56 protein-coding genes (1 of these 56 running past the window's edge) are annotated in these 57,671 nt (G+C 44.2%); 13 read left to right on the top strand and 43 right to left on the bottom strand.

What is annotated here, in order from left to right; translation table 11 throughout:
• The 5 genes from G3352_RS21790 to G3352_RS21770 form a co-directional block, all read left to right on the top strand.
• A protein-coding gene (locus G3352_RS21790) for a DUF1963 domain-containing protein (RefSeq protein ID WP_163759777.1) crosses the window boundary here: on the top strand, positions 1-347 show its 3' portion. 286 nt of this gene lie to the left of the window's left edge; the window shows 347 of its 633 coding nt (coding positions 287-633); its start codon lies beyond the left edge, outside the window; the stop codon is at positions 345-347.
• A gap of 264 nt (positions 348-611) precedes the next feature.
• The gene (locus tag G3352_RS21785; protein WP_163759774.1) at positions 612-1,820 is read left to right on the top strand and encodes an MFS transporter; all 1,209 of its coding nucleotides are present in this window, start codon (positions 612-614) and stop codon (positions 1,818-1,820) included.
• Positions 1,821-1,910: 90 nt separating this feature from the next.
• A complete protein-coding gene (locus G3352_RS21780; RefSeq protein ID WP_163759771.1) occupies positions 1,911-3,149 on the top strand; it encodes an aspartate aminotransferase family protein in 1,239 nt (412 codons plus the stop codon).
• A gap of 278 nt (positions 3,150-3,427) precedes the next feature.
• Positions 3,428-4,477 (top strand): zinc-dependent alcohol dehydrogenase, encoded by a 1,050-nt coding sequence (locus tag G3352_RS21775; protein ID WP_163759769.1) that lies wholly within the window; start codon positions 3,428-3,430, stop codon positions 4,475-4,477.
• A 71-nt stretch (positions 4,478-4,548) separates the two neighbouring features.
• Positions 4,549-5,286, top strand: a complete 738-nt coding sequence (locus G3352_RS21770) for an HAD family hydrolase (protein ID WP_163759766.1) — start codon at positions 4,549-4,551, stop codon at positions 5,284-5,286.
• Positions 5,287-5,388: 102 nt separating this feature from the next.
• Here the strand turns inward: G3352_RS21770 and G3352_RS21765 are convergent, their stop codons facing one another.
• From G3352_RS21765 to G3352_RS21745, 5 genes are all read right to left on the bottom strand, one after another.
• Positions 5,389-5,571, bottom strand: a complete 183-nt coding sequence (locus G3352_RS21765; RefSeq protein WP_113052174.1) for a YjfB family protein — start codon at positions 5,569-5,571, stop codon at positions 5,389-5,391.
• Positions 5,572-5,829: 258 nt separating this feature from the next.
• Positions 5,830-6,090 carry a hypothetical protein gene (locus G3352_RS21760; protein ID WP_163759763.1) on the bottom strand — a complete coding sequence of 87 codons (261 nt, stop codon included), beginning with the start codon at positions 6,088-6,090 and terminating at the stop codon, positions 5,830-5,832.
• A 31-nt stretch (positions 6,091-6,121) separates the two neighbouring features.
• Positions 6,122-6,982 carry a Cof-type HAD-IIB family hydrolase gene (locus G3352_RS21755; protein ID WP_163759760.1) on the bottom strand — a complete coding sequence of 287 codons (861 nt, stop codon included), beginning with the start codon at positions 6,980-6,982 and terminating at the stop codon, positions 6,122-6,124.
• A 159-nt stretch (positions 6,983-7,141) separates the two neighbouring features.
• Positions 7,142-7,597 carry an SMI1/KNR4 family protein gene (locus tag G3352_RS21750; protein WP_163759757.1) on the bottom strand — a complete coding sequence of 152 codons (456 nt, stop codon included), beginning with the start codon at positions 7,595-7,597 and terminating at the stop codon, positions 7,142-7,144.
• Between the two features lie 91 nt (positions 7,598-7,688).
• Entirely contained in the window at positions 7,689-8,225 is a 537-nt protein-coding gene (locus tag G3352_RS21745; RefSeq protein ID WP_205524998.1) for a GNAT family N-acetyltransferase, read from the bottom strand.
• Positions 8,226-8,434: 209 nt separating this feature from the next.
• Between G3352_RS21745 and G3352_RS31485 the strand changes: the two genes are divergently transcribed.
• Entirely contained in the window at positions 8,435-9,295 is an 861-nt protein-coding gene (locus G3352_RS31485) for a S8 family serine peptidase (protein WP_275898453.1), read from the top strand.
• Positions 9,286-9,594 (top strand): S8 family serine peptidase, encoded by a 309-nt coding sequence (locus G3352_RS31480; protein WP_345940792.1) that lies wholly within the window; start codon positions 9,286-9,288, stop codon positions 9,592-9,594. The genes G3352_RS31485 and G3352_RS31480 overlap by 10 nt, the downstream gene beginning before the upstream one ends.
• Positions 9,595-9,716: 122 nt before the next feature.
• Here G3352_RS31480 and G3352_RS21735 read toward each other — a convergent pair whose 3' ends face one another.
• The 10 genes from G3352_RS21735 to G3352_RS21690 all read right to left on the bottom strand — a co-directional run bounded on the left by G3352_RS21735 (position 9,717) and on the right by G3352_RS21690 (position 21,917).
• Positions 9,717-10,115 carry a RidA family protein gene (locus G3352_RS21735; protein WP_163759755.1) on the bottom strand — a complete coding sequence of 133 codons (399 nt, stop codon included), beginning with the start codon at positions 10,113-10,115 and terminating at the stop codon, positions 9,717-9,719.
• A 306-nt stretch (positions 10,116-10,421) separates the two neighbouring features.
• Positions 10,422-11,864: a 6-phospho-beta-glucosidase gene (locus G3352_RS21730; RefSeq protein WP_163759752.1), complete on the bottom strand. Its 1,443-nt coding sequence runs from the start codon at positions 11,862-11,864 to the stop codon at positions 10,422-10,424.
• Between the two features lie 34 nt (positions 11,865-11,898).
• The gene (locus G3352_RS21725; RefSeq protein ID WP_076289048.1) at positions 11,899-13,809 is read right to left on the bottom strand and encodes a beta-glucoside-specific PTS transporter subunit IIABC; all 1,911 of its coding nucleotides are present in this window, start codon (positions 13,807-13,809) and stop codon (positions 11,899-11,901) included.
• A gap of 366 nt (positions 13,810-14,175) precedes the next feature.
• Complete coding sequence (licT, locus tag G3352_RS21720; protein WP_163759993.1) at positions 14,176-15,015, bottom strand: BglG family transcription antiterminator LicT; 840 nt, start codon at positions 15,013-15,015, stop codon at positions 14,176-14,178.
• Between the two features lie 739 nt (positions 15,016-15,754).
• Positions 15,755-16,060 (bottom strand): hypothetical protein, encoded by a 306-nt coding sequence (locus G3352_RS21715; protein ID WP_163759749.1) that lies wholly within the window; start codon positions 16,058-16,060, stop codon positions 15,755-15,757.
• 21 nt (positions 16,061-16,081) lie between these two features.
• Positions 16,082-16,642 carry a DEAD/DEAH box helicase family protein gene (locus G3352_RS21710; protein WP_099858329.1) on the bottom strand — a complete coding sequence of 187 codons (561 nt, stop codon included), beginning with the start codon at positions 16,640-16,642 and terminating at the stop codon, positions 16,082-16,084.
• Between the two features lie 179 nt (positions 16,643-16,821).
• A complete protein-coding gene (locus G3352_RS21705) occupies positions 16,822-17,910 on the bottom strand; it encodes an acyltransferase (RefSeq protein ID WP_163759746.1) in 1,089 nt (362 codons plus the stop codon).
• A 151-nt stretch (positions 17,911-18,061) separates the two neighbouring features.
• Positions 18,062-18,589 carry a GNAT family N-acetyltransferase gene (locus G3352_RS21700; protein WP_163759743.1) on the bottom strand — a complete coding sequence of 176 codons (528 nt, stop codon included), beginning with the start codon at positions 18,587-18,589 and terminating at the stop codon, positions 18,062-18,064.
• A gap of 49 nt (positions 18,590-18,638) precedes the next feature.
• Positions 18,639-19,034 (bottom strand): VOC family protein, encoded by a 396-nt coding sequence (locus G3352_RS21695; protein WP_163759740.1) that lies wholly within the window; start codon positions 19,032-19,034, stop codon positions 18,639-18,641.
• 171 nt (positions 19,035-19,205) lie between these two features.
• A complete protein-coding gene (locus G3352_RS21690) occupies positions 19,206-21,917 on the bottom strand; it encodes an alpha-L-rhamnosidase (protein ID WP_163759738.1) in 2,712 nt (903 codons plus the stop codon).
• Between the two features lie 137 nt (positions 21,918-22,054).
• Here G3352_RS21690 and G3352_RS21685 point away from each other — a divergent pair, with 137 nt between their 5' ends.
• Positions 22,055-22,936 (top strand): helix-turn-helix domain-containing protein, encoded by an 882-nt coding sequence (locus G3352_RS21685; RefSeq protein WP_163759735.1) that lies wholly within the window; start codon positions 22,055-22,057, stop codon positions 22,934-22,936.
• Positions 22,937-22,968: 32 nt separating this feature from the next.
• On the opposite strand, the gene G3352_RS21680 is transcribed toward G3352_RS21685, so the two are convergent.
• From G3352_RS21680 to zwf, 8 genes are all read right to left on the bottom strand, one after another.
• A complete protein-coding gene (locus tag G3352_RS21680) occupies positions 22,969-23,562 on the bottom strand; it encodes a 5' nucleotidase, NT5C type (RefSeq protein ID WP_163759732.1) in 594 nt (197 codons plus the stop codon).
• Between the two features lie 124 nt (positions 23,563-23,686).
• Positions 23,687-25,150 carry a glycoside hydrolase family 1 protein gene (locus G3352_RS21675; RefSeq protein WP_163759729.1) on the bottom strand — a complete coding sequence of 488 codons (1,464 nt, stop codon included), beginning with the start codon at positions 25,148-25,150 and terminating at the stop codon, positions 23,687-23,689.
• A gap of 49 nt (positions 25,151-25,199) precedes the next feature.
• A complete protein-coding gene (locus G3352_RS21670; RefSeq protein WP_163759726.1) occupies positions 25,200-27,119 on the bottom strand; it encodes a beta-glucoside-specific PTS transporter subunit IIABC in 1,920 nt (639 codons plus the stop codon).
• A 144-nt stretch (positions 27,120-27,263) separates the two neighbouring features.
• Entirely contained in the window at positions 27,264-28,106 is an 843-nt protein-coding gene (gene licT / locus G3352_RS21665; RefSeq protein WP_062328359.1) for a BglG family transcription antiterminator LicT, read from the bottom strand.
• A 370-nt stretch (positions 28,107-28,476) separates the two neighbouring features.
• The gene (locus tag G3352_RS21660; protein WP_163759990.1) at positions 28,477-29,580 is read right to left on the bottom strand and encodes a metallophosphoesterase; all 1,104 of its coding nucleotides are present in this window, start codon (positions 29,578-29,580) and stop codon (positions 28,477-28,479) included.
• A 287-nt stretch (positions 29,581-29,867) separates the two neighbouring features.
• Positions 29,868-31,286: an NADP-dependent phosphogluconate dehydrogenase gene (gene gndA / locus G3352_RS21655; RefSeq protein ID WP_064637026.1), complete on the bottom strand. Its 1,419-nt coding sequence runs from the start codon at positions 31,284-31,286 to the stop codon at positions 29,868-29,870.
• Positions 31,287-31,346: 60 nt separating this feature from the next.
• Positions 31,347-32,012: a fructose-6-phosphate aldolase gene (gene fsa / locus G3352_RS21650; RefSeq protein ID WP_024630525.1), complete on the bottom strand. Its 666-nt coding sequence runs from the start codon at positions 32,010-32,012 to the stop codon at positions 31,347-31,349.
• Positions 32,013-32,053: 41 nt separating this feature from the next.
• Positions 32,054-33,571: a glucose-6-phosphate dehydrogenase gene (gene zwf, locus G3352_RS21645; RefSeq protein WP_163759723.1), complete on the bottom strand. Its 1,518-nt coding sequence runs from the start codon at positions 33,569-33,571 to the stop codon at positions 32,054-32,056.
• Between the two features lie 112 nt (positions 33,572-33,683).
• Between zwf and G3352_RS21640 the strand changes: the two genes are divergently transcribed.
• Complete coding sequence (locus tag G3352_RS21640; protein ID WP_063563125.1) at positions 33,684-34,571, top strand: LysR family transcriptional regulator; 888 nt, start codon at positions 33,684-33,686, stop codon at positions 34,569-34,571.
• Positions 34,572-34,640: 69 nt separating this feature from the next.
• Here G3352_RS21640 and G3352_RS21635 read toward each other — a convergent pair whose 3' ends face one another.
• From G3352_RS21635 to G3352_RS21580, 12 genes are all read right to left on the bottom strand, one after another.
• Positions 34,641-35,312, bottom strand: coding sequence for a hypothetical protein (locus tag G3352_RS21635; RefSeq protein WP_163759720.1), 672 nt, complete (start codon positions 35,310-35,312; stop codon positions 34,641-34,643).
• Between the two features lie 169 nt (positions 35,313-35,481).
• On the bottom strand, positions 35,482-36,066 hold the full coding sequence (locus tag G3352_RS21630) for a cupin domain-containing protein (protein WP_163759718.1): 585 nt from the start codon (positions 36,064-36,066) through the stop codon (positions 35,482-35,484).
• A 233-nt stretch (positions 36,067-36,299) separates the two neighbouring features.
• Positions 36,300-37,253, bottom strand: a complete 954-nt coding sequence (locus G3352_RS21625) for an aldo/keto reductase (protein WP_163759988.1) — start codon at positions 37,251-37,253, stop codon at positions 36,300-36,302.
• Between the two features lie 121 nt (positions 37,254-37,374).
• On the bottom strand, positions 37,375-38,187 hold the full coding sequence (locus G3352_RS21620; RefSeq protein ID WP_163759715.1) for a helix-turn-helix transcriptional regulator: 813 nt from the start codon (positions 38,185-38,187) through the stop codon (positions 37,375-37,377).
• A gap of 267 nt (positions 38,188-38,454) precedes the next feature.
• Complete coding sequence (locus G3352_RS21615) at positions 38,455-38,613, bottom strand: hypothetical protein (protein ID WP_163759713.1); 159 nt, start codon at positions 38,611-38,613, stop codon at positions 38,455-38,457.
• A gap of 93 nt (positions 38,614-38,706) precedes the next feature.
• Positions 38,707-39,006, bottom strand: coding sequence for a hypothetical protein (locus tag G3352_RS21610; protein ID WP_205524996.1), 300 nt, complete (start codon positions 39,004-39,006; stop codon positions 38,707-38,709).
• 106 nt (positions 39,007-39,112) lie between these two features.
• The gene (locus G3352_RS21605) at positions 39,113-39,856 is read right to left on the bottom strand and encodes a hypothetical protein (protein ID WP_163759705.1); all 744 of its coding nucleotides are present in this window, start codon (positions 39,854-39,856) and stop codon (positions 39,113-39,115) included.
• Positions 39,856-41,160, bottom strand: coding sequence for an SPFH domain-containing protein (locus G3352_RS21600; protein ID WP_163759702.1), 1,305 nt, complete (start codon positions 41,158-41,160; stop codon positions 39,856-39,858). Before G3352_RS21600 ends, G3352_RS21605 begins: the two co-directional genes overlap by 1 nt.
• A gap of 298 nt (positions 41,161-41,458) precedes the next feature.
• Entirely contained in the window at positions 41,459-42,526 is a 1,068-nt protein-coding gene (locus G3352_RS21595; protein WP_163759699.1) for an ankyrin repeat domain-containing protein, read from the bottom strand.
• A gap of 204 nt (positions 42,527-42,730) precedes the next feature.
• On the bottom strand, positions 42,731-44,056 hold the full coding sequence (locus G3352_RS21590; RefSeq protein ID WP_240343179.1) for an MFS transporter: 1,326 nt from the start codon (positions 44,054-44,056) through the stop codon (positions 42,731-42,733).
• Positions 44,057-44,084: 28 nt separating this feature from the next.
• Positions 44,085-44,849 carry an ABC transporter ATP-binding protein gene (locus tag G3352_RS21585; RefSeq protein WP_163759696.1) on the bottom strand — a complete coding sequence of 255 codons (765 nt, stop codon included), beginning with the start codon at positions 44,847-44,849 and terminating at the stop codon, positions 44,085-44,087.
• Between the two features lie 10 nt (positions 44,850-44,859).
• Entirely contained in the window at positions 44,860-47,184 is a 2,325-nt protein-coding gene (locus G3352_RS21580; RefSeq protein ID WP_240343178.1) for an ABC transporter permease, read from the bottom strand.
• A 366-nt stretch (positions 47,185-47,550) separates the two neighbouring features.
• Here G3352_RS21580 and G3352_RS21575 point away from each other — a divergent pair, with 366 nt between their 5' ends.
• Positions 47,551-48,489, top strand: coding sequence for a serine hydrolase domain-containing protein (locus tag G3352_RS21575; protein ID WP_240343177.1), 939 nt, complete (start codon positions 47,551-47,553; stop codon positions 48,487-48,489).
• A 110-nt stretch (positions 48,490-48,599) separates the two neighbouring features.
• On the opposite strand, the gene G3352_RS21570 is transcribed toward G3352_RS21575, so the two are convergent.
• From G3352_RS21570 to G3352_RS21560, 3 genes are all read right to left on the bottom strand, one after another.
• A complete protein-coding gene (locus G3352_RS21570) occupies positions 48,600-49,628 on the bottom strand; it encodes a serine hydrolase domain-containing protein (protein WP_163759686.1) in 1,029 nt (342 codons plus the stop codon).
• An 81-nt stretch (positions 49,629-49,709) separates the two neighbouring features.
• Positions 49,710-50,432, bottom strand: coding sequence for a DUF1361 domain-containing protein (locus tag G3352_RS21565; protein ID WP_163759684.1), 723 nt, complete (start codon positions 50,430-50,432; stop codon positions 49,710-49,712).
• Positions 50,433-50,466: 34 nt separating this feature from the next.
• Positions 50,467-50,679 carry a hypothetical protein gene (locus tag G3352_RS21560; protein ID WP_163759682.1) on the bottom strand — a complete coding sequence of 71 codons (213 nt, stop codon included), beginning with the start codon at positions 50,677-50,679 and terminating at the stop codon, positions 50,467-50,469.
• Positions 50,680-50,761: 82 nt separating this feature from the next.
• Between G3352_RS21560 and G3352_RS21555 the strand changes: the two genes are divergently transcribed.
• Both G3352_RS21555 and G3352_RS21550 read left to right on the top strand, forming a co-directional pair.
• Positions 50,762-51,406 (top strand): spore coat protein, encoded by a 645-nt coding sequence (locus G3352_RS21555; RefSeq protein ID WP_163759982.1) that lies wholly within the window; start codon positions 50,762-50,764, stop codon positions 51,404-51,406.
• A 268-nt stretch (positions 51,407-51,674) separates the two neighbouring features.
• Positions 51,675-52,631: a hypothetical protein gene (locus G3352_RS21550; protein WP_163759679.1), complete on the top strand. Its 957-nt coding sequence runs from the start codon at positions 51,675-51,677 to the stop codon at positions 52,629-52,631.
• A gap of 144 nt (positions 52,632-52,775) precedes the next feature.
• On the opposite strand, the gene G3352_RS21545 is transcribed toward G3352_RS21550, so the two are convergent.
• Together G3352_RS21545 and G3352_RS21540 are read right to left on the bottom strand one after the other, a co-directional pair.
• Positions 52,776-53,702, bottom strand: coding sequence for a sigma-70 family RNA polymerase sigma factor (locus tag G3352_RS21545; RefSeq protein ID WP_163759676.1), 927 nt, complete (start codon positions 53,700-53,702; stop codon positions 52,776-52,778).
• Positions 53,703-53,738: 36 nt separating this feature from the next.
• Positions 53,739-54,185, bottom strand: a complete 447-nt coding sequence (locus G3352_RS21540) for a carboxymuconolactone decarboxylase family protein (protein WP_163759673.1) — start codon at positions 54,183-54,185, stop codon at positions 53,739-53,741.
• A gap of 359 nt (positions 54,186-54,544) precedes the next feature.
• Here G3352_RS21540 and G3352_RS21535 point away from each other — a divergent pair, with 359 nt between their 5' ends.
• Positions 54,545-55,591 carry an aromatic ring-hydroxylating oxygenase subunit alpha gene (locus tag G3352_RS21535; RefSeq protein WP_163759670.1) on the top strand — a complete coding sequence of 349 codons (1,047 nt, stop codon included), beginning with the start codon at positions 54,545-54,547 and terminating at the stop codon, positions 55,589-55,591.
• Between the two features lie 110 nt (positions 55,592-55,701).
• Here the strand turns inward: G3352_RS21535 and G3352_RS21530 are convergent, their stop codons facing one another.
• From G3352_RS21530 to G3352_RS21520, 3 genes are all read right to left on the bottom strand, one after another.
• A complete protein-coding gene (locus G3352_RS21530) occupies positions 55,702-56,406 on the bottom strand; it encodes a cupin domain-containing protein (protein ID WP_163759668.1) in 705 nt (234 codons plus the stop codon).
• Between the two features lie 180 nt (positions 56,407-56,586).
• Entirely contained in the window at positions 56,587-57,162 is a 576-nt protein-coding gene (locus G3352_RS21525; protein ID WP_163759665.1) for a leucine-rich repeat domain-containing protein, read from the bottom strand.
• Positions 57,163-57,467: 305 nt separating this feature from the next.
• The coding region (locus tag G3352_RS21520; RefSeq protein WP_205524995.1) for a hypothetical protein at positions 57,468-57,671 on the bottom strand (204 nt) is incomplete at its 5' end.

Genomic DNA, 57,671 nt, shown 5'->3' with positions numbered 1-57,671 from the left:
TTCTCGCTGGATGTACATATGTATCCGTATCTTCAGAGCCACTAACTTCCGTATGTCCCATTCAATCCATTCCTTTATGCGGAGTAGTATTGACGGAAATAGAGATAGAGAAACAGGATTTCCCTGCCTTTTCATTTTTCTCTTCCATGCTACCAAACGGTATGAACGGAATTAGCCATTTGTTAGAGGATTATCAATTCGTTTGTCAGATTTATTCCGGGGATTTCCCTGATCCCTATCAGGATATACTGGGACTTTCCGATGCTAATGGATATTTGTTATTACGAAATGGCCCTGCGTCTGCTCAAGCACCATTGGATGGAATTTTCTTTGTGCAGACTGCTTAGTGGGGATGATAACTTAAGTTTATTCATAAGGATCTGATCATCAAAAAGTTTCCTGTCTATTATAGACAAGGAAACTTTTTTTTGGTTCGACACGAAATCGTTTTAGGTTGAACATTGTGTGAGAAAGATCATTCATTCGCCAAAAGTTAACATTATTTTACAATAAAAAGCATGTACAATTGCATAATTATGGTATAAGTTATATACGAAAGAAACATTATTTACATAATATAAAATTTATATCCATCTTAGGGAGGGCAACACATGAGAAGAATTTTCGCTTTAAGCTGCGGATTTTATCTATTAATCGGCATAACCAGCGTTGTACTTGGTGCACTTCTACCCGTCTTATTGACACATTATGAGCGTGGTTATAGTGATGGCGGATTTTTGTTGTTTTTGCAGTTCCTCGGTTTTCTTGTCGGGGTGCTCGTCGCTCCTTCCATGACTGCCCGCATCGGCAGAAAATCCATGTTAACCATCGCACTGATCTGTATTGTGGCCGCGTATGCCTTTCTCGGCTTCTTGCCATCCTGGACAGTTGTTCTTCTTCTAACCATTATTGTCGGGTTTGGGTCTGGCATCATTGAACCCTCCGTTGGTGCTTTTACGATAGAATTTACGGAAAATCAGAAAGCAGTAGCAATGTCCAAGCTTGATGTGTATTTTGCCCTTGGAGCACTTCTCATTCCGGCAGTCGCTGCCTTATACATTTGGCTGGATCTTTGGCATCTTACGTTTTATACCGTTTCCGCGTTATCCCTTATTCTCATGCTGTTATGGGTGACCATGCCCACCTCCGCCGCTTCTTATCTGAAACAAGCTGGTGAAAATACCGTTGGACATGCAACGGGCAGATCCCAGTATTCGAGAAAACATCTGGGGCTGCTCACAATCTTCGTCATCTTTTTCTTCGTTTACATGGGTCTGGAGTTAGGCCTAATGAACTTCTTACCTTCCATTCTGGTCGAACGATTGCAGTTACAGGAATCTGTTGCTTCACTCAGCGTATCCATTCTATGGATTGCCATGATTATCGGTCGTCTTTTTTCCGGGAAAATTGCTGAAGCCGTCAACTACATGCCTTTCCTGATCTGGAGTACGGTAGGTACACTTCTGTTCGCCGTTGCCATGGTGTTCGTAACAGGCCAATGGGCAACATACCTGCTAATCTTCGGAACCGGATTGTTCATGTCAGGACTGTTCTGTATCGCACTGGTCTATGCCAACATTTTGATTCCCGGCATGACTGAGCGTACAACCAGCATCCTGATTGCCTCAGGCGGTATCGGTGGCGCCATCCTGCAGTATGTAACCGGATGGAGCATGAGTTCATGGCCTGTAGTAAACACGATCTGGATTTTGGCCGGATTTTGTCTGATTCTACTCCTAACTCTCGTGCTCTCTCATCTCTGGAACGTAAGGAACAGCACCGTAAGTGGAACTCTCGCACATCAAAGTAAAGAGATTTAAACGTTGCTTCTTGAGAGGGGTGATGCCTGCGTAAACCGGAATTGTTGATCTTCGTTCAGGCTAGAACATTACATTTATGGAGGGAATCATATGCAAACCTTAACCAAAAACCGTTTCAGAACCGGACAAGGGATTAAGTTGATTGACGATGCAGGCGTTGAATATCTGGATGGCGTATCCGGTACATTCAATCTGTCACTGGGCTACAATCACCCGCATGTCGTGAGCAAAATTCAGGAACAAGTCGGCAATCTGACGCATATGTCTTCCTCCTTCACAGAACCGTATGTGGATGAAGTGCTCGATCATCTGATTGAATATGCTCCAAACGATATTAATGCGGGTTGGATGCGAGATATTACGGGCTCAACCGCCAATGAATGTGCCACCAAAATTGCACAGAAATACACGCAATCCACAGACATTATCAGCCTGTACCTATCCCATCATGGTCAGACCCAGTTTGCAACAGGGATTTCGGGAAATGCCTTCCGGCGGAAACGGTTTCCAAATTCGGCTGTTCCCAACTCCGTTCATGTGCCTGCACCATACTGCTATCGTTGCCCATTCAAATCTTCAAGCGGAGACTGCGGATATCAATGCGTTGAAGCTATCTCTGATGCCATAGAATATGCAAGCTCCGGCTCAGTCGCCTGCATGATTATTGAACCGATTCTCGGCAATGGCGGCAATATCATTCCTCCTGCAGGTTATTTCAAGCGCCTGCGTAAACTGTGTGATGAGTACAATATCATTCTCATTGCCGACGAAGTACAGACGGGAATCGGACGCACCGGGTACATGTTCGCCAGCGAACTATTCGATATTCAACCTGACATGATTACCCTTGCCAAAGGTCTCGGCGGAATCGGTGTACCTGTTGCTGCGGTATTGATGCAATCCCGATTGAATGTACTGGAAAAGCATGAACATTCCTTCACCTCTGGAAGCAATCTGATCTCCGTAACCGCTGCCAAATCTACCCTGGAGGTTGTATCCGAACCTGGATTCCTCGATGACGTGAAACGCAAAGGTGAAATTTTAGGCGGATTACTGCAAGATTTGGCCATGAAATATCCAAGCATCGGTGAAGCTCGCGGAGTCGGGCTGATGTGGGGATTGGAAATGGTGGGTGACAATAATGAACCGGATACGGATAAAACCAACGCTATTATCGATCGTGCCTTCACGGATGAGCATCTGATTTTAAGAGGATCACGTTACGGCTTCGGGAACGTAGTTAAGGTCAGACCATCGCTTACCACAACAGAAGATGAGTTGGTTGAAATTGTAGAGCGACTCGATTCCGTGCTTGCCAGCGTTCATTAAAACATCTCAAACCAATTGCTCGAAGTAGTCGTTCCGGTTACGAATCGTTCTTCCGATCGCTGTTATCCCCGGATCTTTTCGATTCCCCTTTTCCAAGGGAAAAATCCGTTGATAGCATATGCTTCCGAAGCAGCTTTCTTCCAGAAAGCTTTGAGGCGAACGCTCCGCTTCTCCAGAATCGATTTCGTCCCCTTCACTACTTTCGTATCTTGTCAGAAACTGTTTTTAAAATAAAATCGCTATAGTTACATTTCATATTATTATAAGGAGGTTTTCACATGTTAGCATTGGTATACAAATCGGCTTGGGATGTAGCGCTTGAGGAACGGCCTGTTCCAGAAATCACGAGAGATAATCAGGTGTTGGTTCGAATCCGGGCAACGGGTGTATGCGGTACCGACCTCGGTATTGTCAGCGGTAAATATCATGCGGTTCCTTCCGTCATACTTGGTCACGAGTCTGCCGGGGAAGTCATTGCTGTGGGCTCGGCTGTAACAACACTGCAACCGGGCGACCGAGTTGTCATCGATCCTACCTATTATTGCGGGCAATGCGACATGTGCAGAACAGGCAGACAAAATCACTGTACACATAAGTCGGTTACAGAGACCGGTGTGAGTGCTGATGGTACATTTACGGATTATTATGTAACTGAGGACCGCTTTTTGTATAAATTGAAGGACCATGTGAGCTATGAAGAAGCGACCTTGACTGAACCGCTAAGCTGCATGCTTACAGGCATTAATCAGATCCATCTGCTGCCGAATTTTAGAACAATTATCCTCGGTGCAGGCCCGATTGGCATTCTTTACAGCTATGCCCTCGCTTCCAAAGGAGTCACTGGCTGTCTCGTCGATATCTCGGAAGAACGCCTGGCTATTGCAGGTTCGATTGCACCGGACCGTTGGGATGTTCATTCATCCTTTGAAAATGCAATAGAATCACTGGCACCCACAACCAATCAGGTTGATATGATTGTGGATACGACAGGTGTCGTGGGTACACAAGTGCTTTCGCAACTCGCCAGCGGCGGTTATCTCATGCTGGTCGGTCTGAGAGATGGTAACACATCGTTCAATCCCAAGGAAGTTGTGGACCGCAGTCTGAAAATCATTGGCTCCATCGACTCCCTGGGAACATTCGCAACAGCACATTACATGATTGAGCAACAGATTATTCCGGCGAAAAAAATTATTACCCACTCGTTCCCGTTGGAGGATTACGAAGAGGCATTCCGCACGCTTGGCTGCGATATTCAGGGGCGTACACTTCAAGCTTCTTCACATGCCATCAAAGTGGTGCTGCAATCCAGCGGTTCCAGTATCTAATGTAGCAAGTTAATCATGATTGAGATAAATTAGAGATAATTGCTTACAGAATCCTGGAGGAGGAATACAACATGGTAGCAAACAAGGAGTTTGACGGGCTGGGAGAGTCGAAGGATGACAGCATTCAGGCGGTCATTTTTGACATGGATGGCGTACTGATTGACAGCGAACCGATTTATTTCGAGATTGAACGCAGCTCTTTTGCCCATTTTGGCGCAAAAATGACGGAGGAAGAACATCACACCTATGTTGGAGTCACGTTGGAATCGATGTGGCGGCAAGTATTGGAGAAGCACCAGTTGACGGCTACCGTGGAAGAAGCCCTCGCCTACCATCAACATAATGTGATGCAGACGATGCTGGCTCACCCGAAGCTGACAGCCATGCCTTACGTAGAACGCTGGTTAAGCTGGCTGCATGAGCAGCACATTCCGATAGCCGTTGCTTCTTCATCTCCACGTGCACTGATTGATCTAATCATGGACAAGACCGGACTTGGAAAATACTTTGAGGTCCGAATGACAGGTGAGGAAGTCACGAACGGCAAACCCGCTCCGGATATTTTCCTGACTACAGCCGAGATGATTGGAGCATCCCCATCGAACTGTCTTGTCATTGAGGATTCGCGCAATGGTGTTCAGGCCGCCAAAAGTGCAGGTATGCGCTGCATCGGATACCGCAATCCGGGATCAGGTGACCAGGACTTATCCAAAGCCGATTTTCAGATTTCCAGTTACGATGAGTTATGGACGCTGAAAGATACACTTCCGTTGGAAGGCCGATCGCCAAGCTTGTCAGAAATAAACTAAGACGAAAATAAACAACCCAAATGGCTTCAATTCCTTGGAATTGGAGCCATTTGGGTTTTGCTTGCTGCAAATTTAACACGATAACGCAAACTCGAATATCGTCTAGACCGAAATATCCAGACTTCCACCCAGATTAGGATGAGGAGCCGGAACCGACTTTAACATTTCTGTTAGTTGTTGACCTTGCTGCTCTGCCATGTCTTTCGACATGGACATGACTTGCAAACTCGCCGACTGTGACACTGAGACTTGACTCATTGCCATTGATAATGCTGCAATATCCATGTTCTGCACCCCTTTCGTTTTCTGGTCAATAGGCATACCTATTTTATATCGGTCAGATGGGAGGAAATATGTAATTCTCTCCTTCATGTTCAAAAGCTTAACACGTATATGTTAAAATCATGAGGGAGGGTTGCTTATGAACGGGAGAAAATTTGTTATTCTTTTTTCAGTCATCGCTGGACTTTGCATCGGGTTATTTGGTGGATTTGTCTACTGGGCTTTGTCCGGAGTCTAGAACATTTCTATGAAAAAGAGTTCCTAACCCAAATATTTCAATACCCCATCTGTTTCCTTGGCTCTCAGGGTGACACTGGCTAATAACTGTTCCGGTTGCTGAAAATCCTCTTTGATCTCTGCCATCAATTCCTTTACCATCTCTTCCAGTTGCGCTAATGTTGTTTCTTTAGGTAAAATACGAGTTCTTGCGATCTCATGTTTACGAAAAGAATCATCGTACGATGGTACTGTTTCCTGACCGAATGCACTAATTTCCAGCTCAACTTTTATTCCTTCCGACATTGGTTTCACCTCTTCACTCGTTTAAGGCTGATTAGGACTCAATCAATCCATATTTCACAAAACTGTGGTACAAGCCATCTTCTTCAATAGTTCCAGTTATATCATCTGCAATGGCTTTGAGACCCGGCTTGGCATTACCCATCGCAATCCCTACAGCACAATACTCCAGCATCTCCGCATCATTCATGCCGTCCCCAATGGCAAGTGTATCTTCACGTGACATACCCAGATGCTCCAATAAATCTGCAATAGCAATGGCTTTATGAATGCCCGGGATCATCAGTTCACCGCTTCCTTCACCAAAGATAGGTACCGTGCACTGAATGACTTCGAATTTGCCTTCAAACTCCTGCTTGATTCGATCGAACGGAATCGTGGAGCTTTCCAGAAAACAAACCTTGTTTACATCATCCTTGTATAAATCGGCTTCACCATACGTCAAACCAGCAATAAACGGATGTGGCTTTTGTTCTTTTTCCGCTCTGGCATCGGGATCATTCTCTACATCACCATAGATGCGACGTTCCAGATGAGATTGAAGATTGGAGCTGGCGTACAACGCCGAATTGGATTCGAGGTAGAAGTCAATCTGGTGTTCATTGAAAAAATCGACCATATGCCGTACATCTTCTGCCGTTACCCTTTTGTGATACAGCACATCCTGACCGAACTCAACATAGCCACCACCGGCACCGATCAGACCGTCAAATCCTACTTCCCATATAGAAGCGTAGATTTCCGCCTTCGATCGCCCTGTACATAAATAGAGCAGATGTCCATTTTCACTTGCCTGTTTACACGCCTGTTGTGCAGACACCGGAATGTTGCCGTCATCATCTACCAGTGTGCCATCGATATCTATAAAAACAATCTTTCGATGCGTTGTGCTCATCTGCGTTTGCCCCCATCATGTATCTTGCCTGCGTTAAAGTATTCATTCTATTCCAGATACCTATTTCACTATAATTCCCCAGTCTAATTGTGAGGCTGAATCAAAAAACATCTCCATTATAGACATTCTCACCATCTCACAAATCAGCATTCAAAATTATTAATTACGAGGTGTTCGCTGATCAATCAATTTTTCCAGAAAGCCAGCAAAGGAGTCTGCATACACTTCAGGTTCCCCATTAAAGTAATCCAACCGCATCACCTTATACTCCCCAAGGTCATCAGCCGTCCGCGTATCAAAATAGTAATATTCATCTGCGTCCGGTACAAACAGTTCCAGCTTCCCTTCTTTCTTCGCGTCATCATCGGCAAGTCGGTATATATACAGAATATCCGTATCCGTATACTCTCGGTGTTCTGGATCTGTAATGGTCAGAATTGCTGTTCCGCTCAACAGCGCTTCACCATAATTCAGAAGCCACCAACGATAAGACGGCGGTAATGTAAAGCCCAGCTCCTGTTCCACTTCAGTAATCCAGCTCTCCTGAACTTGATGATACGGGAACCAGCGTACAGCATCGGTATGCTCCAGTTTCTCGATCAGACTTGTATACATGAATATAAACCCTCGCTTTCTTCCACGAAAATTTTTAAGATCCTTATCTACTTGTTTCTTGCCGACCCCAGTAGCGGGCCATTGATACAAATCACTTATTTTTCACGAATTTATCCATATGCACGGTCTGCCAGTCATCTTGCTGCTCGGCAATCATTGAATATCCCTGACGTTTCCAAAAATCCACGGCTCCAGGCAAAAAGCGATGTGTATGCAAATACAACGTTGTGTAGTGCAGCTCTGCCACCACTTTCTCCAGTTCTCTTACGAGGAGTGAACCGATACCGTATCTGCGATATTTAGGATCCACATAACATTTCACAATTTCGGCGGCAGACTGCTCAGGATATCGTCCATTCACAACTTCGATACGCCCATCATAAGGCAGGATGCCAATGGAACCCACAATCTCTTCATCTTCGGTGACAGCAACCAGAAATACAGCATCGGCTGAATCCAGATAATGTTCTTTGAATTGCTCCAGATCTACAGGTAACTCCTCATGATCCAGCATTGGAAATACTTCTTTGCGGACACGCATGGCAAAATCAATTGCATCATTGATTTGGTGCTCTTGAATAGCTATCACTCTCGGTACGGCCTGAAGCTGTGTCACAAAAATCCACATTCCTTATCCTTAGATTCGAGCCCGCTTTCAGCTCTGTATACGAACCCGTTTGAATTACAAGTTCGTTCGTTGCTTACAATTCTACCGAATTCATCCCTTCCTATCAATCTATCTAAACGACTAACCAAAATAGAAGAAAGCCCGCGCGATTTGATAGGGATCGCATACGATAAGGCGTGTCATCAATCAACTTCGAGGGGGAAGAACATATGTGGTTATCGCTTGGAATCTCTGCTGCAGCACTGCTGGCAATTGGGTTCGTCTATCGTTATGTGGAAGATAAACTTGCAACCAAAAAGTTTCATCCCCACGCACCCAAGCAGCTGTTAATCAAGTTCAAGGAAGGTACGACAGCCGACGAGATGTACACTCTGCATAATAAAGCAAAATGCAACGTTGCCGAAACGTATGAAGATCTGGGCTGGTATCGCATTGAATCAAGAAAGAAAATGCAACGTATGTTAAAGCACTACAAGGACCATGTGCTCATCGAGCATGTTGAACCGAACTACTACCTTCAGGCATCGTTTATGCCAAATGACCCGTTTTTTCCTTACCAATACAACCTGCCAAAAATCAATGCTCCTGCTGCCTGGGATATTTCCCAGAGTAACAGCTCGGTCAAAATCGCGATCATTGACACTGGCGTGCAGTTAAACCACCCTGAGCTTGCTGGCAAGATCCTTCCCGGATACGATTACGTTGATTATGATAATATTCCCGAAGATGGTAATGGGCACGGCACCCATGTAGCTGGAATTGCAGCTTCTATAACCAATAATGGAGTTGGCATTGCTGGTGTGGCACCGCTCGCTTCGATTGTCCCACTACGTGTATTGGATAACAATGGACAAGGTACAACGGGGAACGTCGGAAACGGACTTGTTTACGCAGCCAACAACGGTATTCAAGTCGTTAACCTGAGTCTTGGTGGGCCAACGGGAGAAGCTTTTCTTCAGGCTGCTGTGCAGTATGCATGGGATCGGGGTGCTGTCATCATCGCCGCAGCAGGTAATGATAATACTTCGTATCCGATGTACCTGCATCTTATCCGAACGTCATTGCGGTAGCTTCAACCAATCCTTCCGACCTCAAATCCAATTTCTCAAACTATGGATCGTGGGTTGATATGGCTGCACCAGGTGATACTATTCTGTCCACATACCTGGGTGGCTCCTATGCCTATCTAAGCGGAACGTCCATGGCGGCTCCCCATGTAGCGGGAGTGGCTGCATTACTCGCTGCACGTGGGAAAACTAATGCGCAGATTCGTGATGCCCTTTGCTTCGCATCCGATCCCGTATCCGGCTCTGGTGTGTACTGGACGTATGGGAGACTGAATGCCTATCAGAGTCTGCAAGTGCCATAACACAATTACATTCACTCATAATGGCATGGATCATCGCCACTTCCATTTTTCACGAATAAAGAAATCAAAAAAACCATGGGGCTTCTATCGAAGCTCCATGGTTTAAATAAGTTTATTTGGTTCTACACTTTAGCTGCCCAAATTTCGATTTCAATTTTAATTTCGGGTAAACCCAACTCCGTAATATATCCAATTGTCATCGCAGGATAATCATGACTGAATAATTGTCCCCACTCAGCGTATAAGAAATCCCAATCGATCTTCTCCGTCGCCCATACGTTGACTTTGATAATATGTTCAGCATCTAAATGCTCGGATTCGAGTACTGTTTTAATATTATTAAATGTATTCGTGACTTGCTCATTCAGACTATCAGGAAAGTGTCCGCTACGATCTGCTCCAATTTGACCCGACGTCACGAACAACTCTGCATTCCTTGGAACTCTTGTAATATGTGTGTACTGTCCTACAGGAGCTGGCATATTAGCTGGATTTTTTCTAGTAATTTTGTCGGTTTTCATGTTGATTACCTCGTCATTCTTAAGATTTTTCTGCGATATTCCCTAGTTTTCTTCCTAATTTGGGCACACTTCTCCCTTGGAATAGATTCTAGAAAAAGACAGCAGTGGAGTATCCATATCCCGGAGATATAAACGCAAGTGATTTTTTCTTCATGATTGGATGCTCCTCCCTTCTTAAGTGACAAGATTCTCTTGATCTCTTCATTATATATATGAAACAAATCATGAGTCAAATTCATCCTCCATAAGCAAAGAGCAATCCCGTGTAAACGAGACTGCTCTTTGTATATTCGAAAGCACCTGGAGTTAAAAATATTGTGCTCCATTATTGGCAATAACCTCTCTGTACCAATGGAAACTTTTCTTTTTCACTCTGCGAAGTGTGCCGCTTCCATCATTACTCCGGTCTACATAAATGTAACCGTACCGCTTCTTCATCTCCCCGGTACCCGCGCTGACCAGATCAATCGGTCCCCAGCTCGTGTAACCCAGAAGCTCAACCCCGTCCTGAATGGCTTCAGCCATCTCGGCAAAATGACGATTCAGATAATCAATGCGGTAATCGTCTTCAACGGTGTCATTGTCCAGCAATACATCCGTTGCACCAAGTCCATTTTCCACAATAAACAATGGTTTGCCATAGCGGTCATACAGCTGGTTACAGGTAATTCGAAGACCCTTCGGATCAATCGTCCAGCCCCATTCGGAAGCTTGAAGATACGGATTCTTCACTGAACCAAACACATTGCCCTCGGTCGAATCCTTCAAAATTTCCGGATCGGTACTTGTACAGCGGCTGGCGTAATAACTGAATCCAATATAGTCAACTGTATTCTGCATGAGAATATCTGCATCTTCCGGCTGCATATTAATCACGATTTCGTGTTCTCTGAAGAAACGCTTCGTATACCCAGGATACGCTCCTTTGGATTGAACATCGATAAAGAAGAACGACTCTCGATCCTGCTCCATGGCTTTCCATACATCGTCTGGATTGGAAGTGTACGGATAAACCATGCCTGCTGCCAGCATGCAACCAATCTGTGCACCTGGAATGATCTCGTGACAGGCTTTCACAGCTAGAGCACTCGCAACCAATTCATGATGCGCTGCCTGATAGAGAACCTGCTCTTTATTCTCACCTTCCTGAAGAACAATACCCGCACCAATGTACGGAAGATGCAGCAGCATATTGATTTCATTAAACGTCATCCAGTATTTGACCTTGTCCTTGTAACGATCGAACAATGTCTTTGCATAAGTCTCAAAGAACCCAATCATCTTACGGTTCTTCCACCCGCCATACGTTTCGACCAGATGTACAGGGACATCAAAGTGACAGATTGTGACCACAGGTTCAATATTATATTTCAACAATTCGTCGAAGACATCATCGTAAAACTGCAATCCCGCCTCGTTCGGCTCAGCGTCATCGCCATTAGGGAAAATCCGAGCCCAGGCTACAGAGAGCCTGAAGCACTTGAATCCCATTTCCGCAAATAGTGCGATATCTTCTTTGTATCGATGATAAAAATCAATCGCTTCATGCGAAGGATAAAACTCTCCATCTTTGGGCTCATATGAATCGAGATTTCCCAAAGCAATAGGGAAGCGATTAGCCCCCGTGGGAATCAGGTCAACTGTAGTTAACCCTTTGCCACCTTCAAGATAGGCTCCCTCAAGCTGGTTCGCTGCCGTCGCTCCTCCCCAGAGAAAATTCTCCGGGAAGGCTGTTAATTTTTCATACATTCACGTCTACCTCCTATTCATAATGAACGTTCACTTAACCGAGCACTGTGAGCAATTTGTCTTTCTCTTTCACAGATGCATCCTTCGTGCCTACTACATCCAGATAATTGGACGTGTTCGTAATAATAATCGGTGTAACCGTCTCATATCCGGCATCCTTAATCGCTTGCAGATCAAATTCCATGATCAGATCGCCCACATTAACGCGGTCGCCATCTTTTACATGAGCTGTGAAATGTTGACCTTTCAATTGCACCGTATCCTGTCCGATATGAATCAGCATCTCAACACCATCATCAGTGACAAGTCCAATGGCGTGTTTGGTGCGATATACCGTTTGTACGACACCCGTGATTGGAGATACGACTCTGCCACTGGTTGGACGAATCGCAATCCCTTTACCCATATGCTCTCCTGCAAAGGTAACATCATTGATCTCTTTCAGTTCAACCACTTCACCAGCCATTGGGCTGAAAATTTCATATCTGTTGTTCGGGTTTGGATCAAGTACAGGTGTTGGCGCTGGAACTGCATCTGCCTTGTCCTTGAAACCAACAACATACGTAAGAACAAAACCAAGGATGAACGCAACCGCTGTAGCTACAAGAGCCATGTAGAATCCGGAATCAACGCCTGTTTTTGAGTTGATGAAGGTCGGATAGCCGAATACGCCGAGTCCGCCAAACATGTACATTTTCGATCCGAATAACCCTAGAATTCCGCCTCCAATACCACCTGCGATACAGCTCATGATAAATGGTTTTTTCAGCGGAAGTGTCACACCATAGATGGCTGGCTCTGTTACACCAAAGATCCCCGAGATGAAGGCTGGAATACTCAATGATTTCAATTTGGCATTCTTAGTTTTTAACATAACAGCAAGTACCGCACCAATTTGGGCAAAGGAAGCAGCGAAAGACATCGCAACCACTGGGTCAGCTCCTGACGTACTCAAGTTAAGAAGCATGACTGGTACCAGTCCCCAGTGAAGACCAAACAATACAAACACTTGCCACAAACCGCCGATGACCAAACCTGTAACGAGTGGGCTTAATTCATAGATGCCTGTTGCTCCTGCGCCGATCAATTGACCTGCCCATGTGGATATTGGGCCAATTACAAGGAACGTTGCAGGAACGATAACCAGCAGTGTGAAGAATGGAACCAGGAACGTACTAACCACTTTAGGAATAACATTTTTGAAGAATTTCTCTATTTTCACTGCAAAGAATGTAGCGATAATGATCGGAATAACCGATGATGAATAATTCATCAGGATTACAGGAATCCCCAAGAAAGTAATGTGAATTGGTGATTCAAATAATGTACCTGCGAACAACGTATAGAGTGGATCACCCGCAGTCAAACCGGACAGCGTAGGATATACGAGCGTAGCGCCAATCGCCATTCCGAGGAACGGTGAACCGCCAAATTTTTTGATGGCCGTATAACCAAGGAATACCGGGAAGAAGTAGAACAGACAATCGCCTGTTGCATTCAGCAGATGGTACGTACCTGATGTGTCCGCTATCCATCCGAAGGATAAAAACATGGCTGTAAAACCTTTGATCATCCCTGTTGCAGCCAGTAACCCAAGCAGCGGGGTGAAGACACCAGAGATCATATCGATAAAACGACCGAACAAACTCCCCTTGTTACCAGAACTATCCTGATCTTCAGGAACCTGGCCCTCAGCAGGCAGATTACCTGCCTTTACAACAGCTTTATATACATCCGGCACTTCATTGCCGATTACAACCTGATACTGTCCACCACTCTGCATGACGGTAATGACACCTGGCAGATTTTTAAGTTCTTCCGTTTTAGCAACGCTTTCATCTTTGAGTTTAAAGCGTAATCTCGTTACGCAATGGAATACACTGTTTACGTTTTTAGCTCCGCCTACACCAGACAAGATGTCTTTGGCCAGTTGATCGTAGTTCATAGTAGTTCTCCCTCTCTAAGTAGACTCCCGATGCTTGTGAAACAAAGAAAACCTGAACTACTGAACATACACAACGCACCGGAAAATCCGGAAACAAGTCGTGATATTCAGCAATTCAGGTTTTGCCCTTAACGGTTGCAACCCTGTAAGGCTGTACACAGCGATATTCAGTTGTAGCATTAACAACTTCATCTTAAAGTAAGTTGCAACCCATCTTTACGGACCCAGATTGGTCAGAAGTCTCGGAATTGCCTGATTGAACAGTTACAATCCGATTGATGTATGCGCTTACTTTATGGATTCATAATATAATAACTTCTAACCTTTTGCAAGCGTTTTTTTAAGAATCTTTATTTTGTAATATCGTTACTCTGAAGTGGCATGCACTACGCGCTCAATATGAATGGTTAAATACATCATTTCTTCGTTAGTCAGTTGATACGTGTAGTTATTTTCAATGAATTTTCTAATCTTCTCCGAGCACTTGTGCGCTTCAGGGTACTTTTTCTGAATCATCTCAAATAACTCATCGTCATTGTTGCTCTTATAATGCTTGCCTTTCACCAGTCGTTGGGCGAAAAACTTCAGATGAGTCACAAATCGATAATAATTCAATGAGTTCTCGTCAAAGTCCATTTTGAAATGATATTTGATGATCGTCAAAATCTCCTGCATGACCTGAGTCATGCTTCGGATGTTAGGCATCTCTTCGTTAAGTGCTGCATTTACAAAATGAAGTGCCATGAACCCCGCCTCATCTTCAGGCAAAAGTACACCAAACTGATCACAAATCATATTTAACGCTTCCAGCCCTACCTCATATTCGTCTTTGTAAAGCTGCTTGGTCTCCCAAAGCAGTCCATTACGGATAGGCAGATTGTTACGATAACGCTCAATGGCAAAATGAATATGATCCGTCAGGTGTAGATAGATGCTCTCGTTTAGCTTTTTCCCAAGCTTCAGCTTGGCATAGGCAATAATCTCTTCAGACACTTTCATGTATTCCAGTGGTATGCTTGCGATTAATGCCTTGAAATTTTCCTGAATATTTTCATTCTGTAAAGTAAATATCTTATCAATATGCTGCTCCGGCACCTGATCGCCGGCTCGCTTCTGAAAAGCAATTCCCCGGCCAATAACGATGACTTCGCGTTCGTCTTTAATCGCAACTACAGCATTATTGTTTAACACCTTCTCGATCTTCACTTTATCCACTCCAATATACAGAAAAAGGCAAACCGTGCCTTCCATGAGGTCACTGGCCTTGCCCATTTCACTTCAATGTTAACTATATGTGCGTTCATGGTATTACATTTTTCTACATTGTGCAACAAAAAAATCGATGATGCTTTATCCCTAACAAATCACTTCCTGAATCCATAAATGATACTGTTTATCTGCTTTGTATTTTTTTCTGTTTGCGAGTAATCATTCTGTATCTATATACTTTCCCATTATAAGCATTTCCTTAGCATGACGACTTATCCATGGAATTATACTTGCAGCCAGAGCTCCAAATCCAGAATTTCAATACCTGTATGTATCCGATCGGTATCAGAAAGCCTACTACTCGCCTTCTACTTCGACTATTAATAAACTAAAATTTATAATTACGTTCTTGAGCGCATCCATGTCATTGCAGACAAAAAGTATTTGCACTTATTTACTATATTTTCGCTTATATTCTTCTTAAAATCCTGTAGAATTCGGATCATAAATAAACAAAAAAGCCCTCCGTAGAGAAGGACTTAATGTGTCCGAATGATGAAAAATTGCATACAAAAAAATTAATTATTTTTATTTCTTCACGCTTTTCTCACTTTTTTGCAGACGTATATCATCTCAACACTCTCATCAATCAACGGCGTACCTTGCCGATCCTTATAAGATGTAAAATCTCGAATCTATTGGCACCCTATTTCTTCATTTTTCATTAGTCATTTGATCATGATTTATTCTTTTTGCTTTCCTTCTCCAGTTCTGCTTCGATTCTTCGATTAATGATCTTCAACTGGTCCGAATTCAAGTGTTCGATATCCGTTAACTGTTTATCGATCTGGTACTCTTCCGCTTCGCCCTTGTGCATCAATCCTAGATGATGCTTGATGGATCGAATATCCTCGCGCATACTCATAGTCTGACGATAATTGTCTGCAACAAGTGCAAATATAATCGCGCCTGCCAGAATCGTACCATATGGCATCAGAAGACACAGAACAAATCCTACTATTAAAGCCAAAATGATATACATGCTTTTCCCCTCCACTTTCAATTACAGTTTGAATCGTTCTTGGATTAGCTGTGCCACGTCTTTCGGGCTCTTGTCAGTGTTATTAATCCGAATATAATGCTCATGCGTAATTTCTCCAGGCTCGGAGTTCAATCGATATTTCTCCATACTCGAAAGCAGATCCTGCTCTGACCATTCGACATTACGCTTCGTTGCTTTGTGCAGCAGCCGATGTGGACTCTTGTTACGCTCCAATCGTTCCGCCGGATCAGCCTCCAGTTCAACATAACATACCTCTGCACCTCTGGACTCAAACAACGCACTGACTTTGCGAATGTACTCCCAATCCTCTTTCATATCGAATGCCCACACAAATGTAAAAATCAAACCGGGCAGCTCGCTCTTCGCCACTTCTTCAAAAATCTCCTGACGGAACAGATTAACAAGTCTCTTTCCTTGAGGTGTACCATAACTGAAGTAAGGTGACACCAGTTCAATCGTCATATGATTGTGAAACAATTTCAGATCGGTGATCTTCTCCAATTCCTGACCCACCGTCATTTTCCCCACAGCTTGTGGACCAAAAATAATGATGAACTTCATCTCACCACTCCTGACATCAGCGATATGTATACCATTACTTGAATTTTCTGGACATTAGTCCATAATAACGCCTATTGGACAAATAAAAAAGAGATTTCAAGCCATCCGCTGAATGTTCAGGGCTTGAAATCTCTTCTTCGGTTTTACTTTATATCCATTGTTTCATAGTCTGCCCAACGTCAACGTCCGATCAGAACCCATCCCCACTTCATTCGACGAAGTCCCAAGGCAATCATCCATGAGAGCAAAATCGCCACCACATAAGACAGCATAATGCCAAGGCTGAAGTGTGGAGCGAGTTCCACGGTGAGTTCTCTTCTCCAGAACAACAGCACTAATGGATGTATTAAGAATACGCCAAATGCCACCGTACCCAAAGAGTTCAGAATACGAGTTGTCCGATTAGATCCATTCTGTTTCCATGCACCCATTCGTTCACATACGATCAATAAGAGTAAGCATGCCGAGAGGGTAAACAGATTACGGAATAGAAATAGCAGCGTATAGGTTAGCGCCGGAGTTGCTGCGAAAGTCGTTTTCACATAAGTATTGCCATAAATAAAGACTGCTCCTCCGCTTAACAATGCAGCTATCAGCACATAACGGTACGAGAACAATTTCTTCAAAGCCGCATCGAAGTTCAACCCAATCCATGCACCGAATCCAATAACAATTAGGTAACTTGGCAGTAAACTCCCCATCCGTGAAAAATGAAACTGCAGATGCAACGCGTAAAAAACAGCCTGCGCCGCAACAAAGAACAGCGGTAAATATCGATTAAATACACGATAACGTGTTAACGAAAGAAGCAGTGGAAAAACCACATAAAATTGCAAAATAATCAGAAAAAAATATAAATGCGTGTGTGCAGTACCGGTTAACAATTGCTCCGAGAACTGCTTCACATGTGCCAAAGGCTCTTTGCCTGCTAGCCATTGTTTGACAACAAAATAAATGAGTGACCAGGCCAGATAAGGCACAAAAACATAAAATAATCGCTTTTTATAAAAAGCGGGCATCCAGCCCTTTTCCTTCATCTTGGAGCTGTAATTGTAGAACAATACCAATGAGGACAGGAACAGAAATGCAGGTACGGCGAATTGCAGAAAGCTGTTCCAAAAATAATAAAAGTTATGATCCAACGTGTGCTTGGGATAATGTGCAACAGCTGTTGAAGTCGCATGAATGGCGACCACTGCCATAATTGCAAATGCACGATAGAGATCCAGATACTCAATACGCCGGGGCCGATTAACCGGTTGATTCATAATAAAACCTCACTTATGCCTGATAGGATGATAGTTTCCGGCCGCAATCCAGATTCTAACCTTTATTTTAATCAGCAGACGTATGTAATACAATCATGATCTATATTATTTTTGTTAAATTACAACAACATTCAGCATTATTCGACATTAGCTATTTACCTATCCAGAAGCGCTCAACGATATTCCCGTCAGGCTCTACATAGTCTTGATCCTGGATACCCCCGTTACGAAGAATAACTCTTCTGGATGCCTCATTATGCGCATCACATACGACTAATACTTTGGTAATTCCGAGATTTTTGGTAATTTCCAAGGAAAGCTTGAGGATCTCCGCACCGTATCCATTCTGACGCTCACCTGGACGAACTCCATAACCAATATGCCCTCCGCTATGGAACAGCTTCTCATTCAATTCATGTCGTATGTTTACGGCTCCAACAACTCGATCACTCTCCGTCACAAGCCAGTATGTACTGTCCCTAACCCAGCCTTTCGGGATATCAATGCCTTGTTCACTACGTTCCAAAAAAACTAACATCTCTTCAAAAGGATAGGGTTCTTTCGAAATGACCCACGGCACCATTGATTCTCCGCTTGCAACCCAGTCTTCATAAAATGCTACATACGTTTCTTTATATTGCGCTGAAGGTTTAACCAATCTAACTTTTTCTTTGCTCATTTTACGTACGTCCTCCTCACTCATATTGATATTGCCATGCGTCTTCACCCTAATATACTAATTCACAGTCGTGATGCTCCCAGACGTCGAACAGATTACCGTCAAGATCCTCAAAAGTAAAAAACTTTCCGTATATGCCCTCATCACTAACTTTGCCAACACGGACGTGGCCAGCAATGAGTTCAGTATGAAGTTTAACGATATCGTCGGTAAAAAAAGTGATCACCCATCTCTTTTTCTGCTTCACTTGAAATACGGCTCTGGAATCATGATCACTTTCAATCAGATCGAGAATCGGCCTATTATCTCTAAAAAGGCTAATATAGCCTTCTCTTGGCTGTCTAATATTAAATCCAAAATGGTTCACAAACCAAGCAGCGGACTGTTCAACATTGGATACAGGAATGACATTGTATGCTATACCTAATATTTTTCCCGTCGTCAAATTTATACTTCTCCCTTCATTGCATATTGAGATTCTCGTATCAAAATGAAGAAAAATGTCTCTATCCAAGTAAAAAAGAGAACCTGCGTGTGCAGATCCTCTACTCGGGTCCAGCTTTCGCTATTATATTAGTTCACGATCCTGCTTGCGGATTCCTCTAATGCACACCAGTTATACGGATTCCACCTGCTGTGCGTGCACTTCCTTATCTGCTTGAATTACCTTGTAAGTGAATTGATAGCTTCCTGATCCCAGAGCAATTCGTACATCTGATCCCTTCGCTTCAATTTCGTGAATGTCCGCTACTTGGTCCACCGCTTTTCCGTTCTCCAGAACTGTCTGTACATCTGCTCCGGGAAGAAGGACCGTACCCGTCGTATTGGCAGGAATGGTCACACGAACCTCCATCTCGTTATTATCGCGACGATACCAGTTGGATGTGACAGAACCGTACATGGTCTCGAAACTCGCTTCCACCCACTCCAGTCCTGGTCCTGGTTTGGGCTCGATGTGTACGATGCGGAACCCGGGCTGTTGCTCATCTGTGTTAATTCCAGCAACATAACGATATAACCACTCCCCTATGGCGCCATAAGCATAATGGTTGAATGAATTCATGTCTGCACTCCACAGACTGCCATCCTCCCTTATTCCGTCCCAATGCTCCCAAACCGTAGTTGCACCTTGTGTCACTTGATATAACCAGGATGGATAGTCTTCCTGAAAGAGTAGCGTATAGGCCAGATCATGATGTCCCGTATCACTCAATACCGGATTCAGATAAGGTGTTCCAACAAATCCGGTGGTTAAGTGGTTTCCAGCGTCCGCAACCAGTTTTCCCAACTGATCAATGGTACGTTTCCGAGCTGTAGAATCCAATAGGTCAAAATGTAAAGCAAGTACATGCGCGGTCTGTGTGGGGACTGCAAGTTTGCCCGCAGGCGTCACAAATTCATTTTGAAATGCAACAACAATGTTGTCATGCAGATTATCATAATAAGTTACATCTTCCGCCTGCCCTAACACCTCAGCAGCCTTCCGTGTTAGAGATACAGAATAGGCATAGAATGCAGTTGCTACAAATTCCTTATCTGTAGCCCCAATATAGCTGTCCGGCTTGGAATCGAGCCCGAGCCAATCCCCGAAGTGAAAGCCAGTATTCCACAAGTAAGGATTCTCTCCTTGAGCATGAATGTAATTAATCCAGCGCTTCATGCTGTCATATTGCTCGGCCAACAGCCTGACATCACCGTACATCTCGTAGATCGTCCATGGACAGATCACTGCGGCATCCCCCCAGGCAGCGGAAGAATGATTCGTATCTGCCCACCCGTCTGACGTTGAACTCTTCAAATCAGGAACATAGAAAGGAATGCCTCCATCCTCTCCCTGATCCGCCTGCAGATCCCTCAGCCATTTGGTGAAAAAAGGCGCCGTGTTCATCAGGTATGAGGATGTTCGTATAAACATCTGCGCGTCTCCCGTCCAGCCCAGCCGCTCATCACGCTGCGGACAATCTGTCGGTACGTCAACGAAATTCCCTTTTTGTCCCCACAATATATTGTGATGAAGCTGATTCACGAGTGGACTGGAGCTTTTAAAATCACCGGTTCGCTCCATATTGGAATGCAGAACTACACCTGTGAAATCCTCGAGCCGAATCTCCTCCGGAAATCCAATCAACTTCACATAACGAAATCCCTGAAATGTGAAACGTGGCTCGTACGTCTCTACTCCAGCGCCTTTTAGGGTATAGCGAATGCACTGCGTTGCACCACGCAGGTTTTCAGTGTAGAAATTACCCTGATGATCCAATATCTCGGCATGTAGCAACTCAACCGAATGCCCCGTTTCACCCTGAATACTGAATCTCACCCAGCCGACCATATTCTGTCCCATGTCCAGCACACGCTCTCCCAGTGGAGTTGTAAACAAGGCGATAGGTTTAATTTGCTCTATTGGCGTTACGGGAACGTTCTCTTGTGCAATAATAATCTCCTTCGAGTAATTCAGCACACCTACCGGCGACCATTGGACTAAGGATGAATCCTGCCATTCAGATTCCATACGTGCATCATACGTTTCGCCCATATAAATGTCCGAGCTGCGAATGGCGCTGGGGGAACTCTTCCAGTTTCGATCCGAAATAATATGTTCTTCTGAACCATCGGTATAATGAATATGAAGTTCCAGCAGCAAACCTGCATTCGTACCGTATATCTTCTGCTTTTTCTCCCATCCCAAATACCCTTTGTACCAGCCATCTCCCAGATAAGCCCCGAGTATATTCTGTCCATTCTGAAGCTGATCGGTTACATCATAGACCTGATATTGCAACCGCTTACTATAACTAGTCCAGCCCGGGGTGAAGTATGCTTTGCCCACTCGCTGGTTATTCAGATGAAGTTCGTACAATCCAAGTGCAGTCACATATATTCTTGCCGAAGCTATAGGCTTTTTCAGTTCAAACAAGGTACGCAGTCGTGGGCAAGACTCATCCTGCTGAGAGGAAGAATCAACCGTGATCCACTCCGCCTGCCAGGCATCTTCACTACCCATGAATCCCGTCTCGAAATACGCTGTCTCCGACCAGTCCGATTCATCTCCTGCACGTTCCCAGGCACGAATGCGATAATAGTAGCGGGTTCGTGCTTCGGGCACCCAGTGCTCCAGTTCAACATGAATGGACTGATCAGAGCTCTTTTTGCCGGAATCCCATTCAATTTGAGCAAAATCTTCCGTCCGTGACAATTGAATTTGATAATCTGACTGTACACAATTTCTGTGATCGGATTGCAAATGCCAGCTTAATCTGGGTGACGTGATGTCTAGTCCAATCGGATTTATTCTATACTCACAACGCAGATGACTTACGGTCAACATCAGAGAAACATCCCTTTCCATCGTGGTTTCCAATTCAAGGTTACGATATAATTATATCGATTCTGTGATCGGAAATACCCGGCAATGAGGACAGTTTAACCCGGTAATCTGGTCATTCCAACCAAGGAGGCTATTCCGTGAATCCAACCGTACAACTGTTCAAGAGTGAATCCTTTTTCCAGAATAATCTGAAGCTGTTCGTGAACCGATGTTCCGAGGATTTTGTGGTTCCTTTTCACGCACACGAGTTTGTTGAGTATAGTTATGTGGCAGAAGGAAAGGGCTTTCATCACATTGGTGACGATATTATTCCAGTACACAAAGGGATGTTATTTGTTATTCCGGTCGGCGTTCCTCATGTATTCCGCCCAGCTACTGCGAATGTATCAGAGCATCCACTCATTATCTATAACTGTCTGTTCAATTCCGAACTGATCCACACCTTGTCCATTATTATTCAGGAGGCGGAGATTCGAGAGCATCTGACAGACCTGGAAAAGAATCGGGTTCCTTATGTATCCATCACAGATTACAGCCAGCGGATGGAAGAATTAATGGTAAAGCTGTATCGCGAATCTGCCGTTCCGGGAATCGGCTCTTCCACGATCCTGTATACGCTTGTTAGCCAACTCGTCGTGACAACGTACAGACAGATTCATCAAGCTACCTGCAATGAGAAGGAAAATGCGACTGATATGGAACATATCCTTCATTACCTGGACCAACATGTTAACGAACGAATCCGTCTAAACGAACTGGTGAATATTTCTGGTTGGAGCGAAAGACATCTTGGACGCTTGTTCGTGACCCATACTGGGCGGACGTTTGGTACCTACCTGCAACATTTGCGCATACAAAAAAGCTGTGAATTGCTGAAGAATTCACAACATAAAGTCAGTTTAATTGCTGAACTTGTAGGCTACCGGGATGTAGATTCATTTTACGCCGTCTTTAAACGAATTACGGGAGAAACCCCTCAGGGCTATCGCAGGAACTTCAGAGCAGAACCATTGAATTAAGTGTGTCCCTGCCTTTCGTTCCTTCTCAGGGTTCATTTCTTTACAGGATCAAACTTGCTCTCTTCATGTTCTGTCTCAAGCAGACGATCTACATAAGCCTTTGCACCTTTCCAAGAGGTCATCAACGGAAACTGATGTTGCTCCCGTTCGTTTATATTCCATGGATGAGGGATACAGATGACTTTTTTTCCGTCATTCAGCGCGGGTATCAGGTTATGTGCTCCATCATCAATTAATAGATCGAAGTTAATCAAGTTCTTCCGTTTACAGGTTATAAACTGTTCTGGAGATATGTATGGCATATGCTTCTGGAGCCATTTCCACTTCTCAACAACCGTTTTGGGCTCAGCCGCCGTTAGGATTAGCAAATCATAGGCTTGATGGAGCTTTTCCACCTCTTCTACTACATATTCATCATAAATCTCCAGTTCCTCAAACAGCCCTGGCCGACCGTAAAATACATCATGCGTACAATCCGGATGGCGCAAATGGGATGTATCCCAATGTATCATATCCTCATATCGTAGCGGATGGGTTGGGAAGTTGATGTTGTTATGATAGATGGCTCGCTTGACCAGATGACATATTGTATCATCCATATCTACAGCAATAATAGGTTTCTTCATCTTTATCCCCTCCAATAGGATCACAGTATATCATCATCGTTGTAACAGCGCTATCCTTTTTGAGCTCAAAATAAAAAGCGGCCCCTGCGCCGCAATCACTGCTGCGCAAGGACTGCCCCTGAAATCAACCCAAATCTTCGCCATTCGTAGCGATAACCTTTTGATACCAACCAAAGCTCTTTTTCTTATAGCGATCCAATGTGCCTTGTCCGTTGTCGTCCTGATCGACATAGATTACGCCATAACGCTTGGACATTTCTGAAGTGGACGCACTGATGATATCAATTGCACCCCAGTTGGTATAACCCATAAGGTCTACCCCATCCATGACTGCTTCTTTCATTTGTGTAATATGTTTTCTCAGATAATCAATCCGATAATCATCATTAATAGAACCATCGGCCTCTACCGTATCCTTGGCACCGAGTCCGTTTTCCACGACAAACAAGGGCAATTGATAACGATCATACAGCTCTTTCAACGCCACACGAAGTCCGATCGGATCAAGCTGCCAGCCCCATTCTGTACGCTCCAGGTTCGGGTTCTTAATCGTGCTGTACAAGTTGCCTCCAGTTACCCCATATTCCTCCGGATTCACTGCGGATACCAGCGATGTGTAATAGCTGAACGAGATGAAATCAACCGTATGCTCTTTCATGATCGCTTCGTCTTCAGGTTCCATCGCAATGGAAATGCCATGCTCAGCCCAATATCGAGCCATAAAGGTTGGATAACTGCCTCGCACCTGTACGTCGGTATGCAGCAGGTTCAGTTGATTATCGATCTGAGCTTGCAATACATCCTCCGGCTTCGACGTTGCCGGGTAGTGAATCATGCGCGCAAGCATACAACCAATCTGGAAGTCCGGGTTAATCTGACGTGCTTTCTGCGTTACCAGACTGCTGGCAACAAACTGATGGTGGAGTGCTTGATATGAAGCTTGCATCACGTTATCGACACGATCCTCAATGATGCCTCCACCCGTGAATGGCTCAATAATGGTTGTGTTGATCTCATTAAACGTCAACCAGTATTTCACCTTGTCTTTGTAGCGATTCATGACAGTCTCGGCGTATCTTACAAAATGTCCGATAACTTCCCGTCCTGCCCAGCCATTGTACTTTAATACCAATGACATTGGCATTTCATAGTGAGAGAGCGTCACGAGAGGTTCAATATTGTGCTTCCGCAATTCGTCGAATACTTCATCATAGAAACGCAATCCTTCTTCATTCGGCTCAGCATCGTACCCGTTCGGGAAAATACGCGGCCAGTTGATGGAAAGACGGAATGTCTTGAAACCCAGCTCAGCGAATAACGCAATGTCCTCTTTGAAGCGGTGATAGAAATCAATACCGTAACGCTTCGGGTATCCCTTCGCACTGTGGTGAGCCATCGCTTTCTCAACCGTTGCACTGGTCACGTGCATCAGTTCTCTAAGGTTGGTGTAATCCTTCTTCTCAAAATAAGGAACCATATCCGCTGTTGACCAGCCTTTGCCCCCTGCATCAAATCCACCTTCAGCCTGGTTGGCGGCAATTGCGCCGCCCCACAGAAAACCTTCTGGAAACCCTTGTCGATTGATCATACGTATCTCTCCTCTTCTTATTGATGTCGTCTTAAGTTTGTCTTTAGCTTTAAATCTCAGCTTTCAATACTTCTTCACCTGTCGTAATTGCTCCCAATTTCACAGGCAGAACCTGCTTATAATCTGCTGTATTCGTAACGACCATCGCCGTTGTAATGTCATATTCCTTGGCAATTTGATCAAGTTCAAACGTGAGTAATTTGTCTCCAGCCTGTACACGTGCTCCCGTAGCGACATGGGCTTCAAAATACTGACCGCGCAGTTTCACAGTGTTGATCCCCACATGGATCAGAAGCTCCATTCCGTTATCACTGCGGACCACGATCGCGTGTTTCGTTTTGAATACATTCATGATGGTACCTGTAACTGGTGACACCAGTTCGCCCACCGTTGGAACAAATGCCACACCTTTACCCATCAATTCATCGCCAAACGTTGGATCATTAACTTCTTTAAGTGCGATCGCTTTACCCGTCATCGGTGCAATGGCTACCGCATCACTCGTTGGTGTTGGAGCACCCATTTCGTCCACGTTCACGGTTGCAGTATTGTTGGACGGTGCTGCCGCTGGTGCCGCAGAAGCGCCTGGTGAGAATTGAGCCAACGCCTCGGCATCGCCCTCTTCTTCCTTGATCCCGAACACAGTAGACATAATTGCACCCACAACAAAGGCAAGAATCATACCACCAAAGGAGTACCAGAAGGTTTGTCCGATCAGGGATGGTAGACCCGGGAGACCACCGTTACCTGCAAGCACATAAGCTTTGGCTCCAAAAGCAAGTGCGAATCCGCCACCCACTGCACTACCAATCATCGCAGCGGCAAACGGTTTTTTATATTTCATGTTCACGCCGTACATAGCTGGCTCGGTTACACCCATCAGAGCTGTAAAGCTGGTGGACAATGCAACGGTTTTGAGCTTTTTGTCTTTTGCACGGAAGAATACGCCCAACGTCGCTCCGGCCTGTCCCATATTGGAGATGAACGTCAGTGGCAAGAATTTATCGAAGCCAAGTGTAGCAATATTACTCAGGATGATCGGTACGAGCGCATAGTGCATACCTGTCATAATAATGAGCGCCATCGCGCCGCCAAGAACAATACCTGCAATCAATCCGCCTTCATTCAGCAGCCAGTTGATGCCACCAGACAAGCCGCTGCCTACAAATGTACCCAGTGGACCGATCGCAATCAGCGTTACCGGAACCATAACAAGCAAGGTAATCAGTGGCACAAGCAGCAACTTCAATGCTGCCGGAATAACGCGGTCAACCCATTTCTCAACATAAGACATCAGCCATACGGCAAGTAAAATTGGAATAACCGATGAGGCATAACTGACAGCCGTTACCGGAATGCCAATAAACGCAACCGATTCACCGCTGGATAGCAATGCGCCCATATCGGGATACATCAGCGCAGTACTTAGCGCAATGGCTACAAACGGATTACTGCCGAATTTGCGAGCGGCACTAACCGCGATCAGCAATGGAAGGAAGTAGAATACGCCATCCCCAATGGCGGAAAGGATACGGTACGTGTCAGTACCTGCTGACATCCACTCCAGGGATACGAATAATGCAAGCAATCCTTTGAGCATACCCGCAGCTGTAATCGCTGGCAGCATTGGTGCGAAGACACCCGCAATCGTCTCAAAAATATTAAGAATTACATTTTTATTTTTTTCCGGTTTAGCTTGTTTATTTTCTGTACTTTGCTGTATAGCCGGATGTTCCTTCACCATAGCATCAAATACTTTGGACACGTCATTCCCGATAATCACCTGGAATTGATCTCCTGAGATATTTGTTCCCATCACTTTATCCAGTTTCTTAAGTGAGTTATTGTCCACTTTATCGTTATTTTTCAGATCAAATCTCAGTCGTGTGACGCAATGATACACCGAGTTGATATTGTTTGTTCCCCCAACGGCTTTGATGATTTCCTGTGCCGTTTCCTGATGTTTCATGATCATTTCCTCCTCATTTTTCCAATAAAAAATACCCGAACAAATAGCCACGTCTTCTACGTGTCATTCATTCGGGTATTGCCTGATTGAACAGTAACAAGCCCATTAGATATTTAGTTAGGTTCTGGTTCATGTGCTGATATTTCATTGGTCACGCTTCGGTTTCATTAACCGCTCCAGATGAAGGGTCAGATACAACTGTTCCGAATGCGTCATATCATACTGATAGTTCTTATGGATAAAAGTCTCAATCTTGCCGATACATTTGAAGGTTTCGGGATAGTTTTTCCGTACGACCTCGTATAAATACTCCTCCGCATCGTCATGTGACGAGTGAGTAATTACCCGTTGGCAGAAATACTTCAAATGAGTAATGAAACGGAAATAGTTGACGCTATCTTCATCCAATTCGACATTGAAGTGATATTTGATAATGTTCATGATCTCTTGAAGAAGCTGCATCAAATGAGTGACATCGTTCATGGAATCATTGACTTCCGCATTGATGAAATGCAGCGCTATGTTGCATATTTCATCCTTCGGAAACTCCACATCCAGTCTTTCCTTCAGCAGGGTGAGCGCTTCCCGGGCCACGTCGAACTCGGCCTTGTAGAAATGCTGCACTTCCCAGGAGAGCGGATTGCGTGTAATCATTCCCTTTTCCAAACGCTGGACAGCAAAATGAATGTGATCCGACAGTGAAACATAAATCCCGTCACTGATGGTTTTGTTCAATTGCGTACGTGCCAGTGTCACAATATCATCTGTCGCCTGCAGAATTTCAATCGGCACTTCCGTGACGATGGACTTGAACTTCTCATAGATCGATGCATCCTGAAGCCGGAATACTTTCTCAATCCGTTCTTCATCAATCTCATCGCCCGCCTTGAACTTAAACCCGATACCCCGGCCGAGGATCAGCAGTTCCTGATTTTTGTCATCCACGGTACTGACAATATTGTTATTAAATATCTGTTTAATAATCATTATGGACCCACCTGTTTTTTTTGAGGATTAAAAAAGGGCAAAACCAAAATAGAAATAATAAAATCATTTCCATAGTGGTTTTGCCCGCATTACCGGTAACAAGCCTCGGATATAATTTATCATAACCTGAAAACGGTGTCAACCCAAAATGCTACCACTGTTATTTTACTTTGTCTTGCTTTCAAGAAATATTTCCCTACAGTTCCACGGGTGAGGGTATGCAGTCTTAATATGTACATGTTGATACAGAAACAAACTGGAGAAGTCTTCTACTCAAAATGGAAGTGTTTTCTTTTCAGCGTAACTCATCTACCTTGAGCACAAATAGGAGCCCTTCTTCCGAAGGGCTCACTGTTACTAATATCGCTAATTATTGCTGGAACGTCACATGAATCTGTACAATCTCGGATCGACTGCTTGTACGAATCGGAGGTCCCCAGAAGCCGAATCCAGAGGTCACGATAGAGTGCATGGACCCTTTTTGCAGATAACCCCAATCATTCTCGTAGATGGCCTTAGTAATAAACTGAGCGGGTGCGATCTGACCACGATGGGTGTGACCAGACACAACCAAATCTACATGGTTTTGCTCCGCAATATCCAAATCATAAGGCTGGTGATCCATCATGAGCACAGGCTTGCTTAAGTCGGTATCCTGCATCAATGTCGCTACTTCTGCCCGATCCTTCTCTGTTCGGTCTTTCCGTCCAATTAGCGTAATCTTATCGTCCAATGTAATTTTATCATCATACAGAACTTGCATATTACTCTTCTCCAGAGCAGCAATCAGATCCTCGATCGGACCGTTATACTTGTCGTGATTGCCCAGTGAGGCGTACACTCCGTAAGGGGCCTGAATGCCGCTGATAATATCCGAAATTCCACTCTTGAGGTACATATCCAGGTTGTCATCGATAATATCACCAGGATACAGTACCAAATCCGGCATCAACGCGTTAATTTCTTCCACCATGCGTTTAGCGTGAGCAGGGCCGGACAGCAGGCCAAAGTGCATATCCGCAGCCATGACAATGTTGAGGCTGTCGATACCTTCCACTTTTTTATCAATCTGAATGCTGTATTGTCTTACGACTGGACTATAGGCGTTATAGATACCGTAGCCCAACGTGGACAGCAACAGCACGAGAGTGACCACACCTGCCCATTTTTGAGCGTAATGTCTTGGAATACGGGTTAATCTAAGTAACCATAGCGTTAGATGAACCACCGGCAGGATCAATAACAGCAGAGAAAAGATTGCAAGCCAGTATGAACCGATAACACTCAGGAAGGAAATACTTCCAAACAACCTTGCCAGTATGAAAGAAATTGCAAGAAATACAAGCGCAACGATGTAAAACCAACGAAATCTCGCAGATACAACCGGCTTCATCCAGCTCCATCCGCTCCGTCCTATGTAAAACACTAATAAACCATACACAACCAAAAACAAGATGCCTGCAAGTACGAACATGCCTCCGTTAACCTCCACGTCAATAAGTTGATTGCTGAATTTTCTCTTAACCAAATTCCAGTCCATCTGAACAAGTATAACGTAGTTAAAGGGGTGAGGACATCTGTTTCCATTCCTCAGATGCGTACATTTTATTACAATTTGGAATACTTAAATTCCAATCATTATTTAGGCGATACGTCGACCCATAGCCTGTCATCTGAATAAAAAAAGCATTCCTGCGTCCGCTCATGACTGACTAACATCATGAACGAGCACAGGAATGCTGAATGATCTCGAATTACATATTACTCGTTAGTGTCCATCCATTGGAAGTGGAATGAACCTTCTTTGTCCACACGTTTGAATGTGTGAGCGCCAAAGTAGTCACGTTGTGCTTGCAGCAGGTTCGCAGGCAAACGCTCAGTGCGGTAGCTGTCATAGTAAGACAACGCGCTGGAGAATCCAGGAACCGGAATTCCTTGAGTTACCGCAGCTGCAACGACTTCACGCCATGCACCTTGGTAGGATTCAACAATGTTTTGGAAGTATGGGTCCAGAAGCAGGTTTTTCAGTTCTGCATCCTTGTCATATGCTTCTTTGATGTTTTGCAGGAACTGCGAACGGATGATGCAGCCACCGCGGAAGATCATGGCGATGTTGCCGTATTTCAGATCCCAGCCATATTCGTCTGAAGCTGCACGCATTTGAGCAAAACCTTGTGCGTAAGATACGATTTTACTTGCAAATAGCGCTTTGCGCACATTCTCGATGAACGCTTTTTTGTCGCCAGAGAATGCTTCAGTTGCTGGTCCATTCAAGATTTTGCTTGCTGCCACGCGTTCGTCTTTCATTGCAGACAGGAAGCGGGAGAATACAGATTCCGTAATCATGGACAATGGTACGCCGAGATCCAGCGCGCTTTGGCTTGTCCATTTGCCTGTTCCTTTTTGTCCAGCTGCATCCAGAATGACATCAACCATTGGTTTGCCTGTTTCCGGATCGTATTTGGAGAAGATGTCTGCCGTGATTTCAATCAGGTAGCTATCCAGCTCACCTTGGTTCCATTCAGAGAAAATTGCATGCAATTCTTCAACGGACACATTCAGCACGGATTTGAGCAAATGATACGCTTCTCCGATCAGCTGCATATCACCGTATTCGATACCATTGTGCACCATTTTCACATAGTGCCCGGCACCATCTGGTCCGATATATGTGCTGCAAGCATCGTCGCCTACTTTAGCGGAAATGGCTGTCAGAATGGGTTCAACGAGAGCATACGCACTTTCTTGTCCGCCTGGCATGATTGCCGGGCCTTTCAACGCGCCTTCTTCACCACCGGATACACCAGCACCGATGAAGCGGAAACCTTTGGCTTCCAGATCTTTGCTGCGGCGTTGGGTGTCAGGGAAGTATGCATTCCCTCCATCAATGATGATGTCGCCCTCGTCCAAGTGTGGCAACAGTTGTTCAATGGTAGCGTCCGTTGCTTTACCCGCTTGAACCATGATCAGGATTTTGCGTGGGGATTCCAGGGAAGCTACGAACTCTTCAATCGTGAATGCGCCTGTCAGGTTTTTGCCTTCGGCTTCTTTGAGAAGATCATTCGTTTTCTCCGGGGAACGGTTAAATACCGAAACCGAGAATCCTTTGCTTTCAATATTAAGGGCAAGGTTTTTACCCATTACTGCAAGTCCGATGACACCGATCTGTTGTTTACTCATTATGTCCTCCCAATACTCTTTATATATAGTAGGTTAAAATTAGAGATCAACAATCCGTTATTACTGAACTGTTTTTTTCCAGTCTGCTGCGAATTTGTCCATGCCTTGATCTGTCAGCGGGTGTTTGGAGATTTGTTCAATGACGGAGAATGGAACAGTAGCGATATGTGCTCCTGCCATTGCTACACGTGTAACGTGATCCGGATGTCTTACAGAAGCCGCAATAATCTGTGCATCCAAGTTATGTGTACGGAAGAGCTCAGCAACTTTGGCAACCAATTGCACTCCATCTTCGGAGATGTCATCAAGACGTCCCAGGAACGGGGATACATATGTTGCACCGGCACGAGCAGCAAGCAGCGCCTGGTTCACTGTAAAGATCAACGTTACGTTGGTTTTCACACCTTTTTTAGTCAGGTAACGACAAGCTTCCAGTCCTGCAAGTGTCATTGGCAGCTTGATTGTGATGTTTTTGTCGTTGTTATTGATTTTGATCAGTTCGTCTGCTTGAGCAATCATCTCTTCAGCTGTGATTGCATCTGGTGTTACTTCCGCAGATACGGATTCAACTTCAGGTACCTCACGCAAAATTTCTTCAATGCGGTCTTCGAATTTCACGCCTTCTTTGGCTACCAATGACGGGTTAGTTGTTACACCAGACAGGACGCCGATTTTGTATGCTTTTTTGATGTCTACCAAGTTTGCTGTATCGATGAAAAATTTCATATTCAATTACCTCCAAGGGATATGTTTTTTTGTTTTTTATGTTACAGATTTGCATTAACAGCCAGAGGAACTTCAATATCATCTTCAGCCTGCTGATCGGCAGGTTGGTCAAACCACCAGTGGTGCCCTTCCGCAGCGAGCATCGCATCCGACTCTGCTGGTCCATAACTTCCAGCCGGGTACAGATGAAGTGGGAGCAAATTTTCCTGGAATGCATCCAGAATAGGTTGTACCCAAGCCCAAGACAGTTCCACTTCATCCCAATGGGCAAAGAACGTTGGATCACCATGCAATGCGTCATGAATCAAGTTCTCATAAGCCTCGGCCAGATCCTCACGATCTGGTGACAGATCGATATGAACAGGTTTGAACTCGCCTTTGTTTTGCGGGTCGCTCGCATTCAGCTGCAGCGTCATGCTCTGGTCAGGACTCATCTCAATCACAAGCAGGTTCGGTTTGGAACCGTTAACCACGTTGGAATGTCCAGATGGTTCCTTGAATTCGATGACGATGCGAGTTGATTTTTCCTTCATTCGTTTACCGGTACGGATATAGAAAGGTACTCCGCGCCAGAAGAAGTCATCAATCTGCAATTTGGCAGCTATAAAAGTATCATTCATCGTATTCTCGGCAACACCCGGTTCAGCTGCATATCCGCTAACGGATTTGCCTTGAATGTTTCCTGCAGCATACTGTCCGCGAATGACGCTTGCACCCACGTTTTGCTTTTGCAGTGGTTGGATCGATTCCATGATGTGTTTTTTCTTCGAACCAACTTTTTCCGTGGTGCTGTTATATGGAAGCTGGATCGCCATCATCATAAGCAATTGCAGCATATGATTCTGGAACATGTCGCGCACGGCGCCTACATGATCATAATAGGATGCCCGTTCTTCCACACCAACAGTCTCATTAGCGGTGATCTGCACATTGGAGATATAACGGTTGTTCCACAATGCCTTCATGATCGGATTGCTTTGATGTAAGGTTTCAAGACGCTGCACCATCGGTTTGCCCAAATAGTGGTCAATCCGATAAATTTCTTCTTCTGTGAATGCTTCGCTTAATTTGCGATTCAGGTCACGAGCCGATTGTAGATCATGTCCAAATGGCTTTTCGATCACAAGGCGTTTCCAGCCCTCAGTTGATCCAAGTCCACTACCCTGAATGTTCTCTGCAATGGGTTCGAAGAATTCTGGACCAACCGAAAGGTAGAACAAACGATTGGATGGAATGCTAAGTTCAGCCTCTCTTTGTTCCACTAAATTTAACAGCTCTATATAATCTTCCTTATGGCTTATATTCAATACACTGTAACGGAAAGCCTGTACGAATGATTTTACAACTTCAGGATCAGCAGGGCGTCTGGAAAATTCATTTAATGATTTTTCCACTTGTGCCTGAAAGAATTCATCAGACCATTCTCTGCGTCCCAAGCCAATCAGCGAGAAGGATGCCGGAAGTTTTTGCTCAATGTATAAATTATATAAGGCTGGATATATTTTTCTTTTGGCTAAATCGCCAGTCGCACCAAATAAAATAATGCTCGTTGGTTCCATCTCACTATTCTCCTTCCAAGTAACTCTGGTTTCTTTGCTGTAGTTACACTATAATACGTTTCATAGCCATACAAGTAATTAATATATTTCACAGGAGCTATAGACGATATCTATGACAACAAATTATGAACTATATAAGGTATTCTATTGGGCTGCCAAAACAGGCAGTTTGACCCAAGCCGCCAAAGCGTTGTATATCACTCAACCAAGTGTCAGCCATGCCATCAAACAGTTGGAAGAAAGCTTTGGTCTTACGTTGTTTTACCGGAACTCCAAGGGAGTTGCCCTAACGCAGGAAGGTGTCAGTCTGTATTCTTATATTGAACAATCCCAGATTCTGATCTCGCTGGCTGAGGAGAAAATGGCTGCATTAAAGAGTTTAGACAACGGAGAGCTAAGGATTGGTGGCAGTGATTCGCTATTCAAGCATTACATGCTGTCCTATCTGGAAGAATTCCATGTGCTCTACCCTAACATTAAGCTGCATCTAAGTCATGGGACAACGCCGGAAGTCATCACGTTTTTGAAAGAAGGCAAAATTGATCTGGGTGTTGTGCGGATGCCTATCGTTGATCCGCAACTTGAGGTCAGGGAAAGTATCCAGCTCAAAGACTGCTTTGTCGCGGGCGAACGTTATGCTCAACTGAAGGATAAAGTTATGACGTTGGAAATGTTGCTGGAGCATCAACTGATTCTTTTCTCCAGAAACAGCCGGGTTCGGATGGCAATTACGGAGCTGTTCAACAGCTATGGCTACACACTCAAACCTGAGATTGAGGTCGGCAGTGTGGATTTGTTAATCGAATTTGCACGGAGGGGATTGGGCATATCGTATGTCACCCGTGAATTTATTTCCAAAGAACTGGAAGAAGGCTCTCTCTTCGAAATTCAGCTAGATGTTGCCCTGCCCCCTTCACATGTGGGTATCATGACAAAGCGTAATATGCCAATTTCCCTGGCAGCCAACCGGTTTATGGATCTCATTTTCAAGGCGGATTAAGATTCGTCGGTCTACTGGTCTACAAAAAAAGTGCCTCGTCATCCCAAAAGGATGATGAAGCACTTTTTCTCATCTTAATTCAAGTTCTCTCAATCTGCTCTCAATTCTCTCAGGAATCATAGCAAACAGTTGCTGCCAGGGCATGAATAGACTCGGCTCAAGTACAAACTCTTCAAACTCCATAGAGGGAACAAACGCCTTGGTCTGCAGAAAACTCCGCACGCTGGCGTCAATTTCTTCATTGGTCTGGAAATAACCTTTGAACATCTCGTTCACGAGCAGGCCGTCACAACCCGCATTGGCGCCTGCTGCACTATACAAATCTGGCAACAGTTCAAACACTACAGGGATCGGAGAAAAAGCATGTTTGCCTGGCTGCGAGTATAGACACACATGGTGTCCAACCACATTAACTCGATCCTTCAGCAATCCCCGTAGTACTCTCCCATGGAAGCTGGCTTCACAATCCACGACTTCACCATCATGGCCCACATATATCCACACATGCTCCATTTCGTACAAATGCCCTATTTCATAATCCCACCAAATCGAAAATTCAATTACATATTGGACTGCCTCAACCGGAAAATGAATCTCCCGGTGAAATGACGGTGAAGTTCCTGATTGATCCAGAATGGAAACGCCTACAAAATCCGGGTAAAAGGGTTCATTTCGATCAAACATCAATACAGGTGCATAGCTCATCGCGGTTTCCAGCATTTCCTGCTCAGTCATGGTCATGGATCGTCCCTCCACATTCTTTGAGTGCTACTACTGTAACAAGCCAATGTTATGCCTATCTTAACAGAGAATCCGGAATGTGTTAATGGAACAAAATTTAAGCCCGTAATCGGAAAATTTTCCGGTTACGGGCCTGAAATCGGTCATTTGATAGGAGAACGAAATAACTTTATCCCTTTGAGTTTTTGGATGATTTGGAAGCTTTGATCGCCTGATCGGAAACAGAATCCACACATCCAATCGGCGGTCCCAAAATCGCGTCATTTTTGATGGATGCCACTGCCGTCCTGTACGCCTCCTCATCAATACAGTATGCACGATGGGCAACTTCAGGCGGTGTTGCAGCCAGGAAGTCAGCCCCCAACACAATGTCCGGTGTAGGTTGATCAAAAATCGTCAACAAGTGCACATCATCGGTCTCCGCCACAAACCAGTGAAACCATCCTTGAGGGAATATCGAAACCTGACCTGGCTTCAAGTGATAACTTATTCGCTCCCGCTTGAACGGATCGTATACAGAAGTGGTAATTTCCCCGTTGATCAGAACGACCATCTCGGTCACATTTGTATGCCAGTGTGGCTGCACAATAATACCTTTGCTCATGTGTACATTGAAGAATCCATTTTTGATCGTAGGCAGCTGCGGTCCAAACAACTGGGTAATATAATTGCGCGAATCACGCTGATAATTCAACACCGCTGTGGAATCGGCCGCTAGTTGAACATTTGGGGCTTGCCGAACCGGATTAATCATACCGCTGTTTCCTCCTTATAGGCATACATCTCATTGTTGTACTGTATGCGCTAAATAGCGGAGATAATACCGAGGACACGGTTCCAATGTAATTTTTATCCGACCATGTTACTTACATCCGTTCATTAGGTGAAAATCATCCACTCTCAAGTAAAATACAAAAACACCCTTTTCCTGTTGAAAACAGGTCTGGGGCGTTAATTGTTTTATTTTATCTATAGGCTTGGCTTAAATTAAGCAAGACCTGGGTATCTGCCTCCTGCGGCAAATCCTTTGGGAGATATCCGTTCAATCTCAGCCCATTCATCATTAGTGAAAGAAACCTGTAAGGCACCAAGATTCTCATGAACTCTCTCCAAACTGCGAGTACCAGGAATCGGAACGATATGTTCTCCCTTTTCGAGTAACCATGCGAGTGCAAGCTGAGAAGCAGTGCATCCTTTTTGTATAGCCAGCTCTTGGATCAGGTGCACCACCTCCAGATTTTTCTCGAAATACTCACCCTGGAAACGTGGATAATGACGACGATAATCGTCCTCTGCCAGGTCGTCTATCGATCGGATCTGGCCTGTTAGGAAGCCACGACCCAATGGACTATAGGGCACAAGACCAATGTTCAACTCACCGAGCAATGGCAATATCTCATCTTCGAGTTCACGACTCCACAATGAATACTCCGTTTGGAGTGCTGTAATGGGATGAACGGCATTCGCACGACGAATAGTCTCTGCAGACGCTTCAGACAGACCTATATAACGGATCTTTCCCTGCTGTACCAGATCAGCAAGTGTTCCCACCGTTTCATCAATGGGAGTATTGGGATCAGGGCGATGTTGATAATAGATATCTATATAATCCATGCCCAGGCTGTACAGACTGGCATCTACTGATTTTTTGATATACGCCGGATCTCCCTTGGGGCCCTGGGTATGTGTTATACCGAACTTGGTCGCTACAATAGCATCGGATCTTCGCCCTTTGAGCGCACGTCCAAGTAATTGTTCGTTGCCTCCAAATCGCTGCTTTTCATATTCACCGTACAGATCAGCTGTATCGAACATCGTTACTCCTGCATCCAGCGCACCCTGGATTGTATGAACGGATTCTTGGTTGTCTGGCATCATCATTACGCCCAGCCCAAGCCCGGATACCTGCAATTTATCGCTTCCCAACATTCTTGTCTTGATCATGTGGTTCCCTCTTTTCGTTAATAAATAGAAAGATATTGAACTTGTATTCATTCTATTTCACGAACAGAGACCCAACCACAGTCTGTTTATGCTAGTACTAGAATTACCACCCTGATCGTTATTGTCTCTCCACAACGGGGATGTACACACAATAATGAATACCTGACTGTTCGTTGAGATTGCTCATGGAAAAAATATCATAGGCATGGGCAATGCCATCCGTCCGATCTGTGGTCTCGAGAAAGATCCGGTTGACTTTTTTCTGTTTTATCTGGTGAAGATTCCAAATGTTTTGAAAATCTGTGCTGTCCTCGTTCAACTGTTGAACTATTTTGGAAAACTCCGGTTCACCTGGATACTTGTCATAGTACGTACGAAACACCGCTACCGAATGTCGTGCAAATTCATCCCAATTATGCATACGTTCTCGGAGAGTTACATCCAGAAATAACATTCGCATCATCACACGATCTTTCAAGTTCATCGAGGAAAAGTCGAACAGCTTTTCATTCGCTGCCTCATTCCAGGCAAGTACTTCTGACCTTTCATTCGTAATAAAAGAAGGGTATGCAAGTTGACTAATGATGCTCTGCCATCCCGCTTCCAGATGTGAATAGGAGGCAGGAAATTCATGCTCTGCATTGGGGTCCCATAAACGGTATAGGTGTCCCTTCTCTTCCTCACTTAACTGGAGTGCACCCGCTATACTTTCCATCACTTCGCGAGACGCGTTAACCTCTCTCCCCTGCTCAAGCCACGTATAGTAAGTTGCACTGACACCCGCAAGCACGGCAACTTCCTCACGTCTTAATCCCGGCGTTCTGCGTTGTCCATACGATCCGGTTATCCCAGCTTGCTCTGGCTGAATCCGGCTCCTCCGAGATTTCAAAAATTCACCTAGTCTTTTACTTCGGCTAATACCTGTAGTCATAAATAACCCCCCTTAGATATTCAGATTTCTATGGATTCAAATACGGCTCTATCCTAAATGGATGTGATTGAACGCCTTTGATATAATTCTTTTATTATCATTTTTGCAAAAACCTTAGTTTACAAGAAGCTTAGCATTGATTCATGCATAACGAAAGGAGCACAACATGGTCCCAACGATCGGAGAAATTTACTGTGTATACGTCGAAACTTTACAACAATATGCCGCTGCCAGGTAACTGGCCTGAAAGAAACCGGGAGTAAGGGGTCACGCCAGCTGGCCGCAATCCTGCAATTGGAATATGGAGGCCAAAGCCAAGGGCTTAAAGATAAAAGGCTGAATCCATGTAGGAATCAGCCTTTTATCCTTTTCGTATCCATTCTCAACCATTTTACGGTGCTTCAACAGTTGTTCCACAATACTCACAATCCGTGGATTGCTTCCAAAAAAACAAATCTTTATAGCTCGCTTCTATCACATCGGGAATCAACAAAATGGTCATGGTGTCTATTATGTAATCTAGGAGATCCTCATCGTTGTTCCACAATACTCACAGTCCGAAGACAAATTCGGATATACCTTTACCTTGGCTCCACACCCTGAACAATTCAGAGATACAGGTTCTTGTGGTTTCTCGTATTCATGATCGTGGTACTCATCCTCATAATACCCTTCATCATCATATTCCTCTTCATTGTCATAATGGTAGTGATAATGATCAGCCTTGGGATGGAATTTAGGTCGACTACACATTTTAATTCCTGTAACAAGTACGATAACGCCAGGTATAAAAAGAATAATCGTACTAATAATAGCCATTTCGGTTCCCTGGGATATTAATAATATAGATAATAAGATGGTCAGAGATGAAAGTATAATGAATATAATTCCAAAAAATTTCTTCACAGCTTTTCCTCCTATGAATTTATGATTTGCTTGTCACGATCTGTTGATTCCGCTCTTTCAAACGGGACTTTAACCGGGATAGTTGTGAAGCAAGATGCTCGCTATTCACCAGTTCCCCTGCTTCGTAATGAGTTGAAAGCTCACTGTTCATCTTTTCAATATCCATCAAAATCTGGCGGTCATTATATTCAAGTGAATGTGGAGTGATCGGGTCACTATATTTTACAAGTTCTATTAATGTTTGAACGGTCTTCCTCTCTTCTTCCGTAGTCAGAACGGAATGGCTCTCCATCTTGTGAAGCAGCTGCTGCAAAGCGTTTCCGATCAAATGTAGATTGACCAATTTCGTTTGCTCAACGGCTTCATTACGACGTGTACTTTGAATAAAGATCAAAATGATGCCACACAGAATAAGGGCGATAGCTAAAGTTACCGTATGTAACAAAACGAACCAGCGGAGACCATGATCTGCTAAACTTGTAAACAGAGAATATATCATTACACAAATCAGATACATCACCAACACAATCCCTAACATTGTGTAACCAGGAACCAATTGTTTAAAGCGATCCATATGTAGCATAACATACCTTATATAAATCCAAATCGCCGTAATCGCGACATAAGAAGCCACAAGATTCATCCAGAAAGAAAGCGATACAATGGCATGATTAAACACTGTAAAAGAAACGACTGAGGCTACCAGCATGCTGATCAGATAGATGGCATCCAAAATGAAAAGGTTGCTCCGTTTAATTATCACTATGCCTGCCCTCCATCGTGCAGATTGTTTCCACAATCCAGACAGAACTTCTGACCGAGCTTCACTTCATGTTGACATTGACTGCATTTCAAGGACAGACTGGAGCCGCAATTGCCGCAAAATTTAGTTTGACCCGAATTCATATGATTGCACTTGGGGCATGGGCTAGGCATCGGTTCGTGACACTGAACACATTCCAAAGCATTCTCTCCATTATCCGCCCCGCAGGATGGGCATGCATGATATTTGTCACCACAATTAGGACAAAATTTGGTCCCTTTTTGCAAGGCATGTCCACAGTTGTTACAACCAGTCGTTGCTAATTTTTCGGCAAGTGAATTGCCACATTTGCTGCAAAAAGAACTATGCTCCTGGTTCGGATGACTGCAATGTTTGCATATGCGTACAGCAGGCGTTTCCGTGGTAGCCATCACTTTGGACATCTGGGACATCTCGCTGCTGAATGATCCTCCCAGTCCAACACCCATCCCCATACCAAGCCCTGCACCCATTATATCCGATTGCATGCTTCCTTCATTTTTGGCTGCACCTTCAAGCGTATCGAATGAACGCTCCTGTTGATAGGTATACCCGATAATATCCATTTCGGCTTTGCGTGCCAACGCTTCTCTCAAACGAATGACCGAAGGGTCCTCTTCAGGCAGATTGACATTGTGGATATACAGGTTGATTAATTCAATACCAAATTCTTCGAAAGCAGATGCAATCGTATCAGCAAAATGTCGTGATATTTCTGCGATATAAGCATTGATTTCCAGTACACTTACTTTTCTATGTATTAGATAGGAAGACAACATGGAGTTAATGTTCATAATAATTAGCCCGCGAAAGTAATTGACCATATTAGCCTGGTTAAATTCAGGCAGTGTTCCCACAAGTTTGACCAGAAATTTGCGAGAGTCTGCTATTTTTATTCCCATCTGTCCAAATGCTCTCACGGGAACGATAATATTATATTTTGGGTCCTGTACCTGAATTGGATTTGCTGTTCCCCATTTCACGTCTAGTGCGCTTACTTGGTTGACGTACCACACTTCTGCTGCAAAAGGTGATTTACCTCCGAACGGAAGGTTAACGAGCCGGTTTAAGATCGGGATATTCGCTGTACTTAGCGTATGTCTTCCTGGCCCGAACATATCAAGCGCCCTTCCATCCTTAAAGAGGATTGCCTGTTGGGATTGATTCACAATCAACTGGGTCCATGTTCCCAATTCATTCTCAGGGTGCTTCCAAGCAAATACATCAGGTGAACCGTCATACTTGATTACGTCAATAATGGCCATTTCTCTTCCTCACTCCAGTAGTAGAATACTATAATTTCATTGAAACAATCGTACTAACAATCGCTTTCTAACAATCTAAAGTTACACCATTTTATATCTTATTTATCTGCTAATCTTTCAACAAAAATGTTTTTTCATGTTTAGGCATTGCTATTTTACCATTTATAACCTCCTTTCGCACTAGTATAGTTCATATTTCGTGAGATATTTTTCCTATAGATGAATGGTTTAGACACTAAAAAACCTCCTGTATATCGACAATATACAAGAGGTTCTTGTGATAGTGGAGTCCCTCTAATTAATTCAGGAGATTATCCATATATGATGCGGGATCGGCCATGAACGCTTCGAAAGTGGAGATCATTCCAATCTCCTGATGTTCAATATCTGCGTAACCAATCATTTTTTTGCTTGGATTCCAGACGATCAGGATATGGGAGTACTGATCCACTTCAGAGGATATACGCAGCAGTTTCTGTCTGCCCATCATCATTTCAACCGTATCGACCAGGTGGAAGAATTCGATGTATCCCACTCCGGACGAATTGTCCGGCAAGTCGATTCTTTGCGGACCTTCCGTTAGAAAACGGATTAATGCATCAGGCAGCTTGTACGATTTGAGCACATGCAATTTATTGCTCAGATTGTGAAAGTCTTGCGGCTCATGAGCTTTCAAATACTCTGCCATTTCCGCATTCTTCTGACTGATCGCAATCGTATACGCCCGCTCCCCATCCTTCTCTTGAATAGTTACATCCGCTCCACGCTCTATCAGAAATTGAACCATCTTCATATTGTTGTTGCGAGCCGCTACCGTAAGCGGTGTAGCCTTGTATGGATACACCATATCGGGCTCATTGTAATTGATGTCCACGCCCTTCTCCAGCAAATACTGGATTGTTTTCAAATCGTGATCTGAAACAGCTTTTCGCAGCGTTTTCCCTGCATATTTTTGCATCTCCAGTCCTAGTTCACATAACAAGGAAATGTTCTTTTTGTTGCCATAATACGCTTCATCATACGCATTCGACTTCACCTTGCTCATACCGTTCAATTTGGCACCCTTCTGATGCAAATATCGGATGATCTCTTCCCCGACATATCTGACCGCCTTGAGGATTGCTGGATTATCCTTCACATTCAGGTTTACTCCGTTATCTACCAAAAGCTTGACCACTGCCTGTTGATTGGTGATTAGAGCAATATCCAATGGCGTCAATGCTATGTATTTACTGAGCGTAATCTCTTTTTCGAGATCCATGCCCTGTTTAATGAATTCTTCTACAGCAATAACATCTCCCTTGTAAATCGCCATGGCGTGATCAGGCAACGTTTCAAACGTACCTTGATTTCCGATTTTGAACAAAAGGTGTAACCTCCCTCTGGTTAATGTCTCATGACTAAAAGCCCCCTGATGCTCATTATTATTAGTATACCTGCTATCCTTTTCATTTGTACAAACCTCTACTAAAATCATGATTCCAGTCCTAAAGCCTTTATACAAACCAACCCCGAAACATATAGTTCCGGGGCCAATATCATCCTTTAAACCACACACACATCAACTCAATCAATCATGCGCTAAATTCGTTGGGTCTGTTGGCACAATATCAATCCCCTTCTCTAACCCCTTAATGGATTTAAGTTGAGAAGTGATGGCTGCAATAGCGATAACAAATACCCCTGCAATAATAAACAACAACGCAATGCCTCTTCCCGGACCAACGCCGATATATGATCCTACGGTCGAAGCTAGTGCTCCACCTTCCACCAAAAGCGGGTTAAAGACACGGTCTGCCAAAAATCCTGCGAGACTATAGGATACAATAAAACCCAATTGTGACAGAATGCCTATGATTCCCCACACCCTGCCTTGTTTCTCGTTGGATATGTTATTTCGCACCAATACGTCTGCACTCATGTTGACAAAAGGTAAGGAGGCCAAAAACAGGAAACCTGCACAGATAATGAAATAAATATTGGTGGAGAATCCCAGGAGGGAGAATGATAATCCAGACATAACAAGACCCAGAACAAGTATTTTTGAATATTTTTTACTTATGGTGAACATGCCAATACACAGACTGCTGATCAGCATACCGATCGCGCTCACAGATAGAAACGTTCCAAGCATCCTTGAATCCGAAAATGATAAGATCATAGGACCAATGAGTGTCTCGAGGAATCCCAGATAGAACGTAATGATCGAAATAATGATAACAAGTAGAAGCACGCCTTTATTCGTCGTTACTTCAATCCAGCCTTCGTTAAGCTCAGCAATCCAGGGCTTCCTCTCAGCATTGCTTCGCGCTGCTTTAATGCTTTTCCGGATAGCAAGCACCGCTAGAATAGCAACCAGATACGTCAACATATTAATAACCAGAATGACTTCAATGGTTGTTATACTGAGCAGAATTCCCGCTATAATGGGCGAAAATAGAAACTTGGATGATTCGGCGAGCTGCATCAGGCCACTGCCCTTTGAATATTGATCTTTATCTAGCAAATCAGTAGCTGAAGCCTTGTACGCTGGACTTTGAACTGCCGAGAACATAGAGCTGAAAGTAACGCCAACATAGAGATGCCATAGTTCAATATTTCCAATCAGGATCATGATCCAAATAAAAACGAGACCAGCCGCAGAACCAAGATCACCTATGACCATCATCATTCGCCGGTCAAAACGATCTGCAAGGACACCACCTATGGGACGCAACAAAATATTAGGCAAAAAGGTAAACAGTGTAATCAGCGCTACAGCTGTCGCCGTATGGGTTTTCTCAAAGGCGTACACACCAAGGGTGAATGCCGTCATTCCGATACCCATTGTAGATATGAGCTGACCGAACCATACGATCAGAAATTGACCAAATGACTTGTGTTCCATCGGTTTCATTGGATAAACCCCTCTCCAATTAACTGTGTTAGAACCCTTGATCCGCCAGCCATTTGCCTAAGCTGCTCTCTCTTGCTTTCAGGTCATGTTGCTTGTTGAACTTGCCCATGTTACGATCTGCCACCAGTTTGCCGTCCAGCATGAATAAAACTCGTTCAGATCGCGCTGCGACCTTAATATCATGGGTCACGATCAATATCGTTGTTCCAGAAGCATTAATGTCTCCAACAATATCCATGATTTCATTGGTTGAGCGTGAATTCAGTGCGCCCGTGGGTTCGTCGCCAAACAGCATTTCAGGCTGATTGATCAGCGCCCTGCAGATGGCAATCCGTTGCAATTGTCCTCCCGATGCCTGAGTGATGTTGTGGTTGGCCAGTTCAGCAATGCCCATTTTTTTCATCAGATTCATCGCTCGTCTATTAATGGAATCTCTGCTGCTTTTTTTCGCCAGATAGGCAGGTAGAACGATATTGTCGAGCAGATTCAAATTTTTTAACAGATGGATGTTCTGAAATATAAAGCCCATTTTGCTCAAGCGAAACTGCGCCAATTCTTTCTCTGAGTATGCCGAAATTTTTTGACCTGCAAAATAAACACTCCCGCTACTTACCTGATCCATGCCGCTAATATTATAAAGCAAGGTTGATTTTCCAGAACCCGAAGGACCCATAATGGAGACAAATTCGCCTTTTTTTATTTGTAAATTAATTTGCTTCAAAATGGGATGTTCTTCACTCTCGCCAGTACTGTACGATTTATTCATGTCTTTGGCTTCCAAGATCGTAGTCATGGTCGTCCCCCTATTCGACAATCATTTTGGAAATGCTGGATTCCTTGATGGATTGAATACTGATCAGAGCGGTACAGATAATAGTTGCTGCCAGCAACAGCGGACATAGGATGTACGACTGTAGCGGATCAATGACAAAAACAATACGGGATGCTCCGAAAGAAGCCATGATTGCACCGATCAACCACTGGCCTGCGGTATTGGATAAAATGGTTCCTGCAAGAATGCCTATACCCAAAACAATGAGCGACATCGCTACATATTTGAATTTGATGGTCGAAATGGCACAGCCCAAACTTCTTAAGATGGCGATATCTCCACTATCCTTTGCCACAAGCATTTTGAGAAATAATGATGTGATCAGGATATTGACCAATACTGCGATAACAAGCGCCAACACCGTAATCAATTTTAGCTGATGGATTGTTCCTCCTAGCGTTTGATCTAAGTATCCTTTTAAATCGGTCACCTTTGCAGGTGAAAATGCCTGCTCATATTCCGCAATTTTATCCGAGATTTTACTACCGTCATCTTTCAAATCCAGACTTAAGACATACCAGAGCACACGATCTTTGTTATAGGGTAGCCGTGCTTTCGCAGTCTTTCCACCATTGGTCACATCCTGATATACACCGCTAACTGTCATTGTTTTTTCCTGTCCATTTATGATCAGTACCAAGCTATCTCCCGTTTTCTTCTCCATTTCAGTACTGTTCGCATCTGACAAAGCAATTTGATTTTCATTTTTCGGAGCTGCACCGCTTACGTAAGACAAAGGAAAAATATCAAAATCACCTGTCTCAACGCTCAAATGATCATAGCTGCCTTCACTGTTTAACACTTTAAATTGGCTGGTGACAAGCGGGGAGTATCGAAGTACGTTGTTATCCTGCTGTACGTAATCGATTAATTCAGCGTAGCGCTGTTCGATATCTTCAGAGTGCCTCAGATCAATTCGCATATCACTTCGACCTACACCCATGTACGAAATGAAGCTCGGAGCTTGTAACGTATTGTGGAAATTAATAGGTACAATCATAACAAATGAACTGATCACAAACACAAATAACAGTAAACGGAACAACTTCAGTCGTTGGATGACTTCTTTTAAACCCAGAAAAACAGGCACCGCCAACCACCGATTTTGGGATAAACGTAGTCTGTTCGAGGTCATTCTGGTCTCACCCAGACTGCCTGAACGTAACGCTTCAATCGCCGAGATGTGATCGAAACGTCGAAGCACGCGATTGCAGAAAAATACAACGATGGCAAAAATGATACACGCTGCAAATCCGGTCATGACATAGTGTAACCATGTTTTGGGAGCTGTCCCCATGTAAAGCATCATATTGGACATGAATAAACGGTTCACCAATAGGGACGCAAGAAAGCCTGTAATGGAGCCCAATCCTGCCATAACGACATATTTGCTCAAGTAGAGTTTCCTAATATCACGCTCGGATATGCCGATAGCTTTCATAACGCTAATCTCTCGATAATCCTCTTCAATAGTGGCGAGCATGGTGAAACGAATGCAGAGTACAGCGATTACAATCAAGATTAAACTGATCAGAATGATTACAGCTGCCACAACTCCATCAGTCAAGGCATTTAACAACTGAAACAGATTGTAATTCACCACAGGGCCGGCATTCGGCAAACTCGTATTTTGATAGGCTTGGGTAAAGTCACTGATCATCCGTGAATCTTTCAGGCGAAACTCAATCAGATACTCCGTCTCGCCCGTATTGTTTTTCAAGGATTGGAATTCATCTGGACTGACAACAAAACGTTTGGAGTGAATAATCGATGGATTCATTTGAGCATCACGCACAAAATCTACGATCGTGTAAGTTCTGTTGAAGGTACCATCCTTAATATGAACACTGTCACCAATACTCAATTTCTTTTTCTGCAAATAATAAACAGGCACCGCAATTTCTCCATCTTTCACCTGCACAATCTCACTATTCAAATTCAGCAGATAATCAAAATCCTGATTTTGTACGACAAAATCAATATCCATAATGCTGTTTTTCTCGGCTTCCGCGCCAAAAAACAAATGGGAACTGTCAATGTTGATCATCTCTACGATTTGGTGCTGATCTACCATCTCATTGGCCTGTGCCCACTCGTTCACCTTTGGTTCATCCAACGCACCTGCATGCATCTGCACCACATGGGGCGTCTTGGATTCCGTAAATAAATAGTGAATTGAACTTGTTAGCTCCATAATCATTCGTGTACCTGAAGAAACAAGCAAAGCAGCCAGCATAATAAAAACGAATAATGCGATGTTGATTCCTTTTTTCCTGATCAGATCATTTCTCAACATACGTAACAACATAAACAATCACTAGCTCCTTTGCATTGAACACCACTTTGGGATAATCAGCTACACTATATGTAATTTGTTTCACCTGTATGTCGAACCCTCTGAACCAAATCCACGCCCTTTCTGGCTGTAAAATATACCCATATGATACTGACCTGAGTGTATCAATAAATATGAACTTCTGAATCGGTCTGCGGTCCAGTCCTTTCTAATGCCCGAGTCTGAGGTGTATGGATTGAGAACTTATTTATTCGTATGCTAAGATAATGGTTCAAACCATTTTCTATAACAATTAATTTAGGGGATAACACCCAAATAAGAAAGGACATTATGAATCCTTCATCCATACCATCCCTGTTACAACCAATGATTCCGCCGCTGGATCTGCGTAGTTGCTTAGTCAGCGTACGTGGTGAGCTCATATACGAGCACTACCGCAATCAACAAGCAGCAACTCATATTGCAAAAATCAATTCCTGTACCAAAAGTGTGCTGTCCGCACTCATCTGTATTGCGATGGATCACGGATGGCTGCCCGATGCGTCTACTCCCATCTCTACCTTTTTCCCGCAGCTGGTGTCAGACGCTGACCCGCGCAAACCGAACGTTACGTTAGAGCAGTTATTAACGATGACGGCAGGATTCAATTGGGACGAATTCGGAGGACAGAATTCATTTCCGAGGATGACACGTACGGATCACTGGGTGAATTTTGCGTTGGAACAGCAATTAAGTCATATTCCAGGTGCATATATGGAATACAATTCAGGGGTATCACAGATATTGTCTGCCATCCTCATGCAAAGTACCGGTATGTCCGTAGCCGAGTTTGCGGAGCGTTATCTATTTGGCCCGTTGGGGATCCAAAACTATGAATGGGAAAGTGATCCACAGGGTGTGCATACCGGGGGGTTCGGCTTAAAGATGTTGCCACAGGATTTGCTAAAATTCGGACAACTGTTTTTGCAACAAGGCATATGGAACGGGCAGTCGCTAATTTCAAATGATCTGGTCAGCCGCTCTACAAAACCAGCCATTACGGTTACCCCGCCCAATCAGGGCAGTTACGCTTGGCATTGGTGGGTAAATGCCTATACCAACGAAATTTCGGAAGGTGAGGTTGCGGAACAGAACCTTCCCATACTCCACTATTACTACGCCCGTGGATTTGGCGGTCAATTTGTATATATCGTCCCGGCTCTGGAACTCGTTGCCGTGCTCACCAATGACAAACGAAAGAAGGAAAAACCGCCGCTGGATGTGTTCCCCAAACGAATTGCACCCCAATTGGCGAAATTCTTATAGACCTTTTCTTTGAGTTGTGAATTAAATCAAATAAACCCTATAGCTTACCCGGCATTCACCGGTAACTATAGGGTTATTCCATTACTTGTTACATCGATCCTCAGCCAAGTTCATCTCCCCAAAGCCTCTTCCACAGCCATGGTTATGGGATAAGGACCCGATTCTTTGTTGGAGAGGACAACAACTTGCAGATTGTGATCTGGATATACGGAAGACATGAACGACACGCCAGGATCGAAACCCATCACATGATATTTAAATAACGCTTTTCCTCTCCGATCAATCAAGATTCCTTGCCCATAATAGGTTTCATCATCCTCATGGACATATGGCGTGATTAACTTTCCCGTCGTTTCTTCGCCCAACAGTTCATTACTGAATAACGCATTCCAGAAACGAATCATATCCGGCGCTGTTGTATAAGCTCCACCATCAGCCCCACCCTTAACAGGAATGGAAAAAATGTTACTGGTCCACGATCCGTCCTCCTGATCCATATAACCGATCGCAGTATTACGGGGAAGACGATCTGTCTCGAAGTAACCCGAATCCGACATGCCGCACTTGTTAAAAATAAATTGCTCTACATAGTCCGTAAACAACTGCCCCGTGTGCTCTTCAACAATGAGACCCAATACGATAAATGCCGCATTATTATAATGGAACCGTTCACCCGGAGCTGATTTCATGGGCTGATGCTGAAACATTGGCAGAAAATCATTCAATTGCCGCATCGAATAGACGGGTCGTTCCTTCCACAACTCAGCGAAATCCTCCATCACTTCTTCATCAAAATAGTCCGGGATGCCTGAAGTATGGGTTAACAGCTGATGAATTGTAACTCCTTGATCCCATAGAGGAAACTTAATGCTCAAGACATCTGCCAATCTGGAATCATACGATAATTTTCCTTGTTCAATCAATTGGCAAATACTCACTGCCGTAAAAATCTTGCATCCAGATGCAATGCCAAACCGTGTATGTGGCTGATTCAAACGTTCATCACTGCGATTCGCATATGCACGAGTCGTTCTTAATAGGGTACGCCCGTTTTGTTTTATCAATACTACGCCCGAAAAATCAACGTTCTCCATCACTTCTGCTATTCTGCGTGTCAGATCCGTTATACGCTTCATCATCGTCCACCTAACTTCTTCCATTTCTATTTCCATGCTCAGATGCTGCTTAATCACGTTTTTGTTCCAATGTTAAACAGTCCATTACCGCAAGCCTTGCAGATCCGCCTTGGAACTTCCAAGTTCCGTCTGCCTGCGATGTGTATTTATTAAATAATACAGCGTTACGTAGATCGTAAGAATAAATGTGCCAAAAAACATACAAAAAGCAAGTGACGGACGACTTACACTCTCATGCATAAGTTCAACCAGCGTCTCGCGATTGGTTAACGCATCCCAGCTGTTCAGGCGATAAACACGTCCCAGCAGAACACCGTAACTACCCAGAGCACAACCCCCAAGTACAAAGATCCATGAGATCCATCGTCCTATTTTGTAATGGATCACTTCCTGAAGCTGATACATCGACAGGAATCCAAGCAACAAGCCCGTCCAGACAAACATCAAAACCACGACAAGATCATACCAGTACGTATAGTCCAATCCATTCCCTCCACCATAATAACGGGAACTGCGTGCCGTCAGGTGAACAAGATCCGTTACAATGTAGGAAGAGTTCGGGAAGAACAATAGCCAGAGCAGTCCGCTCGCAACGGCAAACCATGCAGACCCGCTCCATTTAACATGGCTAAAGCCATAGGCCAAATAGGAGAATAGAAAAGGAATCCAGCCCAGGAATAGGTTCCAGATAAGGAAGCGAAAATAGCGCTGATCCAGCCAATCCGCAGCCGCGTAATACAAACCCAGAGTCACCACTGTGACCACACTTAGAAAAATAAATACTTTAATATAATTCAGTTTTCGCAATGATAATTACCTCACTTGATCCAATGAAATACATTCAGTTCCGAAAATATCGGATGAGCTCTTCCTTGTTCTTTTCCACACGCAAATTGAGTCCACGTTTATCCTTCAACTCATATTGCTGTAGTTCATGTCCCGGATCAAGCACCAATGGTTTGGTTGCTACATCATAATGCTTTGGGGACATCCCAATCGGTTTCCATCCAACCACCACCATACCGTCTGTATTTTCCTCATACCATAACATCATTACATAAATTTACTGTTCAAGACCATACTAGGATCATACCATTTCCCAAAGGAGAATCAAATTCACAATGAATCCAAATTCAATGCAGCCTCAAAATCGTATGCAACCTGCGGATAACGCAAATCCAGGCCTCACTCCTCAGATGAATCATGGCGGACATGAAATGTTCGATATGCATGAAATTTTGTCAGGAGCCATCAACGTATTGGATCAATACATGATGTTTAGAACATTTGTACAAGACACTGAACTTCTCGGCATTCTTGATCGTCAATACAATTTCATGTTATCCCAATACAATCTGACTGCAGAATGTTTCTCCACTGGACATAAACCGCATCAGGAGACGGCAACTTACATGATTCCGAATATCGTTCCGCCTGTATATGGCCTCAAGCCATCCGCACCGAAAAAGCCGAATCAATCCCTCACCGATGTCAAAGATGCCGGAATCAGCGGTCATATGCTGGGGTTGATCAAATCACATGCTTCTCTACTGGCCATGTCTGCGCCTGAAATTACAAACGGAGCCGTGCGGAGAGTCATCGCTTCCCAAGTGCAACACTTTATTGAGATGGCCTACGAAATTTTCATGTATCAAAATCAACACGCCTATTACCAAGTGCCGCAACTGAATGCAAATGATACCAAACAGATGCTTCAGGCCTATGTCCCGGCAAATGGAGCCCCTCAGATGCCACAGAACAATAAACCACCTCTGCATTAATCTAATGCAAGATGAACAAAGAACAGGCTCTTCAACCCATTCAGGTTGAAGAGCCTGTTCTTTTGCTTGAAAAACACCTGATTTTGGCCTTTACCCGAAGTAGACCTGTTCATTGAATCTATACTTGATTCGCTTACCATAAACTGGTTTAATCAAATAAAACCTGTACACGGTCGCCTTGCTAAGCTCACGTCTATAATTATCATCCAATCATAAGAATACAAGTATACGTGAATGTCACTTATCAAGCATTATGGGAGGGACTTGGATGAGATTGAATCCATCTATTAAGCTCAGTTTTCTAGCTATTACCCTTGGCTTTACAGCTATAAGTGCATCATTGACTGCACCCCAAACAACTTGGGCTGCGCCTGTTCCAGCTTCCCAAACGGTGTATCATCAATATCAGATTTACTGGAAAAATGCAGTGAAGTCAACGCCCAGCCTGATTCAGGCACGTAAATATCTATTGAATCATATTGATGAGGTTGGCCCTTGGCAGGCCACCTTGATGACGTTACAGCTGGAAAATTTACAAAGGATCAAACTGGCTGGCCTGGATCAAAAAATGTATACCGAACTGTTTCAGAGCGTCCTTTCAGAAGCCCATTCCAACATAGGTTATGAACAGCAGCTTACATACAGCCGCCTGCTCAAAGAAATCAAACATCCGACGGTGCTCAAGCTCTTGCAGGAAGCTTCCGATATGGGATTCAAACTGGAAACCAGTGAAGGGCTGTACTACCCCATTATCAATTACGAGGTCTACAAAAAGTTCCAGCCCTACGTGAACCCTGACATTGTTGCTTATATTGATATTATGGCAGCGGAATCCAACCAGGCCACGACTTCTGATGCGGCCTTTGTGATAACCTGGGATGAACTCATCCGGCGTACTCTAGAGAAGGAAGCTTTCCTAAATAACTTTCCAAGCTCTAATCGTGCGTCAGCAGTCAAGAATTCACTATACGTTGGTTACCTGTTTTATGGAAGTGATAATTCTCCCGCTTACGACTGGTACACGGAAGAAGAAATCCGTACGATTGATCCAGTAGTGAAAAAAGCATACCAGAAGGCTGTGGCAAGCAGGGAGCTCAATACGAAGAGTGTACTTCTGGATACAGTGGAGAAGATTTTGCATTTTCTCGATGACAGTAACGACGAACTTACCCCAGAAATCAAAGAAATTACTGACCATGTAGAAAGCCTGTTTGCCGATGATTAATGAATATAACCGATCCAAAGTGGATGTTGTTAGTTCACTATAAATTGGCTACAGTCTCAAAGCTAAAAAGAAGCGGCACTCCTGTTTACAGGATGTGCCGCTTTAACATGCCTTGAGCCCTTCTTATTCCATTCCAGAAAACTATTATCTCGATACCGATGTAAGTTTGTTTGGATTCACAACGAGATAGAACCCCTCAATTCGCTCTCCAAGAGAGTCCAGTTCTAAACACAGAACTTCGGACAACTGCCCGTTCTCAAATAACGCCAAGTGAGGTTCTCCATTGATAACGGTGGGCACCCACTCTCGTTTTCGCAATCGGGTAAGCACCCGACGAGAGGTCAACAAGGCGAGTACACCTTTGCGCACTCTCATCGTTCTCATGACCGTATGCACACGTCCGCCGCCATCTGCGGTAAATACAGGTTGTTCGGCCAGCAGATTCAGCATCTCGGAGACATTATAATTTAGAAAAGCGGTTGTAAAGCGGGCAATCAATTGTTCTTTTGCCGCATAATTATCAGAACTCTGTTCCATCGTTGGAAGTCTATCAGGCAGTTTGCGCCTTGCCCGACTAAAGATCTGACGGCAATTGCTCTCTGATTTGCCTAACCAATCCGCTATTTCGTTATACTCGTACTGGAATGCCTCACGCAGTACAAAAACGGCACGCTCCATGGAGGACAGCTGCTCCAGCATAACCAGATAAGCGTATGAAATCATTTCCTTCTGCTGTATGGTTTCCTCCGGAATGTTGGCTGTTTCACCGGTACTCATTGGCTCAGGAAGCCATTCCCCAACATAACTTTCCCTTTGATTGCGGGCAGAGTTCAGCAGATTTAGACTCCGGTTTACGACCAGTTTTGCAATATAGGACTTGGGATTACGGATATCATTACGCGGCTTGCTCTGCAACTCTGCAAAACAATCCTGCACAATATCCTCAGCCTCCATAACACTGCCCAGCATGCGGTAAGCTATGGAAAAGGCATAAGCTTTGTAGCGAATATACAGTTCACCAATCTCCAGAGAAGACACTTCTGGCTCATTGGTATAAAAATTGGATTTCATGAGATGGCCTCCTCTGACAGATGGTCGTACATTTATTTAGTTAAAGCAACCAGGGTACATCCCCGTTGTAATTGCAATCCGGTTCCAGTTATTAATGGTATTGATCGCCAGAATCAGATCCACCAATTCGGCATCACTGAAATGTGCTTTCACTTTTTCAAACAATTCAAGTGGCACGCCTTGATCCGAAATACGGGTTACCGCTTCAGCCAGTTCCAGCATAACACGTTCTTTTTCCGTAAACAAAGGTACCTCGCGCCACACACTCAGCAGCAAAATGTGATCGGCGTAATCTCCCAGCTTCAACAGGTCTTTGGCATGCATATCGAGACAAAACGCACAGCCATTGATTTGCGACACACGGATTTTCAACAGCTCATATAACACTTTATCTTCAAACTGCCCCGAAATATGCTGCTCCATGGCCATCATCGCTTTGAAAGCCCCCGGATTAGCCGCTCTATAGTTCACTCTTAAATTCATCTCATTCGCCTCCGTATTTTGGTTTACAACCTTAAGACAAATGAAGGGTTATATCTGTGACATTTCTCAAAAAAAAGATTTCTTCAGCATATTCAGGCACAGAATATAGCTCGATTGACAATTAAGTTGATTAATCTGCGTAGAGCTTTCCCGACATGAATATAGTTCACGTAAAGCGTTATGTATAAGCAGGATTTTCCGTGTTTATGTTAGCTGTTTGATGTTTTGTTTGTGATTTTGAACAAATTATCCTTATACATATTGATACACGAAACAAAAGAGTAGTAACATACGGCTACAAAGTAAACTTTCCTGACACAAAAAAGAACGATTCATTATCCTAGCAAGGAGTGACTTCCATGATAACTTCCAATTCCAAATCTCAACTTACATCCGAACTGCCCCGCGGCTGCACGTTCTCCGCTGAAGACTGGCATGTCTTATCTCAATATTGGTATCCGATTGCCCAGGCAAGCGAAGTGACAGATAAACCACTGGCAGCTCAATTGCTTGATGTCCGTTTGGTCTTGTATCGCAGCAACGACAAAGTTGTAGTTGCTAAGGATCTTTGTTTTCACCGTGGGGCCCCGCTTAGTAAAGGATGGGTAGAAAATGGGGAAATTGTCTGCCCGTATCATGGTTTCCGTTACAACTGTGAAGGTAAATGTACCGCAGTGCCTGCACATCCCAGCTCCAAAATTTCTCCCAAACTGAAACTTATCGTATATCCGGCGGTTGAACGTTATGGCCTAATCTGGACTTCACTCGCGGGTACCGACGAGCAGATTCCTGCATTCCCAGGATGGGATGATCCAGATTATATCAACATTCTGCCTCCGAACTTTGATATTGCAGGTTCTGCCGGAAGACAAATGGAAGGATTTCTGGATGTATCCCATTTTGCCTATGTACATACCGAGACGTTTGGCGATCGGAACAATACAGAAGTACCCCAGTACAAAGTAAAACGCGAAGGTAATGAACTGCTTGCCGAGTATTGGAGTTCCGTTAGCAACTATGGCAAAGGCCAGGATAACGTGGCGCCGGAAGGATTTCAATGGCTACGCGAATTCCGGGTATCCCCCCCCTTTGCTGCATCACTCACGGTTCACTTCCCGGAAAATGACAAGCTGAACATTCTAAATTGTGCCTCCCCCATTTCAGCACGTTATACGCGTTTGTTCTGTCCCATTACACGCAATTTTGACAAGGATGCTCCGATTGAAGATACGATTAAGTTTAACTTGCAGGTATTTGAGGAAGATCGTGAAATGGTAGAATCCCAGAAACCGGAGGATTTGCCGCTGGATCTGCATGCAGAAGCGCACATTCCCGCAGACCGTACTTCTATCGCTTATCGTCAGTTATTGACAGAACTTGGTTTGGGACGAAATTACACATCATAAAATAAATACAAATGAACAAAAAAAGAAGCGTTCCTATGAGCGCTTCTTTTTCTATAGTTGCTACATGTATTGGGATTACCCCCGCTTATAATAAGCCTTATATCTGTGACTTATCCTTGATTATGCGCGCTCACTGTTGGTTCTATATAATACGGACAGCCTGGTTCATGAATTATACGGGGATCAACCCATGTTCCCCAATATGGATGGCGATTCACATACGGCTGTGCGTTAGGCTGACTGTTAGGATGAGGCATATTAGAGGACGGGGAAACTTGAGTAACACAGTCTGCTGGCGGCCCAACAATCACCGTTTTTTGAATTGGAGCAAGTGTTTCCTTCACCTTGTTCTCATCCAGACAATACGTATGGGCCAGAACACTGGCAGGTGTCAGTCGTAAAATATCCGAGCCAAATATAGCTTCAGGAACCGGGGCATCGAAGATAGCCAGCAGATGGGTCTGATCTACCGTTGCAATTTCATAGTGCCACCAGCCTTGCGGAACATTAGCTACTTGACCCGGAGTAATCGTAAAGTTTAACAACTCATTCGTAAACGGGTTTATGAGGGAAACGACGGCGGAACCACTGATGCAATACACCAATTCGGATGCATTCTGATGAATATGGGGTTCAACCACATTGCCTGTGTTAAGAAAAATGTCCAGCAGGGAATTATTCCCCAACGTATTTAATTGATTAATGGATAAGAAATTAATATAGTTTTGATCATCTTTTTTGAAGAAAGGATTCTGGTTCAAGTCAAATGTAAATTGGGTGGTTGGTAACGTATAGTCCATATAGGAAGTTGCCAAAATAAAACGCCTGCCCTTCGCTCTCGGTTTAGGTGATAACCTATACGCTAGCTTATGCTCTGGGCTTCTATGCGTGAGCCCATTTCCGCTGAAGGTCGTTTAACCAAAAAGAACCCTGGCACAAGAGTTCTGATCAGGGTCTGTTCGTTATTTATTTTCATTTTGCTGTAAATACTCTTCTTAACCGAATCCCATTGATGTACGGCTCAGATCCACATGCTGCAACCACGTCATCCTCGAAACAACTTCAGGAGTCTCTTCGATTAAGCTATTCGTGACACCCAGATACCGGAGGTTCTTCAATTTCTCCAACTTGGCAGGAAACTCACGTATCCCGGAATAAGCGATATTTAAACTCACCAATCTGGTCAGTTCTCCGATCTCCGCAGGAATGGAATTAAAACTGAGCTCTGATTTAGGCTTTGGTTTCCAACCCGACACCATATGGTGGGAGCTTCCACAATAAATCGTAAGTCGTTGTAACTTTTTCAAATGACTGATGCCCTCCGGAATGCTTTCGAGATCCGCCGTCATAATCTCCAGCTCTTCCAATGTTGTCAGTTCAAATAGAGCCAGAGGAAGCTTAAATACACCCTGCTTCAAAAAACAAAGATCATCCGGCAATGATGGATATAACCAGTCATGAAAACGATCTGCTTCTTCCTTAAGAATCTGACCTGATTCCGGCGTGCAGCGATATATGTAATAAATCCCCTCTGAATACATGGCACCACTTTGCATCATCATTTCTTCCATCGTACAGCTTTCAATAAGGTAAGGCTGGAGTCTTCGCAATACTTTTGAAACCCTTGGTGGTGTGTCTTCATTGTACCGTCCTCTATCAACCAGTAAAAAACGAGCAGTCTTCTCGATCAATTCGTCAATTAATTGTTCGTATGCAGCGCCTCTTGGATATCAGTATGAAAAGAAACGGTCAACACTCATCTCACCCTTCTATACTTGTTTCGTGATGTTAATTCCGTTGTATCATCTGTTTACATCGTGGCATAGGCTGATATCATCAAATGAGTCATTGGAGGCATGCAACATGGCGTACGGTCCTAGTTCGGTTTCATCCCCGCAATCAGTGGGTTATCCTTACCCTTACTACCCACCCCCACCTTATCCCTACCCTTATCCATATCCATACCCATACCCGCCCATCGTCCCGTTTCCTCTCCCGTTCCCGATTGGCGGACCTTGGTGGCCTGGCGGATACCCGGGTGGCGGTTACCCGGGCGGACCACACGGCCCCTTCCCTGGAG

The organism is Paenibacillus sp. ALJ109b (assembly GCF_010747435.1).
Taxonomy (GTDB): Bacteria; Bacillota; Bacilli; order Paenibacillales; family Paenibacillaceae; genus Paenibacillus; species Paenibacillus taichungensis.
Note: the sequence above shows the minus strand (reverse complement) of the source record. Positions and strands in the feature narration are given on the sequence as shown.

Excerpts from the sequence above, each read along its gene's own strand:
- G3352_RS21785 (WP_163759774.1), top strand. The coding sequence starts at position 612 with ATGAGAAGAATTTTCGCTTTAAGCTGCGGATTTTATCTATTAATCGGC.
- G3352_RS21780 (WP_163759771.1), top strand. The coding sequence starts at position 1,911 with ATGCAAACCTTAACCAAAAACCGTTTCAGAACCGGACAAGGGATTAAG.
- G3352_RS21775 (WP_163759769.1), top strand. The coding sequence starts at position 3,428 with ATGTTAGCATTGGTATACAAATCGGCTTGGGATGTAGCGCTTGAGGAA.
- G3352_RS21770 (WP_163759766.1), top strand. The coding sequence starts at position 4,549 with ATGGTAGCAAACAAGGAGTTTGACGGGCTGGGAGAGTCGAAGGATGAC.
- G3352_RS21765 (WP_113052174.1), bottom strand. The coding sequence starts at position 5,571 with ATGGATATTGCAGCATTATCAATGGCAATGAGTCAAGTCTCAGTGTCA.
- G3352_RS21760 (WP_163759763.1), bottom strand. The coding sequence starts at position 6,090 with ATGTCGGAAGGAATAAAAGTTGAGCTGGAAATTAGTGCATTCGGTCAG.
- G3352_RS21755 (WP_163759760.1), bottom strand. The coding sequence starts at position 6,982 with ATGAGCACAACGCATCGAAAGATTGTTTTTATAGATATCGATGGCACA.
- G3352_RS21750 (WP_163759757.1), bottom strand. The coding sequence starts at position 7,597 with ATGTATACAAGTCTGATCGAGAAACTGGAGCATACCGATGCTGTACGC.
- G3352_RS21745 (WP_205524998.1), bottom strand. The coding sequence starts at position 8,225 with ATGTGGATTTTTGTGACACAGCTTCAGGCCGTACCGAGAGTGATAGCT.
- G3352_RS31485 (WP_275898453.1), top strand. The coding sequence starts at position 8,435 with ATGTGGTTATCGCTTGGAATCTCTGCTGCAGCACTGCTGGCAATTGGG.
- G3352_RS21735 (WP_163759755.1), bottom strand. The coding sequence starts at position 10,115 with ATGAAAACCGACAAAATTACTAGAAAAAATCCAGCTAATATGCCAGCT.
- G3352_RS21730 (WP_163759752.1), bottom strand. The coding sequence starts at position 11,864 with ATGTATGAAAAATTAACAGCCTTCCCGGAGAATTTTCTCTGGGGAGGA.
- G3352_RS21725 (WP_076289048.1), bottom strand. The coding sequence starts at position 13,809 with ATGAACTACGATCAACTGGCCAAAGACATCTTGTCTGGTGTAGGCGGA.
- G3352_RS21715 (WP_163759749.1), bottom strand. The coding sequence starts at position 16,060 with ATGTATATCATTTTGGCTTTAATAGTAGGATTTGTTCTGTGTCTTCTG.
- G3352_RS21710 (WP_099858329.1), bottom strand. The coding sequence starts at position 16,642 with ATGAAGTTCATCATTATTTTTGGTCCACAAGCTGTGGGGAAAATGACG.
- G3352_RS21705 (WP_163759746.1), bottom strand. The coding sequence starts at position 17,910 with ATGAATCAACCGGTTAATCGGCCCCGGCGTATTGAGTATCTGGATCTC.
- G3352_RS21700 (WP_163759743.1), bottom strand. The coding sequence starts at position 18,589 with ATGAGCAAAGAAAAAGTTAGATTGGTTAAACCTTCAGCGCAATATAAA.
- G3352_RS21690 (WP_163759738.1), bottom strand. The coding sequence starts at position 21,917 with ATGTTGACCGTAAGTCATCTGCGTTGTGAGTATAGAATAAATCCGATT.
- G3352_RS21680 (WP_163759732.1), bottom strand. The coding sequence starts at position 23,562 with ATGAAGAAACCTATTATTGCTGTAGATATGGATGATACAATATGTCAT.
- G3352_RS21675 (WP_163759729.1), bottom strand. The coding sequence starts at position 25,150 with ATGATCAATCGACAAGGGTTTCCAGAAGGTTTTCTGTGGGGCGGCGCA.
- G3352_RS21670 (WP_163759726.1), bottom strand. The coding sequence starts at position 27,119 with ATGAAACATCAGGAAACGGCACAGGAAATCATCAAAGCCGTTGGGGGA.
- licT (WP_062328359.1), bottom strand. The coding sequence starts at position 28,106 with ATGATTATTAAACAGATATTTAATAACAATATTGTCAGTACCGTGGAT.
- G3352_RS21660 (WP_163759990.1), bottom strand. The coding sequence starts at position 29,580 with ATGTTCGTACTTGCAGGCATCTTGTTTTTGGTTGTGTATGGTTTATTA.
- gndA (WP_064637026.1), bottom strand. The coding sequence starts at position 31,286 with ATGAGTAAACAACAGATCGGTGTCATCGGACTTGCAGTAATGGGTAAA.
- fsa (WP_024630525.1), bottom strand. The coding sequence starts at position 32,012 with ATGAAATTTTTCATCGATACAGCAAACTTGGTAGACATCAAAAAAGCA.
- zwf (WP_163759723.1), bottom strand. The coding sequence starts at position 33,571 with ATGGAACCAACGAGCATTATTTTATTTGGTGCGACTGGCGATTTAGCC.
- G3352_RS21640 (WP_063563125.1), top strand. The coding sequence starts at position 33,684 with ATGACAACAAATTATGAACTATATAAGGTATTCTATTGGGCTGCCAAA.
- G3352_RS21635 (WP_163759720.1), bottom strand. The coding sequence starts at position 35,312 with ATGACCATGACTGAGCAGGAAATGCTGGAAACCGCGATGAGCTATGCA.
- G3352_RS21630 (WP_163759718.1), bottom strand. The coding sequence starts at position 36,066 with ATGATTAATCCGGTTCGGCAAGCCCCAAATGTTCAACTAGCGGCCGAT.
- G3352_RS21620 (WP_163759715.1), bottom strand. The coding sequence starts at position 38,187 with ATGACTACAGGTATTAGCCGAAGTAAAAGACTAGGTGAATTTTTGAAA.
- G3352_RS21610 (WP_205524996.1), bottom strand. The coding sequence starts at position 39,006 with ATGGCTATTATTAGTACGATTATTCTTTTTATACCTGGCGTTATCGTA.
- G3352_RS21600 (WP_163759702.1), bottom strand. The coding sequence starts at position 41,160 with ATGGCCATTATTGACGTAATCAAGTATGACGGTTCACCTGATGTATTT.
- G3352_RS21590 (WP_240343179.1), bottom strand. The coding sequence starts at position 44,056 with ATGAAACCGATGGAACACAAGTCATTTGGTCAATTTCTGATCGTATGG.
- G3352_RS21585 (WP_163759696.1), bottom strand. The coding sequence starts at position 44,849 with ATGACTACGATCTTGGAAGCCAAAGACATGAATAAATCGTACAGTACT.
- G3352_RS21580 (WP_240343178.1), bottom strand. The coding sequence starts at position 47,184 with ATGTTGAGAAATGATCTGATCAGGAAAAAAGGAATCAACATCGCATTA.
- G3352_RS21575 (WP_240343177.1), top strand. The coding sequence starts at position 47,551 with ATGATTCCGCCGCTGGATCTGCGTAGTTGCTTAGTCAGCGTACGTGGT.
- G3352_RS21570 (WP_163759686.1), bottom strand. The coding sequence starts at position 49,628 with ATGATGAAGCGTATAACGGATCTGACACGCAGAATAGCAGAAGTGATG.
- G3352_RS21560 (WP_163759682.1), bottom strand. The coding sequence starts at position 50,679 with ATGATGTTATGGTATGAGGAAAATACAGACGGTATGGTGGTGGTTGGA.
- G3352_RS21555 (WP_163759982.1), top strand. The coding sequence starts at position 50,762 with ATGCAGCCTCAAAATCGTATGCAACCTGCGGATAACGCAAATCCAGGC.
- G3352_RS21550 (WP_163759679.1), top strand. The coding sequence starts at position 51,675 with ATGAGATTGAATCCATCTATTAAGCTCAGTTTTCTAGCTATTACCCTT.
- G3352_RS21545 (WP_163759676.1), bottom strand. The coding sequence starts at position 53,702 with ATGAAATCCAATTTTTATACCAATGAGCCAGAAGTGTCTTCTCTGGAG.
- G3352_RS21540 (WP_163759673.1), bottom strand. The coding sequence starts at position 54,185 with ATGAATTTAAGAGTGAACTATAGAGCGGCTAATCCGGGGGCTTTCAAA.
- G3352_RS21535 (WP_163759670.1), top strand. The coding sequence starts at position 54,545 with ATGATAACTTCCAATTCCAAATCTCAACTTACATCCGAACTGCCCCGC.
- G3352_RS21525 (WP_163759665.1), bottom strand. The coding sequence starts at position 57,162 with ATGGAAGAAATGATGATGCAAAGTGGTGCCATGTATTCAGAGGGGATT.